This is a genomic window from Pseudomonas palleroniana (assembly GCF_003031675.1).
Taxonomy (GTDB): domain Bacteria; phylum Pseudomonadota; class Gammaproteobacteria; order Pseudomonadales; family Pseudomonadaceae; genus Aquipseudomonas; species Aquipseudomonas palleroniana.
Window position 1 is genome coordinate 1 of the sequence record NZ_PYWX01000025.1, and the last position, 57,671, is coordinate 57,671.

The 57,671-nt window shown below is 59.9% G+C and carries 52 protein-coding genes, 1 tRNA gene and 2 pseudogenes (1 of these 55 running past the window's edge); 27 read left to right on the top strand and 28 right to left on the bottom strand.

Annotated features, from left to right (window positions below; genetic code table 11):
- Positions 1–222, top strand: a pseudogene (locus tag C9383_RS28300) (IS481 family transposase); the annotation flags it as partial.
- A gap of 156 nt (positions 223–378) precedes the next feature.
- On the opposite strand, the gene C9383_RS07550 reads toward C9383_RS28300, so the two are convergent.
- Positions 379–1,449 carry an AI-2E family transporter gene (locus C9383_RS07550; RefSeq protein ID WP_060753706.1) on the bottom strand — a complete coding sequence of 357 codons (1,071 nt, stop codon included), beginning with the start codon at positions 1,447–1,449 and terminating at the stop codon, positions 379–381.
- 30 nt (positions 1,450–1,479) lie between these two features.
- Positions 1,480–1,719 (bottom strand): sulfurtransferase TusA family protein, encoded by a 240-nt coding sequence (locus tag C9383_RS07555; protein WP_090366217.1) that lies wholly within the window; start codon positions 1,717–1,719, stop codon positions 1,480–1,482.
- A 94-nt stretch (positions 1,720–1,813) separates the two neighbouring features.
- Here C9383_RS07555 and C9383_RS07560 point away from each other — a divergent pair, with 94 nt between their 5' ends.
- A complete protein-coding gene (locus C9383_RS07560; RefSeq protein WP_060753708.1) occupies positions 1,814–3,247 on the top strand; it encodes a M48 family metalloprotease in 1,434 nt (477 codons plus the stop codon).
- A 67-nt stretch (positions 3,248–3,314) separates the two neighbouring features.
- On the opposite strand, the gene C9383_RS07565 is transcribed toward C9383_RS07560, so the two are convergent.
- The 4 genes from C9383_RS07565 to rpoE form a co-directional block, all read right to left on the bottom strand.
- Positions 3,315–4,754 carry a DegQ family serine endoprotease gene (locus tag C9383_RS07565; RefSeq protein WP_060753709.1) on the bottom strand — a complete coding sequence of 480 codons (1,440 nt, stop codon included), beginning with the start codon at positions 4,752–4,754 and terminating at the stop codon, positions 3,315–3,317.
- Between the two features lie 234 nt (positions 4,755–4,988).
- Positions 4,989–5,951 (bottom strand): MucB/RseB C-terminal domain-containing protein, encoded by a 963-nt coding sequence (locus C9383_RS07570; protein WP_090366219.1) that lies wholly within the window; start codon positions 5,949–5,951, stop codon positions 4,989–4,991.
- Positions 5,952–5,967: 16 nt separating this feature from the next.
- Positions 5,968–6,555: a sigma-E factor negative regulatory protein gene (locus C9383_RS07575; RefSeq protein ID WP_060753711.1), complete on the bottom strand. Its 588-nt coding sequence runs from the start codon at positions 6,553–6,555 to the stop codon at positions 5,968–5,970.
- Positions 6,556–6,587: 32 nt separating this feature from the next.
- Positions 6,588–7,169: an RNA polymerase sigma factor RpoE/AlgU gene (gene rpoE, locus C9383_RS07580; protein WP_060753712.1), complete on the bottom strand. Its 582-nt coding sequence runs from the start codon at positions 7,167–7,169 to the stop codon at positions 6,588–6,590.
- Between the two features lie 463 nt (positions 7,170–7,632).
- On the opposite strand from rpoE, the gene nadB reads away from it, so the two are divergent.
- Positions 7,633–9,249 (top strand): L-aspartate oxidase, encoded by a 1,617-nt coding sequence (gene nadB, locus C9383_RS07585; RefSeq protein ID WP_090366220.1) that lies wholly within the window; start codon positions 7,633–7,635, stop codon positions 9,247–9,249.
- Here nadB and C9383_RS07590 read toward each other — a convergent pair.
- Positions 9,218–9,664 carry a protein YgfX gene (locus C9383_RS07590; protein ID WP_090366222.1) on the bottom strand — a complete coding sequence of 149 codons (447 nt, stop codon included), beginning with the start codon at positions 9,662–9,664 and terminating at the stop codon, positions 9,218–9,220. The genes nadB and C9383_RS07590 overlap by 32 nt on opposite strands.
- A complete protein-coding gene (locus C9383_RS07595) occupies positions 9,648–9,902 on the bottom strand; it encodes an FAD assembly factor SdhE (protein WP_017255216.1) in 255 nt (84 codons plus the stop codon). The genes C9383_RS07590 and C9383_RS07595 overlap by 17 nt, the downstream gene beginning before the upstream one ends.
- 140 nt (positions 9,903–10,042) lie before the next feature.
- On the opposite strand from C9383_RS07595, the gene ygfZ reads away from it, so the two are divergent.
- Both ygfZ and C9383_RS07605 read left to right on the top strand, forming a co-directional pair.
- A complete protein-coding gene (gene ygfZ, locus C9383_RS07600; RefSeq protein WP_090366223.1) occupies positions 10,043–10,984 on the top strand; it encodes a CAF17-like 4Fe-4S cluster assembly/insertion protein YgfZ in 942 nt (313 codons plus the stop codon).
- A gap of 36 nt (positions 10,985–11,020) precedes the next feature.
- Positions 11,021–11,842 carry an HDOD domain-containing protein gene (locus C9383_RS07605; RefSeq protein ID WP_090366225.1) on the top strand — a complete coding sequence of 274 codons (822 nt, stop codon included), beginning with the start codon at positions 11,021–11,023 and terminating at the stop codon, positions 11,840–11,842.
- Here C9383_RS07605 and C9383_RS07610 read toward each other — a convergent pair whose 3' ends face one another.
- The gene (locus C9383_RS07610; RefSeq protein ID WP_090366227.1) at positions 11,843–13,228 is read right to left on the bottom strand and encodes a sensor histidine kinase; all 1,386 of its coding nucleotides are present in this window, start codon (positions 13,226–13,228) and stop codon (positions 11,843–11,845) included.
- Positions 13,221–13,892 (bottom strand): response regulator, encoded by a 672-nt coding sequence (locus tag C9383_RS07615; RefSeq protein ID WP_060753718.1) that lies wholly within the window; start codon positions 13,890–13,892, stop codon positions 13,221–13,223. The genes C9383_RS07610 and C9383_RS07615 overlap by 8 nt, the downstream gene beginning before the upstream one ends.
- A gap of 234 nt (positions 13,893–14,126) precedes the next feature.
- Here C9383_RS07615 and C9383_RS07620 point away from each other — a divergent pair, with 234 nt between their 5' ends.
- The 7 genes from C9383_RS07620 to C9383_RS07650 all read left to right on the top strand — a co-directional run bounded on the left by C9383_RS07620 (position 14,127) and on the right by C9383_RS07650 (position 26,872).
- Positions 14,127–15,416, top strand: a complete 1,290-nt coding sequence (locus tag C9383_RS07620) for an OprD family porin (protein ID WP_090366229.1) — start codon at positions 14,127–14,129, stop codon at positions 15,414–15,416.
- Positions 15,417–15,452: 36 nt separating this feature from the next.
- Entirely contained in the window at positions 15,453–16,433 is a 981-nt protein-coding gene (locus C9383_RS07625; RefSeq protein WP_090366230.1) for a Bug family tripartite tricarboxylate transporter substrate binding protein, read from the top strand.
- Between the two features lie 146 nt (positions 16,434–16,579).
- Entirely contained in the window at positions 16,580–17,038 is a 459-nt protein-coding gene (locus C9383_RS07630; RefSeq protein ID WP_060753721.1) for a tripartite tricarboxylate transporter TctB family protein, read from the top strand.
- Position 17,039: 1 nt separating this feature from the next.
- Positions 17,040–18,554, top strand: a complete 1,515-nt coding sequence (locus tag C9383_RS07635) for a tripartite tricarboxylate transporter permease (RefSeq protein ID WP_060753722.1) — start codon at positions 17,040–17,042, stop codon at positions 18,552–18,554.
- Positions 18,547–19,575 carry an AbrB family transcriptional regulator gene (locus C9383_RS07640; RefSeq protein ID WP_090372234.1) on the top strand — a complete coding sequence of 343 codons (1,029 nt, stop codon included), beginning with the start codon at positions 18,547–18,549 and terminating at the stop codon, positions 19,573–19,575. The genes C9383_RS07635 and C9383_RS07640 overlap by 8 nt, the downstream gene beginning before the upstream one ends.
- Positions 19,576–19,721: 146 nt before the next feature.
- Positions 19,722–23,129, top strand: coding sequence for a YncE family protein (locus tag C9383_RS07645; protein ID WP_235863177.1), 3,408 nt, complete (start codon positions 19,722–19,724; stop codon positions 23,127–23,129).
- A 146-nt stretch (positions 23,130–23,275) separates the two neighbouring features.
- Entirely contained in the window at positions 23,276–26,872 is a 3,597-nt protein-coding gene (locus C9383_RS07650) for a YncE family protein (protein WP_090366232.1), read from the top strand.
- A gap of 77 nt (positions 26,873–26,949) precedes the next feature.
- On the opposite strand, the gene C9383_RS07655 is transcribed toward C9383_RS07650, so the two are convergent.
- From C9383_RS07655 to ung, 4 genes are all read right to left on the bottom strand, one after another.
- Positions 26,950–29,238, bottom strand: a complete 2,289-nt coding sequence (locus C9383_RS07655; protein WP_090366234.1) for an autotransporter outer membrane beta-barrel domain-containing protein — start codon at positions 29,236–29,238, stop codon at positions 26,950–26,952.
- A gap of 199 nt (positions 29,239–29,437) precedes the next feature.
- Entirely contained in the window at positions 29,438–31,363 is a 1,926-nt protein-coding gene (locus tag C9383_RS07660) for a hypothetical protein (protein ID WP_090366235.1), read from the bottom strand.
- A 216-nt stretch (positions 31,364–31,579) separates the two neighbouring features.
- Positions 31,580–33,670, bottom strand: coding sequence for a hypothetical protein (locus tag C9383_RS07665; RefSeq protein ID WP_107338860.1), 2,091 nt, complete (start codon positions 33,668–33,670; stop codon positions 31,580–31,582).
- Positions 33,671–33,900: 230 nt separating this feature from the next.
- Positions 33,901–34,593, bottom strand: coding sequence for a uracil-DNA glycosylase (gene ung, locus C9383_RS07670; RefSeq protein WP_090366237.1), 693 nt, complete (start codon positions 34,591–34,593; stop codon positions 33,901–33,903).
- Positions 34,594–34,728: 135 nt separating this feature from the next.
- Between ung and C9383_RS07675 the strand changes: the two genes are divergently transcribed.
- Positions 34,729–35,841, top strand: a complete 1,113-nt coding sequence (locus C9383_RS07675) for an enoyl-CoA hydratase/isomerase family protein (RefSeq protein ID WP_090366238.1) — start codon at positions 34,729–34,731, stop codon at positions 35,839–35,841.
- A 10-nt stretch (positions 35,842–35,851) separates the two neighbouring features.
- Here the strand turns inward: C9383_RS07675 and C9383_RS07680 are convergent, their stop codons facing one another.
- Together C9383_RS07680 and C9383_RS07685 are read right to left on the bottom strand one after the other, a co-directional pair.
- Positions 35,852–36,292, bottom strand: a complete 441-nt coding sequence (locus C9383_RS07680; RefSeq protein ID WP_090366240.1) for a DUF3757 domain-containing protein — start codon at positions 36,290–36,292, stop codon at positions 35,852–35,854.
- A 145-nt stretch (positions 36,293–36,437) separates the two neighbouring features.
- Entirely contained in the window at positions 36,438–36,791 is a 354-nt protein-coding gene (locus C9383_RS07685; protein WP_090366242.1) for a hypothetical protein, read from the bottom strand.
- 277 nt (positions 36,792–37,068) lie between these two features.
- On the opposite strand from C9383_RS07685, the gene C9383_RS07690 reads away from it, so the two are divergent.
- The 5 genes and pseudogenes from C9383_RS07690 to C9383_RS28360 form a co-directional block, all read left to right on the top strand.
- Complete coding sequence (locus C9383_RS07690; protein WP_090366243.1) at positions 37,069–37,281, top strand: cysteine-rich CWC family protein; 213 nt, start codon at positions 37,069–37,071, stop codon at positions 37,279–37,281.
- On the top strand, positions 37,281–37,973 hold the full coding sequence (locus tag C9383_RS07695) for a pseudouridine synthase (protein ID WP_090366245.1): 693 nt from the start codon (positions 37,281–37,283) through the stop codon (positions 37,971–37,973). Before C9383_RS07690 ends, C9383_RS07695 begins: the two co-directional genes overlap by 1 nt.
- 303 nt (positions 37,974–38,276) lie before the next feature.
- Positions 38,277–39,161 carry an alpha/beta fold hydrolase gene (locus C9383_RS07700; protein WP_060753731.1) on the top strand — a complete coding sequence of 295 codons (885 nt, stop codon included), beginning with the start codon at positions 38,277–38,279 and terminating at the stop codon, positions 39,159–39,161.
- Positions 39,162–39,382: 221 nt separating this feature from the next.
- Positions 39,383–39,456, top strand: a tRNA-Gly gene (locus C9383_RS07705).
- 75 nt (positions 39,457–39,531) lie between these two features.
- A pseudogene (locus C9383_RS28360) lies at positions 39,532–39,765 on the top strand (helix-turn-helix domain-containing transcriptional regulator); the annotation flags it as partial.
- Here the strand turns inward: C9383_RS28360 and C9383_RS07715 are convergent.
- Together C9383_RS07715 and C9383_RS07720 are read right to left on the bottom strand one after the other, a co-directional pair.
- Positions 39,750–40,946, bottom strand: a complete 1,197-nt coding sequence (locus tag C9383_RS07715) for an MFS transporter (protein WP_090366246.1) — start codon at positions 40,944–40,946, stop codon at positions 39,750–39,752. The pseudogene C9383_RS28360 and the gene C9383_RS07715 overlap by 16 nt on opposite strands.
- Positions 40,943–42,106, bottom strand: a complete 1,164-nt coding sequence (locus C9383_RS07720) for an MFS transporter (protein WP_090366248.1) — start codon at positions 42,104–42,106, stop codon at positions 40,943–40,945. The genes C9383_RS07715 and C9383_RS07720 overlap by 4 nt, the downstream gene beginning before the upstream one ends.
- A 95-nt stretch (positions 42,107–42,201) precedes the next feature.
- On the opposite strand from C9383_RS07720, the gene C9383_RS07725 reads away from it, so the two are divergent.
- From C9383_RS07725 to C9383_RS07740, 4 genes are all read left to right on the top strand, one after another.
- Positions 42,202–43,113 (top strand): LysR family transcriptional regulator, encoded by a 912-nt coding sequence (locus C9383_RS07725; RefSeq protein ID WP_090366250.1) that lies wholly within the window; start codon positions 42,202–42,204, stop codon positions 43,111–43,113.
- Positions 43,114–43,185: 72 nt separating this feature from the next.
- Positions 43,186–43,563: a hypothetical protein gene (locus C9383_RS07730; protein ID WP_413037831.1), complete on the top strand. Its 378-nt coding sequence runs from the start codon at positions 43,186–43,188 to the stop codon at positions 43,561–43,563.
- Between the two features lie 93 nt (positions 43,564–43,656).
- The gene (locus C9383_RS07735) at positions 43,657–44,157 is read left to right on the top strand and encodes a methylated-DNA--[protein]-cysteine S-methyltransferase (protein ID WP_060753736.1); all 501 of its coding nucleotides are present in this window, start codon (positions 43,657–43,659) and stop codon (positions 44,155–44,157) included.
- A 111-nt stretch (positions 44,158–44,268) separates the two neighbouring features.
- A complete protein-coding gene (locus C9383_RS07740; protein ID WP_090366253.1) occupies positions 44,269–44,694 on the top strand; it encodes a low affinity iron permease family protein in 426 nt (141 codons plus the stop codon).
- A 51-nt stretch (positions 44,695–44,745) separates the two neighbouring features.
- On the opposite strand, the gene C9383_RS07745 is transcribed toward C9383_RS07740, so the two are convergent.
- From C9383_RS07745 to yiaY, 9 genes are all read right to left on the bottom strand, one after another.
- Entirely contained in the window at positions 44,746–45,273 is a 528-nt protein-coding gene (locus C9383_RS07745) for a DUF4142 domain-containing protein (protein WP_090366255.1), read from the bottom strand.
- A gap of 120 nt (positions 45,274–45,393) precedes the next feature.
- Positions 45,394–46,035, bottom strand: coding sequence for a LysE family translocator (locus tag C9383_RS07750; protein WP_090366257.1), 642 nt, complete (start codon positions 46,033–46,035; stop codon positions 45,394–45,396).
- 52 nt (positions 46,036–46,087) lie between these two features.
- Positions 46,088–46,498, bottom strand: coding sequence for a fosfomycin resistance glutathione transferase (gene fos, locus C9383_RS07755; protein WP_090366258.1), 411 nt, complete (start codon positions 46,496–46,498; stop codon positions 46,088–46,090).
- A gap of 70 nt (positions 46,499–46,568) precedes the next feature.
- A complete protein-coding gene (locus C9383_RS07760) occupies positions 46,569–47,897 on the bottom strand; it encodes an MFS transporter (RefSeq protein WP_090366260.1) in 1,329 nt (442 codons plus the stop codon).
- 59 nt (positions 47,898–47,956) lie between these two features.
- Positions 47,957–48,898: a hydroxymethylglutaryl-CoA lyase gene (locus C9383_RS07765; RefSeq protein ID WP_090366262.1), complete on the bottom strand. Its 942-nt coding sequence runs from the start codon at positions 48,896–48,898 to the stop codon at positions 47,957–47,959.
- The gene (locus C9383_RS07770; RefSeq protein ID WP_090366263.1) at positions 48,895–50,088 is read right to left on the bottom strand and encodes a CaiB/BaiF CoA transferase family protein; all 1,194 of its coding nucleotides are present in this window, start codon (positions 50,086–50,088) and stop codon (positions 48,895–48,897) included. The genes C9383_RS07765 and C9383_RS07770 overlap by 4 nt, the downstream gene beginning before the upstream one ends.
- Before the next feature lie 111 nt (positions 50,089–50,199).
- Complete coding sequence (locus C9383_RS07775) at positions 50,200–51,120, bottom strand: LysR family transcriptional regulator (protein ID WP_090366265.1); 921 nt, start codon at positions 51,118–51,120, stop codon at positions 50,200–50,202.
- Positions 51,120–51,794, bottom strand: a complete 675-nt coding sequence (locus C9383_RS07780; protein ID WP_090366266.1) for an NAD(P)H-binding protein — start codon at positions 51,792–51,794, stop codon at positions 51,120–51,122. Before C9383_RS07780 ends, C9383_RS07775 begins: the two co-directional genes overlap by 1 nt.
- Before the next feature lie 92 nt (positions 51,795–51,886).
- Positions 51,887–53,035 (bottom strand): L-threonine dehydrogenase, encoded by a 1,149-nt coding sequence (gene yiaY / locus C9383_RS07785; RefSeq protein WP_060753746.1) that lies wholly within the window; start codon positions 53,033–53,035, stop codon positions 51,887–51,889.
- 122 nt (positions 53,036–53,157) lie between these two features.
- On the opposite strand from yiaY, the gene C9383_RS07790 reads away from it, so the two are divergent.
- The gene (locus tag C9383_RS07790; RefSeq protein WP_090366268.1) at positions 53,158–54,174 is read left to right on the top strand and encodes a DUF4917 family protein; all 1,017 of its coding nucleotides are present in this window, start codon (positions 53,158–53,160) and stop codon (positions 54,172–54,174) included.
- A gap of 141 nt (positions 54,175–54,315) precedes the next feature.
- On the opposite strand, the gene C9383_RS07795 is transcribed toward C9383_RS07790, so the two are convergent.
- Complete coding sequence (locus C9383_RS07795) at positions 54,316–54,843, bottom strand: helix-turn-helix domain-containing protein (RefSeq protein WP_060753748.1); 528 nt, start codon at positions 54,841–54,843, stop codon at positions 54,316–54,318.
- A gap of 106 nt (positions 54,844–54,949) precedes the next feature.
- Between C9383_RS07795 and C9383_RS07800 the strand changes: the two genes are divergently transcribed.
- The 4 genes from C9383_RS07800 to C9383_RS07815 form a co-directional block, all read left to right on the top strand.
- Positions 54,950–55,732 carry an aldolase gene (locus C9383_RS07800; protein WP_090366270.1) on the top strand — a complete coding sequence of 261 codons (783 nt, stop codon included), beginning with the start codon at positions 54,950–54,952 and terminating at the stop codon, positions 55,730–55,732.
- Between the two features lie 28 nt (positions 55,733–55,760).
- Positions 55,761–56,633, top strand: coding sequence for a dihydrodipicolinate synthase family protein (locus C9383_RS07805; RefSeq protein ID WP_090366271.1), 873 nt, complete (start codon positions 55,761–55,763; stop codon positions 56,631–56,633).
- Positions 56,634–56,764: 131 nt separating this feature from the next.
- On the top strand, positions 56,765–57,304 hold the full coding sequence (locus C9383_RS07810) for an RNA polymerase sigma factor (RefSeq protein ID WP_090366272.1): 540 nt from the start codon (positions 56,765–56,767) through the stop codon (positions 57,302–57,304).
- On the top strand, positions 57,301–57,671 hold the beginning of the coding sequence (locus tag C9383_RS07815; RefSeq protein ID WP_090366274.1) for a FecR family protein. The gene runs 598 nt beyond the window's last position; the window shows 371 of its 969 coding nt (coding positions 1–371); the start codon lies at positions 57,301–57,303; its stop codon lies off the right edge, out of view. The genes C9383_RS07810 and C9383_RS07815 overlap by 4 nt, the downstream gene beginning before the upstream one ends.

A 57,671-nucleotide genomic window follows, 5' to 3' on the forward strand; every position in this document is an offset into this window, starting at 1 on the left:
TTGCCGGATTTGGAATACCCGGCGGAAATGTTGGTTCGAAGCGTCAGGCAGAACGGTTCGATAATGTGGAAGGGCAAGCTGGTATTCGTTAGCGAAGCGCTAGCTGGAGAACGAATAGGGCTGAAAGAGACTGAAGATGATGTCTGGGATCTTTACCTGTGTGACTATCCCTTGGGGAGGCTTGGACGGGGAATGACTCGCGTCCAAGCTTCAAATGTGTAAACGATGTCCCCGGTTTCAGATGTAAACGATGTCTACGGTTCTACACCCGCGCTGGGGGGCGAAGCCGCCCTAAACCCTGGCGCCTCGGTCTTACTGAAGCACCGCGGCGTCCTTGGCGGGGCGGCTTTGCCACCCAGCGCGGGGCAAGCCCGCTCACTACAATAGCGGTGCAACTATAGGTTCCTGTCGCGGCCACGCGTCCAGCACCGCCTTGAACAGCGTCGCCAGGGGAATCGCAAAGAACACGCCCCAGAATCCCCATAACCCACCGAACAACAACACCGCGCAGATGATCGCCACCGGGTGCAGGTTGACGGCTTCCGAGAACAGCAGCGGCACCAGCACATTGCCATCCAGGGTCTGGATGATACCGTACACCGCCATAAGGTAGATGAACTGGTCGCTCCACCCCCACTGGAACAAGGCGATCAACGTCACCGGCACCGTCACCACCACTGCGCCGACATATGGCACTACCACAGAAACGCCCACCAGCAGTGCCAGTAACGCCGCATAGTTGAGCCCGAGGACCACAAAGGCGATGTAGGTGACGCCCCCACAGATAACGATCTCAATCACCTTGCCGCGAATGTAGTTGGCAATCTGACGGTTCATCTCTTCGGCCACTCGGGTAATCAGCGCCCTTTCACGCGGCAGGTAACCGCGGACCCAGCGGCCGATCATCTCGCGGTCCTTGAGGAAGAAAAACACCAGGATCGGCACCAGCACCAGATAGATCATGATGTTGACCAACAACGGCAGGCTGGACAGAGAAAAGGTCAGCGCCCACTGCCCGAATTTTCCGATCTCGCCGCGCGCCAGTTCAATGGCCTGCACCACCTGCTCATCCGACACCAGATGCGGATAGCGTTCAGGCAACATCAGCAACAACGACTGCCACTTGGCCAACATCCCCGGCAACTCGTTGAACAGGGTGATCAACTGATGCCACAGCAGCGGCAGCACCACCACGATGAATACCACCAGCAAGCCCATGAACAGGGCAAACACCAACCCCACCGCCACACCACCCGGTAAGCGCAAACGTTCCAGGGTGTTGACCAACCCTTGCATCAGGTACGCCAGCACCATCCCTGCCAGTACCGGCGCCAGCATGCCGCCCAAAGTGAGCACGGCAGTAAAAGCCAGGAACAGCAGGACCGCCAGCACCACGGCCTCTTCATCGGAAAAGTAGCGCTGGATCCAGTCTCGTAACACTTTGAACATCAATCAACCTCGGATGATGGGGCGAACGATTCAGGCCTTTCGTAGCCAGTAACAGTACACCCCGGCGGCATCTTCTTCGTGCAGCAGGGTGTGACCGGCCAACTTGGCAAAGGTCCGGAAATCGCGCTGGGAGCCGGCATCCGTGGCGATCACCTTGAGTACTGCGCCACTGGCCAATCGATTGAGTTCCAACTTGGCCTTGAGCAGGGGCAACGGGCAATTCAGGCCGCTGGCATCAAGCTCCGCATCAAAGGCTACAGCGTCGGTCATGGTTTTACTCCGGACAAGCGTTGGGCTGCTTAGAATATCTGGTCCGAAGCTCAGTGTCCGGCTACAGTAGACTCTTTGTCGAAAGGCTTTGTGCATGACTTTTTTGCGCCCTACCCTGCTGACGCTGGCTTGCCTGCTGGCCTCTCCAGGCTTCGCTGACGACCTGCCGTCACTTGGCGACGCCAGTTCTGCCATTGTCTCGCCACAACAGGAATACCAACTGGGCCGCGCCTGGCTTGCCTACCTGCGCGGCCAGGTGTCGCAGCTCAATGACCCGCAGCTCAAGGACTACGTCGAAACCAGCGTGTACAAACTGGTGGAGACCAGCCAGGTCAATGATCGGCGCCTGGAATTCATCCTGATCAACAGTCCGCAACTCAACGCCTTTGCCGCGCCCGGCGGGATTGTCGGGGTCAACGGCGGCCTGTTCCTCAATGCCCAGACCGAAGGTGAGTACGCCTCGGTATTGGCACACGAACTGGCTCACTTGTCCCAACGTCACTTTGCACGGGGCGTGGAAGCACAGTCGCGCATGCAGCTCCCGATGATGGCCGCCCTGCTCGGCGGCATCATCGCCGCGGCGGCAGGCGCAGGTGACGCCGGCATTGCCGCCATTGCCGGCAGCCAGGCGGCGGCTATCCAGGAGCAGCGCCGGTTCTCGCGCCAGAATGAACAGGAGGCTGACCGGATCGGCATCCTCAACCTGGAAAAAGCCGGGTACGACCCGCGCTCCATGCCCACCATGTTCGAACGGCTGATGCGCCAATACCGCTTCGACGCCAAGCCACCGGAGTTCCTGCTGACTCACCCGGTTACCGAGTCGCGGATTGCCGACACCCGCAACCGCGCCGAACAAGCCAAACCCGGCGGTAAGGAAGACAGCCTGCGCTATCAACTGATCCGCGCGCGCGTACAACTGCAATATGAAGACACCCCAGGCCTGGCCGCCAAGCGGTTCCAGGCACAACTGGACGAAAACCCGAAAAACGACGTGGCACGCTATGGCCTGGCCATTGCCCAGATCAAGGGTACCCAGCTCAAGGCGGCCCGAGAAAACCTGGCACCGCTGCTGGCCAAAGCCCCCAATGACATCACCTACAACCTGGCGCAGATCGAGTTGGACATCACCAACAATCGCCTGCCGGATGCCCAGCAACGCACGGACCGGATGCTCACCCAATACCCCGGCAACTATCCGCTGAATCAGGTGCGCGTGGACTTGCTGCTCAAGCAGAACCGTACCGCAGATGCGGAGAAAGCCCTGGACGGTTTGCTCAAATCCCGCCCCGATGACCCGGATGTCTGGTACCAGGTCGCCGAGACCCGCGGTTTGTCCGGCAACATCATCGGTCTGCATCAGGCCCGCGCCGAGTACTTTGCCTTGGTGGGTGACTTCCAGCAGGCCATTCAACAGCTGGACTTCGCCAAGCGCCGGGCAGGCAACAACTTCCCGCTGTCCTCGCGTATCGATGCACGCCAACGTGAATTGATTGAACAGGAACGTCTGGTGAAAGGGATGATGGGCTAAATCCATCGCCCACAAAAAAGCCCCGCCTTCGTTAAACGAAGGCGGGGCTTTTTAATAGGCTAGAGCCTTACTCAGCCAGCTTGAACGTGATGAAGCTCGCACGCCCCTGACGCAGCACACGCATCGACACCGAGCGATTCTTCGGCAATGCCTTGGCGATGTCGGCGAACTCCTTGGTGGAGTTGATCGCCTGATTGTTCAGGTGGGTGATCACATCCCCCGGCTGCAGGCCGATCAAGGCGGCTGGGCCGTCCTGAACTTCCTTGATCACCACGCCACCCTTCAGGTCGAAGCTCTTCTTCTGCTCAGCGGTCAGCTCAACCACCGCAATACCCAGGCGGTTGCTGCTGCGCTCAACGCCTGGCTTGGCGTTACCCAGCGCATCGAGGGCGGCGCCCTCTTCAGGGATAGCCCCTACGGTCAGCTCGACGTTTTGACGCTTGCCATCACGGATCACTTCCAACTTGGCCTTGCTGCCGGCTTTCAGAGCACCGACCAGGTGCGGCAAATCGGCGGACATGATGATCGGCTGGCCGTTCATGCTCAGGATCACGTCGCCAACTTGCAGGCCGCCTTTGGCAGCCGGGCCGTCGTCCTGAATCTGTGCGACCAGGGCACCGGCCGGTTTCTCGAGGCCGAAGGATTCAGCCAGGTCTTTGTTCACCTCCTGGATCACGACACCCAACCAGCCGCGGCTGACTTTGCCACCGCTCTTGAGCTGGTTGGAAACGTCCATGGCCACATCGATCGGGATCGCGAAGGATACGCCCATGAAGCCACCGGAGCGGGTATAGATCTGCGAGTTGATACCCACCACCTCGCCCGCCAGGTTGAACAGCGGACCACCGGAGTTACCCGGGTTGATCGGCACGTCGGTCTGGATGAACGGCACGTAGTTTTCGTTCGGCAGGCTGCGACCAATGGCACTGACGATGCCTTGGGTGACGGTATGGTCAAAGCCGAAAGGCGAACCGATTGCCACGACCCACTGCCCGGCTTTCAAGTCCTGGGATTTACCCAGTTTCAGTACCGGTAAATCCTTGCCATCGATTTTCAGCAAGGCCACATCGGAGCGCGGGTCCGTACCGACCAGCTTGGCTTTCAACTCACTGCGGTCGGCCAGGCGCACGAGGATCTCGTCAGCATCGGCAATCACATGATTGTTGGTGAGGATGTAGCCATCGGGCGAAATGATGAAACCCGACCCCAGGGACTGCGCTTCGCGCTGGCCACCGCCGCCGCCACGTGGGGAGCGCTGTTGCGGCATACCCCGTTCGAAGAACTCGCGCAGCATCGGCGGAAGCCCTTCGAGGTCCGGCATCTGCTGGTTCGAGACTTTGCGCTCGGGCAGTTTCTGCGTGGTACTGATGTTCACCACGGCAGGCGAGGCCTGCTCCACCAACTGGGTGAAGTCAGGCAGTTCGGCCGCTTGCGCGGACACAGCCTGACCCAGCACCAGCACCGTGGCGACTATGGATAAGTAAGACTTCAAACGTGGTATCGACATACAGCTCCCGTTACGACGAGCAGGGTTGAGCGACAGGGTTCAAGAAACACCGAAAACTACGATCGGCATCTTTGTTCCGCGAACAAAACAAGGCCGGAGCCGACAAGCCCTGACCTATAAAAAACATGGGGATTTTTTGCAAGTGAAAATAACGAACCAGACATTTCATGCTCTCAATACCCAACCAAGCAGAGGCTCACATTGGAAGGTCAGGATGAACATAGGATTAACAACTCATGGCTGGGTGGCAACCTTTTCACCGCGCACCGACAGCGCGATGCGTTCGGCGGTGCCGATGGGGATTTCGCCGACAACCGTCACCATCATCTCGCCGTCCACCGTGTTCAGGCGCCGTGACACCGCAACCGTAGGCCCCAGTTGAGTGCGGGTTTCCGTCACGCTCGCTCCGTCTGTCGACTCGAGAAACACCGAGAAGCGTGCAAGGCCGTCGCTATACATCCAACTGTCGACAGTAGATTGGGTTTGGCTATCTCGGCGTGCGTTACTGCTGATGGGCTCAAAACCAGGCGGCAGCCAGTTCAGGTGCCATGCCTGATCGGCAGGTACTTCTGGCGCGTTGTTGTTGGAAACGGCGACGGCTTTACATTCGCCGCTGGGCTGCAGATCGCGATCAGAAGGCGCGACCGACGTATTCAGGCGGGTGAATTGAAAACGTTCCAACAACTGCCCCTGATCATTGAGTAACAACGATTTGAGTGGCAATGCCGTTTCGCGATCCAGATGCAACTCGAAGCCATATCGGTATTGGTCTCGAGGGGTGATCGAGACAATCACCGCGTTACGACCGGCCACACGGGATTTCCCGATAACGGACAGTTCATAAAAGGGAGTGAGCTTTTGGGGATCAAGAACACGCGCGGCCGAGGCATCACGCGAATTCCCAAGGCCTGCGACGAGTGTGCCGCTGACGCATTGAGTACGACCATCTATCCGTACGACTTCCTGGGCAGAACCGTCGAGCTGGAGTAATCGCTCACGAACCTGACCATTCTGGACACGATGCCAGATGTCATGGGTAGAAAAACTGCCATTACGTTCGTAGACGAACGTACCTTCGAAGCTTTGTTGCTGCTCTGCACGCCCAAGTCGAGTCATCCAGTCTTGGGCTTCGTCGGCATGGGCGGATAGTGCAAACCAGCTACTGAGCAAAAGCGTGAGGAGCGGTATGGCGCGCATAGTGCTCCTCAGCGATTCAACGGTTTTCCAGGCTTGCAGCACGTGCGTAAGGCAGAGCGCTTTCAGTACCTTTCAAGGCCGACTCCTGTGCGTGTTGACGCAGGTAGCCTGGAAGGCGCTGATCTTGCCAGCCGGATTGCCCTTGCAGTACGCCATTGGCCATTGGGCCGGTGGTGTCAGAGCTTTCCTTGTAGCCGGCCAGTACAGCCGGGCCCTTGACTTGCGGACCAGCCATCACCGGCTGCTGAACCTGTTGGGCCAGCTCGTTACCGGCGATTTCGTCCTGGTTGTACAGGCGAACACCCGCCAATACGGCAACAGTCACCGAAGCAGCAACCGCCAGGCGACCCAGGCTACGCCATGGACCACGAGCAGCTTTTGCCGGAACGGCTTCATCGGCCAGCGCAGCAGAAACGGCCGCAGCAATATCCAAACGAGGGATTAGTAGATCCTTGTGCATCACCGCCCGAGCGACTTGGTAACGAGACCAGGTATCACGGGTTTCGGCATCATCAAATGCGTTGAGCACTCGACGAAGTTCCAGTTCATCCGCTTCGTTATCCATCACTGCGGACAGCGATTCCTGCAGGGCATCACGACTCATGGCGGTTCCTCTCTTGGCTGTCGCCGCTGTCTTTAGTTTTCCTGCAACAACGGTTGCAAGGCTTTGTCGATGGCTTCCCGGGCCCGGAAAATCCGTGACCTTACAGTCCCCACCGGACATTGCATGACGCTCGCAATGTCTTCGTAACTCAGACCATCGAATTCACGTAAAGTTAACGCGGTACGCAAATCTTCCGGCAGTTGCTGAATTGTGCGATGAACGGTGCCTTCGATTTCGTCGCGCAGCAATGAACGCTCCGGCGACTCGAGATCCTTGAGGCCATGATCACCATCGTAAAATTCAGCATCTTCTGAACTTACATCACTATCCGGTGGGCGGCGGCCGCGAGACACCAGATAGTTCTTCGCCGTGTTAATGGCGATGCGATATAGCCACGTGTAAAACGCACTATCACCGCGGAAATTGCCTAGTGCACGGTATGCCTTGATAAAGGCTTCCTGTGCTACATCCTGCGCTTCATGGGTGTCGTGCACGAATCGCACGATCAACCCGAGAATTTTGTGCTGGTATTTCAGCACTAGCAGATCAAATGCACGCTTGTCACCGCGCTGAACGCGCTCGACCAGCTGCTGATCCTCTTCCTGGGTTAGCATGAACACTCCTCGTTGTACTTGAAGGAGGCTTGCATAACTAAATGACCAGGCTTGCAAACATAGACTCGGGCTTTTCGCAAAAGTTCTCCCCTTTCAAGCAAGTTTCCGGCGCGCACTGTTTTGGCACACACGAAAAACGCAGCTCGGGCAACGCCGGCTGCGCGAATAATCTTGTCGTCGGCTCCTGACGCGTCCAATGCTCCCGACGGGCCAATAAACTCAACGTTTTCCCAGCTTTCGGGCAACCTGCTATTGAGTCGGGACTGCTGCAAAAAGTTCCCCCCTCCAATAACCGGCTCATTTCACCCGACTGATGCGCGGCAATCTCATATTGCCACGAATGCCCGACTATTGTGCCGCTCCCCCCCTCTATATACTAGTGGCCCGTGTGACCCTTTGATTCGCCGATCCAGGCGTCCTGTCTGCGCCAGCCTTTCGGATCGCTTTTTGCGGAATCCTTCCAATGAGCCAACAGTTTCAACACGATGTCCTGGTGATCGGTAGCGGCGCGGCCGGCTTGAGCCTTGCGCTGACCCTTCCCAGCCATTTGCGCATTGCCGTACTGAGCAAGGGCGACCTGGCCAACGGCTCGACCTTCTGGGCCCAGGGCGGGGTCGCCGCCGTGCTGGACGACACCGACACGGTGCAATCCCACGTTGAAGACACCCTGAATGCCGGCGGTGGCCTGTGCAATGAAGACGCGGTGCGCTTTACCGTCGAACATAGCCGCGAAGCCATTCAATGGTTGATCGACCAAGGGGTGCCGTTCACGCGTGACGAGCAGGCGGGCAACGATGATGGCGGATTCGAGTTCCACCTGACCCGTGAAGGCGGCCACAGCCATCGCCGTATCATCCACGCCGCCGATGCAACAGGCGCCGCGATCTTCAAGACCTTGCTCGAACAAGCCCGACAACGCCCCAACATTGAATTGCTGGAACAACGCGTCGCCGTCGACCTGATCACCGAAAAACGCCTGGGCCTGGACGGCGAACGTTGCCTCGGCGCCTACGTGCTCAACCGCGCCAGCGGCGAAGTCGATACCTACGGCGCACGCTTCACCATCCTCGCATCCGGCGGTGCAGCCAAGGTCTACCTCTACACCAGCAACCCCGACGGAGCCTGCGGCGATGGCATCGCCATGGCCTGGCGTTCCGGCTGCCGCGTGGCCAACCTGGAGTTCAACCAATTCCACCCCACGTGCCTGTACCACCCGCAGGCCAAGAGTTTCTTGGTCACCGAAGCCCTGCGCGGTGAAGGTGCACACCTGAAGCTGCCCAATGGTGAGCGCTTCATGCAGCGCTTCGACCCACGCGCCGAACTGGCGCCACGGGATATCGTCGCCCGCGCCATCGACCATGAAATGAAGCGCCTGGGCATCGACTGCGTTTACCTGGACATCAGCCACAAACCCGAAGCCTTCATCAAGAGCCACTTCCCGACGGTCTACGAACGCTGCCTGACCTTCAACATCGACATCACCAAAGGCCCGATCCCGGTGGTGCCGGCGGCGCACTACACCTGTGGTGGCGTAATGGTCGACCAGCACGGGCGCACCGATGTACCGGGCCTGTATGCAATTGGCGAAACCAGCTTCACCGGCCTGCATGGCGCCAACCGCATGGCCAGTAACTCGCTGCTTGAGTGCTTTGTCTACGCGCGCTCGGCGGCGGCCGACATTCTTGAACAACTGCCACACATTCCTGTGCCCGCCGCCCTGCCCCGCTGGGACGCCAGCCAGGTCACCGATTCGGATGAAGACGTGATCATCGCCCACAACTGGGACGAATTGCGGCGCTTCATGTGGGACTACGTAGGGATCGTGCGCACCAATAAGCGCCTGCAACGGGCGCAACACCGGGTGCGATTGTTGCTCGATGAGATCGACGAGTTCTACAGCAACTATAAGGTCAGCCGCGACCTGATCGAATTACGCAACCTGGCCCAGGTGGCGGAATTGATGATCCGCTCGGCCATGGAGCGCAAGGAAAGCCGGGGGTTGCATTACACCCTTGACTACCCCCAGATGCTACCCGAGGCCCGCGACACTATCCTGGTGCCAACCACCTACGGCGGCTGAACTTGAGGCGCACCCGCAGGCGCCGATGCACATCGGCAGCCTGCGAGTCCTTCGGCACACAGAGCGAACGCACGCGCCACTCACCCTGCACCCGATAACGCAGCACCACGATCCATGGCAATGCCAGGCTGTCGGGACGCAGTTGCACGCTGTGCCAGCCGCGTTCCTCACTGAACAGCTGCCAGCCATCTTCATCCCGGCGCAGACCGCGAACCGACGAACGGTGAGTCAGGCGGATGTGGCGTGGTAGCACCCAGACGGCATGCGCCAGGCACAACAGCGCACCAAGGCTTGAATAAGGTAGATCGAGAACCAGCAGACTCCCCAGCGCGAGCAACTGGGCAAGCAGATACGCCGCCAGCAGCAGCCCGGAGGCCTGCCAGCGGCATTCGAAGCGATTACTTGGGCTGGACACGATCCAGGATCATCCGGACCATGCGTTGCAGCTCCGGGTCTTCGGATTCGCTGCGCTCCATGAACCAGCCGAACATGTCCTGGTCTTCGCACGTCAACAGCCTGACGTAGAGGTCACGATCCACCTGATCGAGCGTCGCATAGACCTCTTTGGTGAACGGCACCAGCAACACATCCAACTCCAGCATGCCGCGGCGGCTGTGCCAGTAGAGGCGATTGATTTCTACATCTTCGACCATGGAGCGCTCCTCAAATAGAGCGCAAGTATACAGGCCCGACGGCGGTGGAACAGTCGGCTTTGGTCGCCCCTCACGGAAACTATCCATTTGCCGGGCGCCCCTCTATGATGCACTCATGACTTTTTGACCTGCGATGACCCATGGCTGACTCTGCTTTTTTCTGCCCCCTGGCCCACGAAGGCGTTCTCGCCGTCCGCGGCGCCGACGCTGCCAAATTCCTGCAAGGGCAACTGACCTGCAACCTCAACTACCTGAGTGACACTCAAGCCAGCCTCGGTGCGCGCTGTACACAGAAAGGGCGTATGCAGTCGAGCTTTCGCATCCTGCTGCAAGGCGACGGCGTGCTGCTGGCAATGGCCACCGAATTGCTCGAACCGCAACTGGCGGACCTGAAAAAGTACGCGGTGTTCTCCAAGTCCAAACTCACCGACGAAAGCGCCGCCTGGGCACGCTTTGGTCTGGCGGATGCGGATCAGGCCCTGGCCAGCCTCGGCCTTCAATTACCTGGCGAGACCGACAGCGTCGTACGTACCGATTCACTGATCGCCATCCGTGTGTCCCCCGGCCGCGCCGAACTCTGGGCCCCTGCCGAACAAGCCGAAGCCCTGCACGCGCAACTCAATGCACAGTTGAAGGAAGCCGGCTTGAATGAATGGCTGCTCGGCCAGATCCGCGCCGGCATCGGCCAGGTCATGCCGCAAACGCGCGAATTGTTCATTCCACAGATGCTCAACCTGCAGGCCGTAGGCGGCGTCAGCTTCAAGAAAGGTTGCTACACCGGCCAGGAAATCGTCGCCCGCATGCAATACCTGGGCAAGCTCAAGCGACGCCTGTATCGCCTGAGTCTCAACGCGGCCGAACTGCCGGAGCCCGGCACCCCGCTGTTCTCTCCCAGCCACAACAGTTCGATCGGCGAAGTGGTGATCGCGGCAAAAGCTGACTCATCCGTTGAACTTCTCGCGGTGTTGCAAGCCGAAGCTGCCGACAGCGGCGATGTGCACTTGGGCACCCTGGAAGGCCCTGGCCTGCAACTGCTCGACCTGCCTTACCCACTGGATCGCGATAAAGAGATCCAGCGTTAATCGCCGTACCTTTTTGCAGCACCCTAGAGAGCATGAATGAACAAGCTGGCGGAAAAAGTTCAACAGGCTTTGGTGAAGGCCATCGACAACGATGACCTGGTTCTGCCGACATTACCGGAAGTGGCCCTGAAGATTCGCCAAGCCGCGGAAGACCCGGATATCAGCATCAGCCACTTGAGCAAGGTGATCGGTCGCGATACCGCTTTGTCGGCGCGGCTGATCAAAGTGGTCAACAGCCCACTGTTGCGCGCCACCCAGGAAGTCACCGACCTGCATACCGCCATCACCCGGCTGGGCACCAATTACAGCAGCAACCTGGCCATCGGCCTGGTGATGGAGCAAATCTTCCACGCCCGCTCCGAGGTGGTAGAGCTGAAAATGCGTGAAGTCTGGCGGCGCAGCCTGGAAGTGGCAGGCGTCAGCTATGCCCTGTGCCGCCGCTTCAGCCAGTTGAAGCCGGACCAGGCAGCCCTTGGCGGGCTGGTCCACCAGATCGGCGTGCTGCCGATCCTCACCTATGCCGAAGACCACTACGAACTGCTCTCGGACCCGGTCAGCCTGAATCACGTCATCGACAGCATTCACCCGGTGCTCGGGAACAAACTGCTGCGCGTCTGGGATTTCCCGGAGATGCTGGCCAACCTGCCGGTGCAATACCTGGACCTGGAGCGTGACTCGGCGAAGCTGGACTACATCGACCTGGTACAGATCGCCAACCTGTATTGCCACCGAGGCACCGGCCACCCGTTGGCGAACGTACCGGTATCGACATTGCCGTCCGCCAGGAAACTGCGCACAGATCTCTACAGCGATGCCCTTCTGACAGAGCTGGATGAAGCACGCTCGATGTTTTACTGATCAGCCCGCGATAAAACTCACCCGCACTTTCAACCCCGCCGATTCACCGTCGTGCAAACTGATCTGCGCCAGATGCGCCCGGCAGATCTCCCCGACAATCGCCAACCCCAGCCCCGAACCCACGCCCTGCTGACTACGGCGGTAGAAACGTTCGAAAACCCGGTCCCGCTCATCCAGCGGGATACCTGGCCCATCATCCTCGACCTCCAGCACGGCCGGGGCCATGACCCGCAGGATCACATTGCCGCCAGGCGGGGTGTGGGCGAGTGCGTTATCCACCAGGTTGCTCAGCAGTTCATTCAACAACGTCGGCTCGCCGCGCAGCCACACCGGTTCATCGGCTTCCAAGGCCAGGGCGACACCCCGCGCATGGGCCAGCGGCGCCATGGCCATGCCCAGTTCCCGCGCCAGTTGGCTGAGGTCGAGTAGCTGCGCGCCACCCTCGGCAATCGCCCGGGCGCCGTTTTCGATGCGTGCCAGGGACAACAATTGATTGGCCAAGTGCGTCAGGCGGTCGGTGCCCTGGGCCGCCGTCTCCAGGGTGCTGCGCCAGGTGCCGGGGTCTTCGGCACGCAGGCCCAGTTCCAGCCGAGCCTTCAATGCGGCCAACGGGGTACGTAACTCGTGGGAGGCGTCGGCAATGAACTGCGCCTGGCGCTCGAACTGGCCGCGCAGACGTTCGGTGAAGTGGTTGATGGAACGCACCAGAGGGCCAAACTCATGCTGCACTTCCACCAACGGCAGCGGCCGCAAGTCGTCGGGCTGACGCTCCTCCACCGCCGTACGCAGGCGCTCCAGCGGGCGCAGCGCCGCGCTCACGGCAAACCACACCAACAGCAACGCGCCGATGGCCAGCATGCCCAAGCGCAGCAAGGTGTCGGCCATCAGGCTACGCGCCATGGCGACGCGCGCCTCCTGCGTCTCGGCGACGCGAATTTCCGCCATGCCGTTCATATTCGGTTCGGAGACCGCCTTGAGCAGGCTCACCACCCGTACGGACTGGCCCTGATACTTGGCGTCATAGAAGCGCGCCAGGGCCGGGTAATCATCGGTACGCGGTGTGCCGGGCGGCGGGCCTGGCAGGTTTTCGTAGCCCGAGATCAGCTTCTGATCGATGTCATTGACCTGGTAATAAATGCGCCCAGCACTGTCATAGGCGAAGGTATCCAGGGCCACATACGGCACATTGGCACTGAGGGTGCCATCGACCTGGGTCAAGCCGGCGGCAATCGTCCGCGCCGAGGCCAGCAGCGTACGGTCATAGGCGGTATCGGCGGCTTCGCGTCCATTCCAGTAAGCGCTCAGGCCACTGGCGAGCATCAACACCACCAACAGCAGCGCCAGGTTCCACAGCAGCCGCCAACGCAGGCTGCTGGGCTTATGCATCACGCGCTTCCAGCAAGTACCCCAGGCCACGGAACGTCACGATGGCGATGGGTTGCCCATCGAGCTTCTTGCGCAGGCGATGCACGTAGATTTCGATCGCATCGGGGCTGGCTTCCTCGTCCAGGCCGAACACCTGGGAAGCCAGTTGCTCCTTGCTCATCACGCGGCCCGGGCGCGCAATCAAAGCCTCCAAAACCGCTTGCTCGCGAGAGGTCAACGTCATCAATTCGCCGCCCACCGTGAACCGTCGTGTATCCAGGTCGTAGACCAGCACACCGCAGGTCTGCTGGCGCTCGCCGCCGAGTACGCTGCGGCGCAACAGTGCCTTGACCCGCGCTTCCAGTTCCGTCAGTTCAAACGGCTTGGCGAGGTAGTCGTCGGCGCCCAGGTTCAGGCCATGCACGCGGTCCTTCACATCACTGCGCGCCGTCAGCATCAGCACCGGCAGGTTCTTGCCGCGCGCCCGCAAGCGTGCAAGCACCTCGAAACCATCCATGCGCGGCAGCCCGACATCGAGGACCAGCACCGCATACTCCTCGCTGCCCAAAGCCAGATCCGCAGCCACCCCATCGTGCAGCACATCGACGGTCAAGCCCGTGCTCTTGAGCGCCTGGGCGACACTTTCGGCGAGCTGCAGATGGTCTTCAACCAAGAGGACACGCATGGATTTTCACCTCATTCGGGCATGGTCGACGCCACGCTTTGCGAGGCAGTTTACAGACGCCGCCTGGCCTGTGAAGCCCGAAAACATTGAAAGACAACTGAAAGGTTAGTGAAAGGTTCGCCCTTTAGCATCCCGTTACGGTGGTCTATGCCCACCCCGTTGCCTGAGCGCAACGCTCGAAAAACGCCTCGAAGCGTTTTCGCCAAAATAAGAACAATAACGGAGTACACCCCCATGCTGTCGACACAGCCCCAGGCTCGCCCGCCTGTCCGGTTTTCCCGCCTGACCCACACCGCCCTCGCCAGTGCCGCTGCGCTTGCCGGCTTTGCGCCGCTTAGCCAGGCCGCCTTCTTCGAAGACAGCAGCGCGACCCTGGAAACCCGCAACATGTACTTCAACCGCGACTTTCGTGACGGCACCAGCGCGCAGCAATCCAAGCGTGACGAATGGGCCCAGGGCTTCATGCTCAACCTGCAATCGGGCTACACCGACGGCACTGTCGGGTTTGGCGTGGATGCGCTGGGCATGCTCGGGGTCAAGCTCGACTCCAGCCCCGACCGCACCGGCACCGGCCTGCTGCCCACCGACGACGGTCGTGCGGTCGACGAGTACAGCAAACTCGGCCTGACCGGCAAAGTGAAGATCTCCGCCACCGAACTGAAAATCGGCGCACTGATCCCCGAACTGCCGATCCTCAAGCCCAACGACGGCCGCATCCTGCCGCAGACGTTCAACGGCGGCCTGCTCACCTCGAAAGAATTCAAGAACCTGGTATTCACCGGTGGCCGCCTGGACAAAGCCAAGGACCGCGATTCCACCGACTACGAAGACATCGCCCTCAACAACAAGAACAGCCGTTTCGTCGGCGGCGCCACCGGCAAGCACTTCAACTTCGGCGGCGTCGACTACAAGTTCGCCGACAAAATCACCGGCAGTTACCACTTCGCCCAGCTCGATGACGTCTACCGCCAGCACTTCCTCGGCCTGGTGGCCTCGCGCCCGATAGGCCCCGGCACCTTTGGCGCCGACTTGCGCCTGGCCATCAGCGATGACACCGGTGCGGCCCGCGGCGGCAACATAGACAACACCTCCCTCAACGGCCTCTTCAGCTATGCCCTCAATGGCCATAAGCTCAGCGCCGGTTACCAGCACATGTCCGGCGACAGCGCCTTTCCTTATGTGGATGGCAGCGACCCGTACCTGGTCAACTTCGTACAGATCAACGACTTTGCCGGCGCCGAAGAACGCTCCTGGCAAGCGCGCTATGACTACGACTTCGCCAAACTGGGGATCCCAGGTTTGAGCTTCATGAGCCGCTACCTGTCGGGCGACCATATCAAACTCAAGAACGGCGAGACCGGCAAAGAGTGGGAACGCAACAGCGAGATCCGCTACGTGGTGCAAAGCGGCACGTTCAAGGACGTCGCCGTGCGCCTGCGCAATGCCACGTACCGTTCCAACTATTCGGCCCGTGATGCGGATGAAGTACGCCTGTTGGTCAGTTACAGCGTGGCGCTTTGGTAGTCAAACAAGCTCATAACAACAAAGACGGAGAGACCCATGACCTTTTCACTGCGTAAATTGGCCCTTGCCGCCGGCTGCATGCTGTTCGCCGGCCAGCTGCTGGCCGACGAACCCAAGCGCCCGGAATGCATCGCCCCGGCCTCCCCCGGCGGTGGGTTTGACCTGACCTGCAAACTGGCGCAAAGCGCGCTGGTCAACGAAAAACTGCTGAGCAAGCCGATGCGCGTGACCTACATGCCCGGCGGCGTAGGCGCGGTGGCCTACAACGCGGTGGTAGCCCAGCGCCCTGCGGATGCCGGCACGCTGGTCGCATGGTCCAGCGGTTCGCTGCTGAACCTCGCGCAAGGCAAATTCGGTCGCTTCGATGAAAGCGCCGTGCGTTGGTTGGCGGCGGTCGGCACCAGCTACGGGGCTATCGCGGTGAAAGCCGATTCGCCCTACAAGAACCTCGACGATCTGGTCAAAGCCCTGAAGAAAGATCCGGGCAGCGTGGTCATCGGCTCCGGCGGCACCGTCGGCAGCCAGGACTGGATGCAAACTGCGCTCATCGCCAAGGCCGCCGGGATCAACCCGCGTGAGCTGCGCTATGTGGCGCTTGAAGGCGGCGGTGAAATCGCCACCGCCTTGCTCGGTGGCCACATTCAGGTGGGCAGTACCGACATTTCCGACTCCATGCCGCACATCCTGAGCGGCGACATGCGCCTGCTGGCGGTGTTCTCCGAGCAGCGCCTGGACGAGCCGGAAATGAAGAACATTCCGACCGCCAAAGAGCAAGGCTACGACATCGTCTGGCCCGTGGTACGTGGCTTCTACCTCGGGCCAAAAGTCAGCGATGCCGACTACGCCTGGTGGAAGGAAGCATTCGACAAACTGCTGGCTTCCGAGGAGTTCGCCAAGCTGCGTGACCAGCGCGAGTTGTTCCCGTTCGCCATGACCGGCCCGGAGCTGGACACCTACGTGAAGAAACAGGTGGCTGACTACAAAGTGCTGGCCAAAGAGTTCGGCCTGATCCAGTAATCGCCCCCAGCCATGTAATGCCGCTGTAGGAGCGAGCTTGCTCGCGAAGAACTCAAGGGCGCCCCGTGTATTCAGACGGCACGCGTCATCGTTGGCGTTTTTCGCGAGCAAGCTTGCTCCTACAAAAGTCGGCTTTGGAGTCTCCTATGCTCTTACAACGCATTTTCGCCTCGGTGATGCTGCTGGTCTGCGCGGGCCTCGCGCTTATGGCCTGGCCGTATCAGGCGTCGTTTTCCTATGAGCCGGTCGGGCCTCGCGCCTACCCGCTGTTGATGCTCGGGCTGATGAGCCTGGGCCTGCTCTACATGCTGTTTCGCCCACAGCCGACCAAGCACACGGAAGAAGAACCCGCGCTGGACCGTGAAACCCTGATCAAGATCGGCATCTGCGTGGTCTTGCTGCTGATCTTTGCCGGCACCTTCGAATCCCTGGGTTTCATCCTCAGCAGCATGTTGATCGGTATTCCGATGGCACGGCTGTATGGCGGCCGCTGGTTGCCCGGTGCGGTGATCATCACGTTGATGAGCGTCGGCCTTTATCTGCTGTTCGATAAGGCCATGGACGTACCGCTGCCCCTCGGCCTGCTCGACGTTCTGGAGAACTGATATGGATACTTTCGGCTATTTGGGCCAGGGCTTCGGCGTTGCACTGAGCCCCTACAACCTGGTGACCGCGCTGTGCGGCACCTTGATCGGCACCGTGGTCGGCCTGTTGCCGGGCCTGGGGCCCATCAACGGCGTCGCGCTGTTGATCCCCATCGCCTTCGCCCTGGGCCTGCCGCCGGAGTCGGCGTTGATCCTGTTGGCCGCCGTGTACCTGGGTTGCGAGTACGGCGGGCGTATCAGCTCGATCCTGCTGAACATCCCCGGCGAAGCCTCCACCGTGATGACCACCCTCGACGGTTACCCGATGGCCCGCAAAGGCCTGGCCGGCGTGGCGCTGTCGTTGTCCGCGTGGAGTTCGTTCATCGGTGCGTTCATCGCCACCTGCGGCATGGTGTTGTTCGCGCCGCTGCTGGCCAAATGGGCGATTGCCTTCGGCCCGGCGGAATATTTCGTCCTGATGGTGTTCGCGATTGTCTGCCTCGGCGGCATGGCCGGTGACAAGCCGTTGAAAACCTTTGTCGCCGCGCTGATCGGCCTGTTCCTCTCGGCGGTCGGCATCGACGCCAACAGCGGCGTGTACCGCTTTACCGGCGACAATATCCACCTCACTGACGGCATCCAGTTCGTGGTGCTGGTGCTGGGCCTGTTCTCCATCAGCGAGATCCTGTTGTTGCTGGAAAAAACCCACCGGGGCCAGGAAGCGGTCAAAGCCACCGGACGCATGATGTTCAACCTGAAGGAAGCGGGCGCGGTATTTGTGGTGAATATCCGTTGCGGCTTGCTCGGTTTCATCATGGGCGTGCTGCCTGGCGCCGGGGCCACCCTGGCCTCAGCCGTTGCCTACATGACCGAAAAACGCATGGCCGGCGCCGGCGGCAAATTCGGCCAAGGTGACATGCGCGGCCTCGCGGCCCCGGAAACCGCGATCGGCGCGTCCGCCTGCGGCGCCCTGGTCCCGATGCTGACCCTGGGCGTTCCCGGTTCGGGCACCACGGCGGTGATGATCGGCGCCCTCTCGCTGTACAACATCACCCCTGGCCCGCTGCTGTTCCAACAGCAACCCGACATCGTCTGGGGCCTGATCGCGTCGTTGTTTATCGCCAATATCATGCTGGTGATCCTCAACATCCCGATGATCCGCATCTTCACGCGCATCCTCGCCGTACCGAACTGGGCGCTGGTGCCGGTGATCGCCATCATCACCGCGATCGGGGTGTACGCCGTGCACGCCACCACCTTCGACCTGTTCCTGATGATCGGCATCGGTATCTTCGGCTACATCCTGCGCAAGCTTGACTTCCCGCTGTCGCCGGTGCTGCTGGGCTTTATCCTCGGCGGCCTGATGGAGCAGAACCTGCGCCGTGCGCTGTCGATTTCCAACGGCGCGCTGGACATCCTCTGGTCGAGCCCGATCACCTTCGGTGTGTGGGTGTTGACGGTGCTGATGCTGGCCTTCCCGCTGGTGCGTATCTACCGTAAACGTGCCCTGCAGCGTCGTGCCGTGGCCGATGTCTGAGACCACCTTTAAACATTGGTGGGGCACACCGCTGGTCGGCCTGGCCGGCGGTTACCTGGCCAGCCTCGTCGGCTGGCCTTTGCCGTATATGGTCGGCTCGTTGCTGGCGATCATCCTGGTGCGCTGCCTGACTCCCTGGCAATTGGCCGAGATCCCCGGCGGGCGCAAATGCGGCCAATGGGTGGTCGGCATCGGTATCGGCCTGCACTTCACCCCCGTGGTGATCGAACAGGTGATGAGCCACTTCGGGCTGATCTTCTTCGGTGCGCTGGTCACCAGCCTGTCGAGCGTGGTGGGTGTGTGGTTGATGCGCCGTAGCGGCGAAGACCGCGCCACCGCGTTTTTCTCGAGCATGCCGGGCGGTTCCGGCGAGATGGTCAACCTCGGTTCACGCAACGGTGCGGTGCTCAGCCGGGTCGCGGCGGGGCAGAGTTTGCGGGTGCTGGTGGTGGTGCTGTGTGTACCGGCGATCTTCAAGTACGTGCTGGAGGGTGGCACGCCACAGTTTCATCCGGCGCCGGTGAGTTGGCCTTGGCTGCTGGCGTTGTTTCCTGTCGGCGCGCTGATGGCCTGGGGCTGGCAGCGTTTGCGTCAGCCCAACCCCTGGCTGTTCGGGCCGTTACTGGTGAGTGCCACCGCCAGTGTTGTGTGGGACTTGCATATCGGCCTGCCCGATGGCGGCAGCCAGATCGGCCAATGGCTGATCGGCAGCGGCCTGGGCTGCCACTTCAACCGGCAGTTCTTCCGCCGCGCGCCCTCGTTCATCGGGCGCACCCTGATCGGCACGGCCTTGACCATGGCATTGGCGACTGTCGCCGCAGTGGGTTTGAGTGCATTGACCGGCCTAGACCTGCGCTCACTGACCCTGGGCATGATGCCCGGCGGCATCGCCGAGATGAGCCTCACGGCCGAGACCTTGCAATTGTCGGTGCCGCTGGTGACGGCGATGCAGGTGATGCGGTTGTTGTTTGTGTTGTTTCTGGCGGAGCCGTTGTTCCGGCATTGGAACCGACGCCCTTAACCTTCGTGACTCAAGTGGCCCGTCCTGGGCCACGACCGCTGGTCGGCACTGTCATTTCTCACAGCTAGCCACGTCGCAAACACTCTGTGCTCAATCGCTACACGCTCCGCATGCCGCAGCCCATTGCCTTGCACGAGGTGTAGATCATGTCCATTGGCCCCAACGCTCAACCTCCTGTCTCACAACTGGCCCCCTACATTCCCGGGTTGAAAACACCTGTGGTGGGGTTTTCCGGCGGTGTGTACCTACAGTTGCTGGAAAGCCACGGAAGCGAGGGCCTGATTTGTGTCATGCGCCCTTACGCCGGCCAGCGTGAAGGCGACTTCCTGGAGTTGTTCTGCAGCAATCTCCAGACCCCAGTCGACTTTCACACCGTCACCGAACAGGAGGCCCGCGAAGAAAGGCCGATCGCCTTGCATATTTCCAGGGCTCGCCTGCCTGAAGGCACGGTAGGGCCGATTTTCATTCGGGTCACGCACCTTGATCAGCGGGTTGAGGAAACCCAACGCCTGACAGTCAAAGTCGACACTGTCCCTCCTACGGGTAGCGACGCCATTTCCGGACCGTCCTCGGAGAATGCACAGCTGCCGCGTCCCCAACCGACACTGACGTTGGTCGACTCAGCCGCAGCCGGGCGCGGAGTCGGTGTGAGAATTCCATTTTACCCGGTAGACCCCAGCCTTCCGGACGCCACCCACCGAGCGGTGCGCGACCGTATTCGCTTGATTATCGGTAATCAAGTCATAGAACACAGCGTCACCGAGAGCGAAGCCAACAACCGTAATCCCATCACCGTCATGGTCTACTACGCCACTTGGCTCCTGATAGGGAGTGGTCGTCACGCCTGCACCTGCGAGGTCATTGACGAGGTGGGCAACTTCGCCCCCGGCCGCTCTCCCATGCAACTGATCGAGGTGCGTCTTGACCCCAATGAGCGCCTGCTGGACCCCGCCCAGATCGTCGAAGCGCCCAGTGGTACCCTCGACGCCGACAAATTAGGTGATAAAGATGCAACCCTGCGGGTCGCCATAGCGGGCAAAGGCTGGGCTTCGGGCGACGGCATCCGCCTGACGATCCGTGGGCGCACGCAAGATGGAGTCGATATCGAACAGACCTACAACGCTTCGATCCCTTCACCTACCGTCCCGTTCGCTGATTTCCCATGGCCCAATGCTGATCTGCGGGCACTCATCGGCGCGTTGATTCAGCTGAGTTATGAGCGAGTAAGAGCCGGCCAGGTCAACCTGCCTTCGGAAAACACCTTCGTCCAAGTCATCGGTACCCCTACCGATACCGGTCTTGCGGTGCCGCAATTACCCGCTGCCAGCGGCGGTGTGCTGCATCCGCTCACCGACCCGGTCACTGTCCACATCACTTCATACACCGGCCAGAAACCCAACGACCGCGTCACCCTGGTGCTGGAGGGCACCTATGCCAATGGCCATCGTTTTTACCAGGAACATACACAGGTCGCCGGCCTTGGCGATATCATCTTCGACCTGCCCAACGGGGTTGACGGCGATATCCGCCAACTCGATGGCGGCCGGCTGATGCTCTATTACTACATCAACCTGGCCGGGCAGCGGCCACCGTCCGCCATCCTCACACTCGACATCGGCGAACCTCAGGACGCCCTGCCCGCGCCAACGGTCCAGCAGGCACCGGAACCCGACTTCACCTTTGACCCGGAAGCTTCCAAGGGCAATGCCAACGTCACGGTACCGGGCCACGCCACCTTCATCGCAGGGGCCACGGTCACGTTATATGTCGAGGGCAGCGCCCTGGGCGGCAGCGCCCCGCCAGCGGCATTTCCTATCACACAGCCCTGGGTCGGCCGAGACTTGCCCTTTGTTGTTGCACGGGTGTTCATCGTGGCCAACCTCAACGGTTCGGCGCGTCTCTACTACCGAGTGGACAGCCCCAACCAACGCACCCGCTACTCCCAGGCGCGGGTGATAAAAGTCGGCAGCGGGCTGCAACTGCCGGTGCCGCGCATTCTGGAAAGTACGTTCACCGGCGACACCACCGCCACCCTCAATCCGGTTCATGTGCTGCCCCCCGCTCCGCCGGTGTGCACCCTGCGGGTGCGCTACAGCCCGATGCTGGCCGGCGATGATATCCAGCCGGTCTTCAGCGGCACGCCCGGCCCAGGGACCCCCGTATTGAACCCTTTGCCCGGCAACCCCGCACAGGGCTATGTCGATTTCCCCGTCAGCAATCTGGTGATTGCCGCCAACCTGGGCAAGACCGCCACGCTGTCCTATACGGTAACCCGCGCAGGGGCCACGACGTTGTCCCAGGCCTCCACCCTGACCGTCGACCCATTGCCCTCTCAATTGCTGGACCTGGTCAGCGTGCCCCCCTCAACAGGCATCATCAATGTCAACTCGGCGTATACCGTGCTGGTGCGCGAATGGTCGTTCATGCGCTCGGGCCAAGCCGTGTGGATCGATATCAATGGCCCCGGCCCCGCCGGCCTGAAGTTGCGCGACGGCACGCCCTTGACTACGCAAGAGTTCGCCGCCCGACGGATCGAACTGCCCTTGCCCAACGATTACCTGCGCATGCAGCCCAACCTCAGCAACTTGAGCGTGGAAGTGCGGGTATCCCTCAACGGCAACGTCGGCAAGTACTTCGCCACCGACTTGCGAACCGTCAACTATCGAATCAATAACACACGCGGCATCTTTGCACGCATTGCGGTGGGCACAGGGCCGAACACCCTGGTACTCAGCCCCGACGGCAACCGGCTGTACGTGGGTTGCCTGTTTGGGCAGCCGTCGATCTGGGTAATCGATACACTGCGCAACCGCGTCATCGGCAGTTTTGATGTACCTGGGTCCCCCGTCTGGATGGCCGTTCACCCCACCGCCGGGCGCTTGTATGTCACCGATAACAGCGTTGCAGCCAACACCTCGATTCGCATCTACAGCACCCTGGACCATTCACTGGTCGATACCCTGACCGGGTTCGGCACCGTCAACGGGATCGCCTTCAACACGACGGGCTCGCGCCTGTATGTGGCGGACAATCGCGCCGGGAGGCTGATCATCCTCGACACCGCCAACCACCAACCATTGGCCTCGGTGCCGGTGCCCAACCCCATCGACATCACGTTAAGCCCCGACAACAGCCGCGCCCATATCGCGACGCTCGACGGCTGGGCCGTGGTCAATCTCACCAACAACAGCCTGATCAACAGCGTGGCGGCGGCAAACCCCACACACATCGCCCACAACCCCCGTGCCTCCCAGGTGTACATCACCCGCAGAGACACCGGCGTCGCCATCGGCAATACGCAGACCGCGCGTATCGAGCAGACCCTCACCGGTTTGCAAGGCCCTTACGACATCGCTTTCGATCGTGGGCGAGACATTGCCTATGTGACGCAAACCGATAGCGACCGGCTCGGCATTATCGATACACGCCTGCGGCGAGTGACGGGGGCCTATGCCGGTTTCAACAAGCCACGCGGGGTGGTGGTTGCCGCCGACGGCACCCATGGGTATGTGGCGAATATTGGCGATGATAGCGTGGCGTTCGTGGTGTTTTAGCTGGGGAATGCCGTTTGTCGGCACTGTCATTTCTCACAGCTAGCCTGCGTTTACAACCGGATGTCAAATGAGTACTGCGACTTCGCCCAGGCACCTTGGCATTCGGGGCTCGAAGCGTCTCTTTCATTTTGCAAAGGACGTCGTTCATGAACCAACTCATTGATAGCCCCGCCGACACCTCCGATCAACTGCCGGCGCTGTACCCTACGCGCCCAGCCCCCGCAAGCAGCACTGACCCGACTCAGCCGGACCTGAACCCGAACTACTTTGTACCGGCGCTGGACAGTGATGATCCGGTGACCGCCAGCAGCTTCTCGAGCATGCCATTTCACAACTTGCCGCTCTATATTCCCGGTCTTACCCAAAAAGTGGTTGAGTACGATGGCGGTATCAACCTGGCGGCACTGGAGGTCAATCTCGAAAAGGGCTTGTTGTGCGCCTTGCTGCCTTACCTGGGTATGGCCGCGCTGGATTTCATCGAGGTATTTTGTAACGACCTCGTGGTTCCAGTGGCGAGACACATTGTGACTCAGGATGACGTCGACGCCGCGAGAATCATTCCGCTGTACATAAATCGCACCCGTTTGCCTGATGGCCCCGCCGATCCCGTCTTTATGCGGCTCACTCGCGTAGGAGGTGGCCAGGAAGAAACCCCGAAACTCAGATTGAAGGTTGATACGGTCAGACCCGCTGGTATCAACCCGAACCCAGGTCAATCCTACAACGCAAATTTGCCTGCGATTGAAGTCCCACCGGACATCCGCGAATACGGGGTGACGCAGGACGCCGCCAACAACGGCGTGCCTTTCACTATTCCTTTTTACCCTGTTAACGACACTCAATCACCCAGGACCTACCGGGCCGCAAGGGACCGGATTCGCCTGAGCATCGGTGGGCACATCTTCGTATACACCGTGACGGAAGGTGAAGCAGCCGGTAGAGACCCCATCACGATCATCCTGCATGCCGGGTTCTGGGCAACGGTGGGTAGTGGGTCCCATGTGTGTGAATACCAAATCATCGATGAGGTCGGAAACGCTTCCGATGGTTGGTCACCTTCGTTTGTGCTGATCGTTCAGATAAATGACGGCAGTGAACCTTTATTGATCGCCGCCTATATCGACGAAGAAAACCCGGAAGGCGTGCTCGACCATGACAGCCTCAATGGCGCGGACGCAACCATCCGCGTGTTCGTGCGCAATCATCAATATGCCGTGGGTGACGTGATTCGTGCACGCATCAATGGTCGCGCCCAGGATGGTACACCCATCATTACTTACCACGACTCTGCCCCGCTGACCTCCACCACGGTACTTCAAATCAGTATCCGACTCGCCAATGAAGTGGTGCAGGCGCTGATCGGCGGCAAGTTGCAATTGACGTATCAACGTATTCGCCCAGGGGTGCCGGATCGTGGCTCCGATAGCAGTATTTTGCAGGTGATCGGCACCGCACTCCCCGGTGGGCTCCTCGCTCCCCATATCATTGAAGCCAACGGCGGTATTCTCGATCCGCAAACATTGTTTTTTAATGCTGAACTGTACAAATACCCCGGTCAGGGTGCTCACGACCTGGTGACTCTGGTGATGGTGGGCACGCGTGCTAATGGCAATAACTTCTATCAGGAAGTTGATGAAGTCGCCGGCACTGACAATATCCTGTTCTTCATACCTAACGGCCCTGACGGTCCTATTGCAAAACTTGAAGGGGGAACGCTACGTCTCTATTGCCGTGTGACCAGTGCCGACGGCTCTGAAACCCGCACCTCCCCGGACGTGACGTACGCCGTCGGCGAACCGGCGGCAACCCTGAAGGAGGTAGTGATACTGCAAGCACCTGGACCGCTCTATCAATTTGATCCTGAAAAATCGCTGGGCAATGCCAATATACAAGTGTCGCCCGACCCTGATATCCAGGCGAATGACACTATTCATCTGCACTGCGAGGGGGACACCGCAGGCGGCACTCCGGCCGTGCAGGACTTCCTGGTGACAGGGGCATGGGTGGGCAGAACGATACCGTTCACCTTGCTGCGCCAATACATCATCCCCAATAACATCATGCGGATTTACTACAGGCGCACACGTGATAACGAACCGACGCGGTTCTCCCATGAGGTGCAAATGAAAGTCGGCGCCAAACTGGAACTCGCGCCGCCTATCGTGTTGGAGGCCACCAAGACAGGTGACAATACTGCTGAACTCAACCCTCGGCATACAGAGTCCCCACCCGTCGTAACTATCAGGGTGATCTCGGATAAATTCCCACCCACTGCGGATATTAAATTGTTCATTATCGGGATACCCAACGGCATCGGCCAGCCCGACATAGCAATGAAACCCGCCCGGCCTGAGCCAGGTACCAACTATGTAAGTTTTACGGTACCGAACAGGTTTGTCGCGGCCTACTTCGGCGGAACGTGCACCCTGTACTACAACTTGCTTGAGGATGGCAAAACCACCAAGTCGGAAGAACTGACTTTGAGTGTCAGCGAATATACGCAAGATGAGCTAGATTTACTGAGCATTCCCGAAGCGCAAGATAATCGCATCGTCAAGAGTGAAGGCAACCATGTCCAGATAGATGCATGGGCATACTTCGCTCAAGCTCAGCAGGTTTTTATTGACCTGGAGAGTTCTACAAATCTTGCCTTGCGTACGGGGACACAAGTCAGTGCCGCCGAATTTATCGCCAGGAAGACAACGGATTTGATCCCCGCAGCTTATGTGCAAAAATTACTCGCGAATGATGTGCTGGAGGTTAAAGCGCGTGTTTCGATGGATGGGACGGGTAACAAGGATACGGCGATTGCGCTTAAGCCGGTGAGTTATAGCATTGCAGGTCAAGCGGAAATCATTGGCACCATTCCTGTGGGTAAAGGCCCGCAGCTAATGGCAATCACGCCCGACAGCAATAAGCTATATGTCACGAACATCCTTTCCAGCACAACCACGGTCATCAATACTCAGACTCAAAAAGTAGAGACTACTCTAGCTACTCCAGGCTGTTACGGTGTCAGCGTTAGCAAAGATGGAACTCGAGTTTATATCAGCAGAACCTCGAGCCAAGTAGTTTCACAAGTATTTATTTACAGCACCATTGGCAACGCTTTTCTTGGTAGCTTTACTAGCTACCAAAGTCATTGGCCTGAGGGATTACTTGCAAACGCCGACAACACAAAAGTATACGTATCCATCGGCCAAAATGCATTTGATGTATACAATGTAGAGCCGTACAACCTAAGGAAACGCATCAGTATTGCGCATCGCCCGCACACCATATTTGCAGATTTAAAAAGAGAACAAATATATGTCCAAACGCAAACCATAGGAGCCAATTACTTTCTTAGATTTGACCCAAATGGCGACACATTCCTAAATAACACGCCCGACCTTGGTGGAAAACCCAGGGCAATATCTTTTCACGGTAGCCGTCCAAGGGCCTGTTACACAACAGACACTACGGTCGGTTTCCTTAATACGTCATTGAACACAATTGCTGGCGAACTGACAGGCTTTGCAAAAGCATATGGCGTAGCCTGCCACCCTACTCTTAACCTGGCGTATGTGGCTGATAGTCTGCAGCATACAGTTACCGTTATTGACACCAGCACCGACTCACCGAAAGAGCTATATAAACTAAGCGAGTTCAATGCCCCTACCGACGTTCTGGCTTCACCTGATGGCAAGCGTGTCTACGTCATCAACTATGCGGCTGAGGTCATTTCAGTCATCCGTACTTAATTAATCAACACCCAAAAAAAAGCCCCGTATTAACCAATACGGGGCTTTTTCATACTTCACGCTAAACGCTCACACCCTTAGAAATCGTAACGCACCCCCACATTCACCCCCCAAGGCTGGTCAATGTTCTTGCCCATGCTGCGTTCCACATCGGCATGCACCTTCCAGTTCTTCGACACGGCCATTGCCACGCCCGCCGCCATTTCAACCCGGGTACCCGACAGGTCGTTGTTGAAGCTGTTGCCGTTCACCGAGACTTTGTTGCTCTGGTTGAACTCATGGGCAACCGCGGTACGCAGGTACGGCTGCAGCACGCTGCCACCGTCCAGCTGGATATCACGCCCGGCGGTCACACCGGCCTTGCCCACCACCGAAGCGGTACGCGGGCCTTTGGCTTGCAGGCCGTTGTCCAGCTCATAGCTTTGGCTCTGGATGATTGCGGTGTTCAGTTGACCGTAAGGTTCAACGAAGAAGCCATCGTCCAGCTTGATGTGCCGGCCCACTTCCGCCGAAGCGGTAACCGCGTTCTGCGTGTAGTTGCCCTTGGCTTTTTTACCGTCGCTCATGGCCACGTTGGACTCGTTGTGCAAACGGTTGAACTTGAGCACGCCATCGAAGTAGAAGCCGCTTTCAGCGTCCAGCCAAGTGGCGTAGGCACCGGCGTAGTAGCTGTTGACGGTGGCTTTGCTGCCACGGCCCAGGTCCAGGTCCGACGTGCTGTGACCCGCCAGGAAGCCGGCCAGCCATTGGCCATCGCCGCCCGACAGTGGTGTGTCCGCACCCAGGGTGAAACCGCGTTGGTTCTGGTTGTACTGCACTCCTTTATTGCGGTTGTCCACTTCGAACTTGTTGCCGTACGCACGGCTCCACAGCCCGCTCGACTTGCCATCGCTGTGACGCAACTCACCCATGCGCGTACGCAGGTTGGTCATTTCACCATACAGTGCGCTCGGCGCCGCGTTGGCCAAGGCCAGCACGGAGTTGGTGCTTGGGCTGATGACCTTGCTGCCCGGGTCCAGCAACCAGTCCTTGCCTTCGTTGTCCTCAACCAGGCTGTAGGAGTAAGTACCGACATCCACGCGATCCCCCACGAGGCTGAACTTCGCGCCGCCATCTTCGGTGTGCACCACGTGCAGGCGGTCTTCACTCAACGGGTCGGCCCCGCTGCTGGCGATCAACAGCTTGTGGTCACCCGAGGACGTGCCGGTGACATTGAGGAAGTCGCCGGTCAGGGTGGAGAAGTCCGCACTCATGATGAAGGTGCCATTGCCCGACAGGTTGGCCACATCCAACTGGTAGAACGTGCCGGTGTCACCGAACTTGACGTTACCGCCGCTCAACGACAGGTCGCCCACCTGTTGGTTGTCGACCATCACCCAGGTAGCGTCGCTGTTGATCGCCAGTTTGTCGACGTTCTCCAGGCGGCCGGTGAGTACCGCGCCATTGTTCAAGCCCACGCTGGCGGTGCCGCCGTTGTTGATCACATCGCCATTCATAACGGCGTGGTCAAGGTTCAGGTCCAGGGCGCTGCCCGCGCCCACTTGGATGTTGCCGGCCAGGGCGCTGTTGTTGACGCGCATGTTAGCCGAACCACCATTGGCAAGCTCCAGCATGTTGCCGTTCTGCCCCTGCAAGGTGGAGCCATTTTTAACGTCGATTTCAGCCGTTACGGGCCCCAGCACACTGATCGCCGGACCGTTGAGCCCGACAACCCGCGAACCATCCAGGGTCAACTGAGGCACTTGAGTCGCAGTAGCACTATCAAGCGTCATGACGACACCCGTAGTAGCGCCGGTAATTTCACTGCCTGTCGCGATCGCCGAACCACTGAGCAACCTCAGGCCCTGCTGGCTTTGGCCCGTCAGCGACGTGTTGTGCAACTCCAACAGGCTGTGGGCCGTGACGTTGGCGCCGTAGGTCGCCCCCGTGATCTCGCTGTCGTTGACCTGGGCATGCGAACCTGTGGTCGAACTCGCCTCGCGAGCCACGTTCAAGCCACCGTTCGTGTAGCTGGTAATACGCATACCAGAGATCACTGCATTTGAATTGCTGAGCGCAATCGCCGCCTGGGAGCCATGGACGGACGTCACGTTGGCGCCTGTCAAGGTCAGCGCTGATCCGTCGGTGGCGCTGATTTCTTTAACCGTTGCGCCGGTATGAACATTCAGCGTCGCACCGTTTCTAGCAATGTAGTCGGTGGCGCCTGTTCCAGAGTAGACGTCTAGTTTGCCGCTACCGACGTTACCGTCGACTACGATAGCTGAAAGCGCCTGTTCGCTTAACAGGTACAGTGGCGCAATCGCCATCAGTTTGACGAAGGACGATAAACGCGAATAACGAAACGGAAGAGCAGTAATGGAAGTCATGTCATGTAGCCTCAGAATAAATACCAGTTCGAACCCGGACCCCGTATCGAATAGGTTTCCGTTTTCACGGCGCAGAGACTAATGATCTGATTTCCCTAAGCGTGTAGGACTTTCCTTAATGACGCGTCTGTAGCGACGACAGGTCAGTGGATAAAAAACGGCCCCACCTGCCTCACAGAGACAGGCGGGGCCGTACTAATCAAAGCGTACCGCGACGTGTTGCCCCGGGAACACAGGTGGGCGGCGAGCCAGTGGAAAGCAGATCCCAGGCAGCCCTCACCTCATCGGATTGGCCTCGATCGCCAGTCGAAGGTCGCAAGAGTTTCCAACGTATACCGATGTAACCTCGAGCTTGAGTCCCCGTGAAGTCCTCGAACCAGGCTTTCAGGTGCATCGGCACGATCAAACCATTGTTGACATCGGAGCTGGTGAGGGTGAATTCAGGACTCACAATGGGGTTTCCGACAGGCATACCGACGGGCGTTGCGAAAGCATACCTGACCGCTTCAACCGTGACCTTGTCGTCAATTTCGAGCGTTCCTGGGTCCAGAATCCTGATAGGAACAGACTCCCAGGGCACGTGATCGCAATTGATGAAATAGCTGAAGTTCGGGTTGCCTGTAATGGGTTGAGCCTTGTCGAAAATAGCCAGCCCCAGACCCGATAGATTGAAGATCTCCACGATCACATCTTGATGCACCGAATGCTTGTAATTGACCGCATTGCGGATGATGCAGTAGGTATCAATGGTACCGTTGCCCACGGCATCGATATCGGCCCAAGCGACGGTAAAGGGTACCAGGAAACCAGCACCTTCCGAGCCCGTCACTGGGTAAGTGGCGACAACGTTGCCTGAATAGACGAAATCAATGAAAACGCCCACAACCAAACCGGTTGGTAACGGGAAACTGACCGTTGCATCAAAGCCGCGGTCTTTCTCGGAGAGACGGTTGGGAGGGCTGGGCAGCGGCCCACCACCGGTGAGCGCAGGCGCGGCAATGGCAGGGTCTACAGGCCCTTCGCCAGGGTTTGAGACCCCAGGTTCTCGTAGGTCAACTTCTGTTTGTACAATCGTCGCAGGGAAGGTTGAACCGTCCAGGCGATTTATAACAAGTGCGATATTCGCATCGTAAAACTCCCCTGGTATAGCGATGGGCGCAAAGCCGACGGGGATATCCAGTGGGAAAGTGCCCATGCCAATCGGTTGGTTATAGACCTCTGCCCCCTCCCACATCACCACCAGCCTGTCACTGGGCAAGTGGCCGGTCAGACCTTGCAGGCGTATCGTCACACCGTTACGGGCCTCCTCCTTATCCACCAACGGGCCTTCCAGCACCGAAATCAGGCCGAATACCGGTGGCTCGTTAAGGCTGACCCGTACATAGCTCGGAAGAGAAAGATTCGTAGTGTTAAAGGCACGGTCCGTCAGATTGTAAGTCACCTCGATTTCACCTGGCTTTTCCAGGATCACCGCCGTTGGAATGATGCCGTCGATAGCTCCTGTCGGCGGCACAGCATCTTCGATGGCAGTGACGGAAGTCCCGACATACACACTATAGGTATCGCCACCACGACGGTCCGCCGGGGTGGGGATGGTGAATCCCAGGCCGGTTTTACCTACTAGAAAAGCGGGAGTCAGTTGCGAACCATAATCTTCGAACTGGATCCTGGCAGGTTGAGCACCGTAATTAGGATCCTGCGCATCCACGTAAACCCGGATGAGATTGTAGTTAATATCATTACCGCTGGCATTGCGCACATGCACTCGAATGTCTTTGATACCGTGGACCTGCAACAATGATTTAGGCCCGAGGTCCACGATAACCGGGTTTGGAAGTGCCACGGCCGTCTCGTAGGTGTCAATGTAGACTGCCCTGTCATTCACAAATATTGTGAGTGTTTCGAACTGTTCCAGGATCCCTCGTGGCCATGGCGTAATACTCAGCTGAATCCCTTCCAATTGCATCGTACGGGTCACGATATTGCGGTGAGTATCTCCGACAATAGCAGGCAATAAACCGGGGATCTGCGGCGCGGGTTGAAGCGAGGGATTATCTGGCGGATCTTCCCAATCCTCCAGGGGGCTTTCTGATTTGACAGCAGGTTCATGGGGCTTACTGGACATGATTCAAACTCCTCATACGAATAAGTATCTGTCCGGGCATAAAACGACTGCATGACACACCCGGTGTAATTGCTTAAACAAACAACCAACCATCACCTTGTCTGGTTCTACAAACTCGTTGATGTCTCGTTCATTAGAGAGCATTTTTGGGCGACGCATAACTGTCAAACTTGACAGTACTCACCACTCGCTCACTTCACTGAACCCTTGAATAAATCAGGCGAGCCTTTCATCCTGACGAAGCGTTTTAATGTCATCCGACAGGCAAGGTTCTGCACCACCAGGTCGGATCAACGTGATGAAGACCAGCGCGGGGCGGGAATAGCCCATACCCCCTCCCGCCGGCTTGATGACCTGGTAGCGCGCAACGGCAGAGCCGTGCCGAGGGTTGGTCTGCCCTTGGGGCGGTTTCACCAACCCCGGATTACGAATGAAGGGATCGAACGGAACCCTGAACTCATACCCATTGCGGGCCTCATCGGCAGTCAACACATGTGAAAAGGTCGCTATGGTTTCTGGCATCACGCCACTGGGATGACCATTGGGGTTCGCATAGCTTGCCCATTCCAGACGGACCTCATCCCCCGCCTCCAGTCTGTCTTCATCCCCGGGAATCAAGACCCCCGCACCATTTACCCAAGGTCGCAGTGGGCAACTGATAAAGCCAGAATCAGGCCCTGGCCCATAGTTGACCCCAACGTACACAAGGTTTTTCAGCCCGACGATAGGGATGACATTGACGAGCACCGCCGTATCAGGCGCGCGCTGGCGGTTGACCCCGTTGAAAGTCCAATAGAAGAAAGGAATGACACCGCCGGAGCCGACGATCAATTCGACAATATCCCAGTCGACCAAAAACTCGACTTCCTGACCGGCGACATCTCCTTGCTGCACGGGATAAGTCGCAACGGGTGAAGGGTGGGTATCTATCATCAACTCCAGGATGTGCCCTACCACAGGCCCGTCCGGCAACGGCGCTACGACCCGCACAGGTAGACCCACATCATTGATCGTCAACAGGTTGTCACCGTCTCTCCCCTTGACGGTGACCCTGCCCAGCAAGGCGTTGATCGGATCCGGATTGTCAGGGCTTACCGCCCCGAAAACCGTGAGGTCGACCGGCACGAAGCGTGGTTGCGACGGCCGTGTTGGCGACGTGCCGCGCTGCCAGGTGTAGTCTGCCCGGACAACCCCCGGCGTGAACTCGTAGCCACCGCTTGCAAGAAGTGAATAAGGAATGGGGACACGGATGGGCCAGACCTGAACATCAGCAATTACGATTGGGTCCAGGGCAATCAGGTCCCAAAAGGGCTGCAAAATATCCCCGGCGATGGAGCCGACCACCTCAAGGATGTTCATATACACCCCCCCCGGTTGACGGGCGTCGGCCAGGTTTATGAGCCCATCCTCCAACTGCGGCAGTTGCACCGGGCGTAGGTCAGTAGGTGTAGTTACCAGGTTGATAAACAAGGGGGCAATGAAAGATGGCCCGGACTCACGACCAGAGCGATCAGTAAGAAAATAAAAAACGTTATATTCCTTACCCGTCTGCAGGCCACGCAGGAGATCCCCTGGAAGAAACACTGTTACCGGTGCTCCGTTTTTGTGTGCCTGAGTGATTTCGGTAGTGGCAACGATGCCCTGTCGTCGGTCATGTTTGCGCGGCGAACGTACCGAAGGTAAAAGCGCGATATAAGTCTCGACCTTATCGCCCAGTCGCATATCCAACCAGGCAGGTACAGTGGGGGAGACGATCGTTGCCACCACCCCGCCGTTGTTGGCAGGGTCATCCAGATAGGGGTCGTCGACACCGTTTGCTTCGACCTCCGGCGGAAAACGAAGACGCGGACCTCGTTGCCCCTGATTGGGCCCGACCTTGTCACTGTCCAGCACTGTTACGAAAGAAGGTTCGGAGGGGTTTCCACTGGACTCTCTCAAGGTCACTCGGTAGTACACGTCATGCAGGCCGGGAGCGTCCATAAAATGAGAGGGGACAAAGCCATCGGCGTCGGGAAGATCGTTCTCGTCATAGGGATATTCCAGGAACTTGGTATCAAACGGAACAGTGGCGTTGTTCCAATACCAACGCACACCAGTTATATCTCCCGGCTGCAGAAAGGTACTTCCGCCCCATAGAACAGGCACCAAAACCCGCAACCCCGTACTTTGAAAGGGCACTGGGATTTTATGACCGTTGTCGTCTGGCATGAGCGGTAATGCATCGGGTACGTCCGGTGCATCAAGCATATTAACGCCAAGGACTTTGGTGCTGGTGAGCGTGGAGTCGTGTCCATTGGATTTTGGCATGTCTAGTCTCCTGGGCAATTAGCAATGAGCCACCGTCGACCATGACCTGCTGCTTGCCAGATCCTGTGGTCGGGAAGATTAGTTAATGCCTTTCTGCTGAGGGGGGATACTGTCAGAACTAACAGGTAACGGCGGGCACCGAAGCCCTCCACCAAGTTGAGCCCCATTGCCAACTATTGATAAAACAACAAGTTACAAAGGCCGGAGCGGCGTTGCACCGCCCCAGTGATTCAGACCAACGGCACCCGCCAATCAATCGGCGTCTCGCCATTCTGCTCAAGAAACTTGTTGGCACGGCTGAAGTGCCCGCACCCCAGGAACCCGCGATACGCCGACAACGGCGAGGGATGCACCGAGGTCAGCACCAGATGCTTGGTGGCATCGATCAGCTTCTGCTTGCTCTGGGCGTGCGCGCCCCACAGCAGGAACACCAGGTGCGGCTGGTGCTGGCTGACCACTTCGATAATCCGATCGGTAAAGAACTGCCAGCCCTTGCCCGCATGGGCGTTGGCATTGGCGCGCTCGACGGTCATGGTGGTGTTGAGCAGCAGCACGCCCTGGTCGGCCCAGCTTTGCAGGCAGCCGTGGTTGGGGATGTCGATGTTCAGGTCGCGCTTGAGCTCTTTATAGATATTGACCAGCGACGGCGGCGTCGGCACGCCCGGTTGTACCGAGAAGCACAGGCCATGGGCCTGGCCGGGGCCGTGGTACGGGTCTTGGCCCAGGATCACCACCTTGACCTGGTCCAGCGGCGTGGAATTGAGCGCATTGAAAATCAGCGGGCCTGGCGGGTAGATCTCTTTGCCGGCCGCATGTTCCTGACGCAGGAACTCGCGCAACTGGGCCATGTAGGGCTGTTCGAATTCGTCGCGCAGGGCGTGTTTCCAGCTGGGTTCGAGTTTGATACGGTCGCCGTCGGTCATCGTGCACGTGTCTTGTCAAAAGAATGAAGCGAACCCTAGGAAAGCCCACTCCGCTTGTCAATTGATCTGACACACCACCGGCACTTTCCTACCCAGCGATCATACTGATCTTCCAACCTATCGATTGAGGTCACGATGAACCTGCACTTCGAAGAGCTGACCTGCAGCGACGGTGCCCGTCTCGGCATCGCCAGCCTGGACGCGGAAAAATCCCTCAACGCCCTGTCCTTGCCGATGATCCTGGGCCTGAGCGAACGCCTGGAGGCGTGGGCCAAAGACCCGCATATCGTCTGCGTGCTGCTGCGCGGCAACGGCGCCAAAGCCTTTTGCGCCGGTGGCGAAGTACGCAGCCTGGCCCAGGCTTGTCGTGAACATCCCGGCACGGTGCCCGGCCTGGCGGCGCAGTTTTTTGCCGCCGAATATCGTCTCGACTATCGCCTGCACACCTATCCCAAGCCACTGATCTGTTGGGGCCACGGTTACGTGCTCGGCGGCGGCATGGGGTTGCTGCAAAGCGCGGCGGTGCGCATCGTGACGCCCAGCAGCCGCCTGGGTATGCCCGAAATCAGCATCGGCCTGTACCCGGACGTGGGCGCCGGCTGGTTTCTCTCGCGCCTGCCCGGCAAGTTGGGTGTGTTCCTCGGCCTTACCGGCGCGCCGATCAACGCTCGAGATGCCCTGGACCTGGGCCTGGCCGACCGTTTCCTGCGCGATGACCAACAAGAGGCGCTGATCGAGGGCCTGCTGCGCCTGAACTGGCAGGAGCAGACCGCGAAACAGCTCAACAGCTTGCTCAAGGCCCTGAGCCAGGAAGCGCTTGGCCAGCAACCCGCAGCACAATGGCTACCGCGTCGTGCGCAGATCGACGAGTGGCTGGACGTGGGTGACGTACGTTGTGCCTGGCGCGCCCTGAGCCAGCTGCGCGAGCACACCGACCCGCTGTTGAGCCGCGCCGGCAAAACCCTCAGCGACGGTTGCCCGCTGACCGCGCATCTGCTGTGGGAGCATCTGCGGCGCGCCCGTCATCTGTCACTGGCCCAGGTGTTCCAGGTGGAGTACACCTTGAGCCTCAATTGCTGCCGTCACCCCGAGTTTGCCGAAGGCGTGCGCGCACGTTTGATCGACAAGGACCAGGCGCCCCACTGGCACTGGCCGGATATCGACACGATCCCGGACGCGGTAGTCCAGGCGCATTTCAACAAAGCCTGGGAAGGTCGCCACCCGCTGGCGGATTTGTCCGACTACTGACAGCTCATGCCTACCGACCGTTGACCCTGAACGCGCAGTTGTCGGGCTGGCTGTCCTGACACAGAAAAACCTGTTGTTCGAAAGGAGCTTCGCCAGGCTCCCAATGCGAAGTACTGGTCAACGACATGTTGGTGACAAGGTCTCCCAGGGCCGGTCTCATGGCAACCAGGTTACCGCTACCGCTGCGGTAGAGACATTTGTCCATGTAGCCGTCTTCCCGCTCTTGCCCGCTGCCCGGCATGAAGATTGCGCCGATAAACAGGTCGATAAAGTCGCGGCTGTCGACCTTTGGGCTCTGCCACAGCAGTTGCTTGTCCACGGTTCTGAAATGCCCGTCGATGTAACGGATCGCGGAGGGATAGGGGCAGCCTTGCTCAGCCTGCACTTGGGCGATCGCGCTGAGCATCAAGATGCACAGGGCCACCAGCTGTTTGAATAGAGGGAGGTTCATTCGACGAGTCGCTCCACTGGACAAGCACAACGGCTTTTGTGCAGTGAAATATAGTTTGGCCCCAAAATATAGCTGTTAATTCTGACAGTACTTATAAACGCCAGGTATAAAAAAACGGCGCCTCATGCGCCGTTTCTTCCGCTCGTCAGCGATGCCCGCCGCGCCCGCCGCCATGATCGGAGCCGCGCCCGTGACCGCCGCCGTTACCCCAACGGCTGCCCCAGTCCTGATTTTGATAGGGTCGGTAGCCGGGCCGTGGGTAATAGCGCGGTGACGGCTGATAATACCGGGGTGCCGAGTAGTACCGCGGCGCTGAGTAATAGCGCGGTGCCGGCGCGTAGTAGCCGCGCCCGTAATAGGCAGGGCCGCCGTAGTAATAGGCCGGAGCCGGTGCGGTGTAGACTTCGGAGCGGTAGTAGGTGCCGCCTCCCTCGTAGTAAGGCACGCAAGCTGACAAGGTCAGGCCGAGTAAAGCAGTGAGCAGCAGTCGTCGATACATGGCGGCCTCCTGGACCGCGAGAGAGCACCTCCAGCGACGCTGGAGCGCGGCATTCAGCTTTCACTGAATGACGAAACATCTGACATCAAAAACGGAATCTGGTGCGTTTTCGCAACAACTTGATACACCCGCGCAGCCGGTATCGATTCAGTCATTTGATCCGGCGGGCGACTTGGTCAGTTGCGGCACTCAGTAGCCTGAGCAGGGTCGGCCCTGTATCGTACAAGGCACACCGGGAACTCTCCGGAAACTCGCCCGACCCAGCCCGAACCTACCCATGACCACACCCACCCTTTGCCCTGCCTGCGGCGCCCGCAACGACTGCTCCCTGGCTGACCCGCGCACGGTCGACCAGGCGTGCTGGTGTTACAGCGTCACCATCGACCCGGCAGTCCTCCAGGCCCTGCCTGACGAATTGCGCAACCAGGCCTGCCTGTGCCCGCGCTGTGCCCAGGTCGATGAGCAGTTGCGTGGCAACGGGCCGACGTAATGCGGGTTGATCGTTTCCTCAGTAACCTGCCGCGGTTCAATCGCAAGCAAGTCCGCCTGTTGCTGGTTGAACGGCGGGTGTCGGTCGATGGCGTAGCGGTCAGCGACCCGCATCACGAGGTGCGGGCCTTCAGCCGCGTGTGCGTTGACGACGATGTGCTGCAGGCCGGCAAACCGGCGCGCTACTTCATGCTGCACAAACCCCAGGGTTGCGTAAGCGCCACGGCCGACCCACAACACCGCACTGTGCTGGATCTACTGGATGAGCCGGACAAAGAGGAGTTGCACATTGCCGGCCGCCTGGATTTCAACACCACCGGCCTGGTGCTGATCACCAACGACGGCCAATGGTCGCGCCGCCTCACGCAACCGCAGACCAAACTGCCCAAGGTCTACCTGGTGCAGACCGAGCAGGACATTGGCCCGGAATACGCGGCGACCTTCGCTGCGGGCCTGTATTTTGCGTTTGAAGACCTCACCACCCAACCGGCCGAATTGGCACTGCTGGGCCCCAGAACCGCACGCTTGAGCATCATTGAAGGCCGTTACCATCAGGTCAAGCGCATGTTCGGGCACTTCAATAACAAGGTGATCGGCCTGCATCGCGAGCGAATGGGCCCGCTGGCGTTGGATGCAGCCCTCGAGCCGGGCCAGTATCGCGCGCTGACTGCGGATGAAATCCGACAGATATGACGACCGTTCGGCCGGTAGTGGCAAAAACCCATTTCTGTGGCTTGCGACTTCCGGGGTCAGGTGCTTGAATCACACCGTCAGCCAAAATATGACTGACGAGTCGCCTATAACCTCCAAGAAACACTTTGCCCCGCCCGCGCCTGATCCATGGGCCTTCCCGGCAAACAGCCCGCCATAACAACACCCGTCGGCCAGCCGTTATCGGACCGACATGGGCCTCCCATTCCAGGCGTATGCCTACCTGTCATAAAGCTCGTGCAGAGTGTTCTGCGCGCCCTACCCGCTTGCCAGGAGTCTTATGACATGAGGCCAGAAATCGCTGTGTTGGATATACAGGGTCAGTATCGGGTTTACACGGAGTTCTATCGCGCGGAAGCTGCTGACAAGACCATCATCCTGGTCAACGGCTCCATGGCCACCACGGCATCTTTCGCCCAAACCGTGAAAAGCCTGTACCCGCAATTCAATGTGGTTTTGTACGACCAGCCCTACGCTGGCCGCTCCAAAATCCATAACCGCCATGAGCGCATGCTGACGAAAGAAGTCGAAGGCCAGATCCTGCTGGAGCTGATCGACCACTTCGCCGCTGAGCACGTGCTGTCGTTCTCCTGGGGCGGTGCCGCCACGCTGGTCGCCCTTGCCCACCGCCCACGCCGTGTGGAAAAAGCGGTGATCAGCTCGTTTTCCCCAGTGATCAACGCGCCCATGCGCGATTACCTTGAACGCGGCGTCGACTACCTCGGCAACCTCGACCGTCACAACGTCGGCCACCTGGTCAACAGCACCATCGGCAAACACCTGCCATCGCTGTTCAAACGCTTCAACTACAAGCACGTGAGCAGCCTGGCCGAGCACGAATATGGGCAGATGCACTTTCACATCAGCCAGGTGTTGAACAGCGACCGGTTGTGCTACCTCAAGGCGGCCAAACAGATCGACATTCCGGTGCTGTTTGTGAATGGCGAATGGGACGAATACACCAGTGCCCAGGACGCCACGTTGTTCGGTCAACACGTGGCGAACAGCAGCTTCAGCACCATCCAGGCGACCGGACACTTCCTGGACATGGAGCACAAGGCCGCATGCCGGGACACTCGGAATGCGGTGGTGGGCTTCCTCAAGCCAGAGCGTCAGGCCAGTCGATTGCGCTACCAACGGGACCAGACGCAGCATGCCTTGGCAATTTGAAATATCGCTTACTGTGGCGAGCAAGCTTGCTTGCGCTGGGGTGCGAAGCAGCCCGACTGTTTTTATTTTAGGAGCGCGTCGCCCCCAGCGGGAGCAAGCTCCCTCGCCACAGGCACGCGTGCTCCTACAGTGGATCCAGTCGTCGACTTACGTAACCCACACATTTTTGAAGAAAAACTTCAAATCCCGGCGAACATCTGGTACAAAGTCAGCCGCTCTGAGCGGGTATAGTTTAATGGTAGAACAGTAGCTTCCCAAGCTTCCGACGAGGGTTCGATTCCCTCTACCCGCTCCACTCAAATTCGCGCTCCACGTCAGGTTGTTTTTTGACGCAGGATGCCTAAAAAAACCGGCCCTTTGAGGCCGTTTTTTTTTGCCCTACGCTAGGGCCGACGGTGACAATGAAGCGTTTCTTCGCGCCATCAGCTATGTGGCTAAAGAATGACAAAGTAACGCTGAAGCGGGCATGGGCCGTGAGAGCCTCTACAAAGCCCTTGCTCCCGGCGCAAAACCTCGCGTTGAAAGCGTACTCAAAGCACTCCACTCCCTGGGTATCGATCTGTTTGCCCGAGCGGGACACACTGCCCATCACTCAATCATTTGAGCCGCCCCCCGCTGCACCACCCAAGCCAACGGCAACGTCACTAACAACACCCCTGCCAACACCATCACCGCAACCGGCACGCCCAGCGCATCCCCCACGCCACCCAACACCACCGGCGCCAGTGCTCCGCCCCCAATGGTGCCGGTATAGAACAGCGCGAACGCCTGTTCCCGCTTGCCCGCGCTCGCCAGGTCCGGCACGGCGCCGTACAACACCGAAGAGGTGCCATTGAGCACCAGGCCGAGCACCGGCAGCATCACCATCAACCCGGCCAGTGGCAGGTACACCGCCGCGACAATCAGCAGCGCGGTGCTGGTTTCCGTCAGCCATACGGTTTTCATCATGCCGATACGGGCGCCGAGGTAGCCACAAAAGAGCTTGCCGAACGCGCCGCCGATAAACAGCAGCGTCAATGCCAAGCCAATGCCGGCCGTACCCGCGCCTTTGGCTTGCAGCAGGAACGGCAGGAACGTGAGAAACCCCATGCGCACGGCGCTGTCGAGGGTGCCGGTGAGGATCAGTGCGCGCAGGCCCGTGGCGGACCCTTTGCCGGTGAGGGGCTTTGCCTTTTTACTCGCCGTGGGTAGAGAAGACTGGCCAGAGATCAACCACCACAACAGCCCCGCCGCCAGCAGACCCAGCAAGCCCAGCAGTGTGGCACTGGCGCGCCAACTGACCACGGTCAGCAGCAGGCCGATCAGCCCCGGAATCAGGGTTTTGCCGATGTCGCCGGAGAAGTTGTACTGGGACAGCGCTTGCTTGACGCCACCACCATCCTCGTAGGCGTCGGTGATCATCGAGGACGCCAGCGGGTGTTGGGCGCTGGCGCCCAGGCCGCCGAGCAGCAGCGCCAGCAGCAACAGGCCGAGGCCGGTGGCTTGCCCGACCAACAAATAAGCGGCACCTGCCAGCGCCGTGCCGCCCACCAGCATCGGCATGCGCCCCCAGCGCTTGGCCGCACGGCTGGCCATGAGTTGGAACACCGCCATCGTCCCGGAATAGGCCCCGCGCAACAGGCCGATCTGGGCGTAGGACAACGCGAACTGGGTTTGCCAGATCGGCAGCAGTACATAGATGACATCAGTAAGGCCATCGTGTACCGCATGGGCGCCGCAACCGGCGATGAGCAAGCGACGGCGCGAGGATCGTTCGGTTGCAGGCAAGGCGACCATATCGTTCATGGTGTCGGGACCCGTTCAGGCGTAAGGGGCTTCCAGCCGGTCTGGGCGATCAGCAGGATGAGGAGTTGCACACCGATAATCAGGCTCACGCAACCGGGCCAGCCCCATTGTTCCCAGAGCAATGCTGGGACGATGGCGCCGCAACTGCCGCCCAGGTAATAACAGGTGAGGTAGGCCCCCACCGCGCCAGCCTTGTTGTCACGGGCTGTGGCGGCCGTGAAGGCATTGGCGGCGGTCTGCGCGAGAAATACCCCGGTCGAACTGAGGGCCAGCCCCACCACAATGCACCACAAGGGCGCCAACAGGGTCAGTGCCGAACCCGTGACGCCGAGCACGACGGCAACACTCAGCAGCTCGGCATGGGGCCGGGCCTTGCCAAGACGGCCGGCAAGGGGAATCACCACCAGGGCCAACAGGAAGACCATGTAGAGTGCGCCTAAGGCGGCAGGCCCGAGATGGTAAGGTGCCAAGCCCAGATAGAGACCCGCGTAGGTAAACGCCGCAACCTGTGAAAACAGCACGCAAAAACCTACGGCGTAGGCTGCCAACAACGGTAGGCGAAAGACGCCCGCTGCGGTGGCTTTCAACTGCACCGCCCGTGGCCGATTAGCGGGCAATAGAAACTGGATAAACCCGCCTACCATCAAGCTTAGTACCGCCAGCCACTCAAAGGCCTCGCGCCAGCCCACATATTCTGTGATCACCCCCGTGACGAAGCGCCCGGCAAACCCGCCCAACACAGTGCCCGCCACATAAAGGCTGGTGACTTCAGTCACCGTACCACCGCTCCAGCGATCGCCGATATACGCCACGCTGGTGGCAAACACCACCGGGATCAACAGGCCTTCGACGAATCGCCACGCCAGCACTTCGGCGAAGCTGTCGGCATACGCCGTCATCAATGCCGGCACTGCCAGCAACAACGCGGCCACCGCGATCACCGTGCGTTGTTCGAAACGCCCGGTCAGGCGGCTGACGAAAGGTGCAGTGATGGCCACAGCCAAGGTCGTCACCGTGATGCTCCACCCCGCCGCCTTGGCGCTGATCTGAAACTGCACGGCAAAGGTCTGGAGAATACTCTGGGTTGCATAGAGGTTGAGAAACGCCGCGCACCCACACAAAAACAGGGCAAGGCGGGCACAATGCAGGCGCGGTTTCATGAAACATCTCGTTTTATTTTGTCCTGCCTTTATAGAATGGGTGGCAGGATTGAGACCAATACCGATTTCCGACCGATCAATACCCAAGGACCAGGATGCTTGACCTACGCAAGCTGCGTTACTTTCTGACGGTCGCCGAAGAACTGCACTTCGGCCGAGCCGCCCTGCGCCTGCATCTGGCCCAGCCACCGCTGACCCGGCAGATCTCGGCGCTGGAAGCGGAGTTGGGTTTCAAGCTGTTCGACCGCACCAGCCGCAGGGTGACCCTCACTGCCCCGGGCCGTGCGTTTCTGCCCTACGCCCGGGGGGTGCTGGAACAGGTTGAGCTGGCCCAAGTGATCGCCGGCAAATTGGCCGCCGGCACCGCCGGGCAGTTGGCATTGGGCTATGTCAGCTCAATCGCTTTGTCGGATCTGTTCAGCCAGACGATCCAGGCGTTCGCCCAGCGTTTTCCCGACGTGCAACTGACCTTGGTGGAGTGCGCCTCCGGTAGTCTGGGCGCGCAGGTGGCGGATGGGCGGCTGGATATCGGGCTCAGTCGCCTGCAGCCACAGGCCCCAGACGTCCAAGCCCGGTCATTGGGCGAAGAACGATTGGTGGCGGCCGTCTCCAGCGACAGCCCCCTGGCGCTCGAGCCACAGGTCAACCTGGCGCAATTGAGCGCTTACCCGTTGATCCTGTTTCCGCCGGATTATGGATCGGGGCTGAACCAGTCCATCGAGCAGCTTTACCGGCACCACGGCGTCCCCTTGCGCGCCGGCCCGACCGGACGGCAGATCACCTCGATCATTGCCCTGGTGGCAGCCGGTCAAGGCGTGGCACTGGTGCCGGAGTGCACACAAAGCCTGATGAACAAAGGCGTGACGTACCGGCCGTTGGTGGAAGTGGATGCGTGTGCCCAATTGTTGGTACTGACTTCGGGTGAAACAAAAAGTGGCTTGGTTGAAGCCTTTCTCGCCGTCATCGAGGAGACCCTGCAGACCCGCACTCGGCTTAGCTGCGACTAGCCGGCGCTGAAGGTGTGGCAACAGCAGCGCCAACGATCACTCGGAAATATCTGAATGCCACGGCGCACTGGCATGTCGATCATGCCTATTCGTCAGCCTGAAGAAAGGATCAGCGCCATGCTTGAACCCGGACAACGCACACCAACACCCATACTGCGCCAAATGGTGGGTTGGGTATTGGTATTGCCGCTATTGGTGACCTTTGTGAAGCTGCCATTCCCGTTGGGGATGCTCCTGTCGCTCGGCTCGATTGCAGCGTCCGCCTATGGCGTTTGGCGAGCCCAGCGCTACGCCAGCCGACGTGTGACGCGACTCGCCTGGGTGGTCATTGTGCTCAATGTCATCTCATGGGTGTTGACGGCGAATGCATCGGTCCTCATGGCGCTTTATTGGGTGTCCTGGCTGTATGTTTACCCACACTATGCCCATTGGGTTTACTGGAACACCTAGACTGCCGCAGAATTCGAGCGCAAGAATCGTAGTTTTCAGTCGGGTCGAGGGGCTTACAGTAGCGTCGTACCTTTTACCCTCAGGAGCCCGATCATGTCTTACGAATACAAGCTCATGCCCTCCCCCGTCGGCCAGCTCACCCTGGTGGCACGCAATGGCAAACTCAGTGCCATCCTGTGGGAAACCGAGCGTGCCAACCGTGTACGCCTGGGTCAATTGCAGGAAGCCAATGACAGCCCGGTGCTGTTGGAGGCCGAACGCCAGTTGAAGGAATACTTCGCCGGCACCCGCAACCGTTTCGAGCTGGAACTGGACTTCACCGGCACGGATTTTCAGAAGCAGGTCTGGCAGGCGCTGCTGACCATTCCCTTTGGCGAAACCCGCAGCTACAGCCAGATTGCCCGGCAGATCGGCAACCCGAAAGCCGTGCGCGCGGTGGGTGCTGCCAACGGGCGTAATCCGATCTCGATCATCGCGCCCTGCCATCGGGTGATCGGCGCATCGGGCGGGCTGACCGGGTTCGCCGGGGGGCTTGAGGCCAAGCAATATCTGCTCGCGCTGGAGGGCGTCGGCCAGGCCGAACTGGCGTTTTGAGGCACTTGACGAAGGTGCTGCAACCGCTGGGTCATCGCATCAATTGTTAAAAGAAATTTCAGCGAAACGCCGTGGTCCATCTTTCATCACCACGATTCAAGGAACACGGCCATGAAATTTTCTGCAGTCTCCCAAACCCTGTCCCGCTGGGCAGGCAGTGCCCGGACATTTTACGCGGCGGTCGCGTTGATTTTCCTCTGGAGCCTCAGCGGCCCGTACTTTCACTACAACGACACCTGGCAACTGATCATCAACACCTCGACCACCATCATCACCTTCCTGATGGTGTTCCTGATCCAGAACACGCAAAACCGCGACAATGACATTCTGCATATCAAAATCGATGAGCTGCTGCGCGTGTCCAAAGATGCGCAAAATGCGGTGTTGAGCCTGGAGGGCCTGGACCGCAAAGAGCTGGAAAAACTGCGCAAGCAGTACCGCAGCATTGGCAGCACCGGCACCGTCAACCTGAACGAGAGTTGTGGTGAAAATGGCGACGATACGGCGCGCGCCCATACCGATTTGAATCAGGCCTGAAAAAAACGGCGGTTGGNCTCCAACCGCCGTTTTTCATTGCCCGCCAAGGCTTCAACCGTCGCCTTGATGGCCCTTGCCATAGGTTGACGCCAGCGCCCGGGCTTTCTGCAGACGCTCCTCCAGCTTGGGCAGCGTCTCATCGACCAGGGCTTTTATTTCCGGTACGTCCGACGCCGCACCTTCCTGTTTGAACAGCGCAATGGCGTCTTCATTTTCCTTGACCTGCTGCGCGGTATAAGCGGCGTCAAAGGAATCGCCGTCCTTGAGTTGCGGCATCAGGGTTTCGGCCTTATCGACGATTTTCTCCCGTGGGGCCACGGGCAGGTCGAGCTTCTTGGCGATCGCCGCCAAATGCTGGTTGGCCAGGGTCCGTTCGTTGATCACCTCAATGGTGTAATCCTTGATTTCCTGGGATGAGGTCTTGGCGTGGGCCATGCGGCTGGTTTCGATATCGGCCATCCCTTTGGCCGAAGCCTGCTCGATGAATTCAGCAGGCGACTGGGCGAAAGCATTGCTGGCGCCGAGGCCCAGCAGCATCGCGAAACTGGCGGTGCGTAACCGGATAGCCATGCGGCTCATGATAGGTTCCTCCAGGGCAAAAATAGGGGCGGGGCAACGCGGCCCCGCCCTCAATTCGAATTTTCCGGGCGGCAAAGGTTTAGAAAAACCTGTTCAGTGCGACGAACGGTCGTCGGTAGGTCACGCCGGCTTGCTGCCGAACAGCCCTGGCAACGCATGCGCCAGGGCATTGATGGCAAAGCCGATGAACATCACGCCGCAGAGCCGGGTGATCAGGATTTCATGGCGCTGATAGACGGTGCGCACGCGCTGGGCGCCGACCACGCCGATCAGGATCGCATAGGCCAGCAGGCCGCCCAGAAAGCTGAGGACAATCAGCCACGGCAGCATCGACCATGTGAGCAATTCGGCGCGGCTGGACAACAACGCGGTAAACGTTGCGACCGCCACCGGGTAAGCCTTGGGGTTGGTCAAACCGAACAGAATGCCGTGCCGGAACGGATGCCGAGCGGCGCCTTGCGGCGCATCGCTGCTGCGAACCTGGGTACGAATGGCGCGCCAACCGAGCCAGAACAGGTACAGGCCGCTGAGTACGCCCAATACATCAAAGGCACTGCTGCCCACTTCCTTTGCACCGACGATGGCGATCAGCGCGGTGCTGCACCACACCACATCCCCGAGCAGATGCCCGCCGAGAAACCCCGCCCCGGCGCGGCGGCCACGTGCGGCGCCAATCCCGAACACGGCCAGGACACCCGGCCCTGGCGTAATACCGTAGATAAAACCCGAAGCGAGGACGGCGAGCAGCAAGGACGGGGTCATGGACGCGACTCTGGCAAAGGGTTGAGGTGGATCGATTCTGCACGTTCTGCCGCTACGGGTAAAACTTCATTCCGGCATAAGGCTGGGTGCGGCAGGCTTGCAGACGCGACGCCAAGTCGCCGACATGCACTTCAAGCTTATGGCCGTCAGGGTCGAGAAAGTAAAACGACGCGCCTTCACTGCGGTTATCGCGCCACTCTTGCACACCGGCAGCACGCAGGCGCGCCACCACCTCGCTGAAGTCATCTGGATGTGCGGTAAAAGCGTAGTGGGTATATTCAGCCATCGCGCCCACGGAGCGCGAAGGGTCGAGCGACAGGCACAGCCATAAACCGGGGAGTGAGAGGTAGGCGCCGTTGTCCCAGGTGGCGTCGAGCCGAAGCTGCAACAACTCATGATAGAAACTGACGCTGCGGTGCAGGTCGGTAACGGCAAGCGTCAGGTGGTTGAGACCAGAAAGCATGGTGTTTTCCTGTTATCCAATTGAATGCAACGCAGCGCCCGCCTGACCTCGGACGCTGCGTGAGCATTCGTCAGCGCTTGTCGGAGGTCCGCAGCTTTTGCGGCAACCCCCACAGCAGCAGCGCGGCAGCGATCAGTGCACAGACACCAATCACGTAGAGAGCCGGAGTGGTACTGCCCGTCATGTCCTTGATCCGACCGACCATCACCGGGCTGACAATACCCCCCAGTTGCCCCAGGGTATTGATCAAGGCAATCCCGCCGGCGGCCCCTGCCCCGGCACCTGCCAACAGCTTGGGCGGCAACGTCCAGAAGGTGGGGATCGAGGCGATGATACCCGCACCCAGCAGCCCCAGGGCAATGATCAGGAAGGTGGTGTGATCATCGAAGATCCCAGCGCAGAAGAACCCTACCGCGCCTAACGCGACCAGGCCACTGACAAACTTGCGCCGCTCCCCCGTCGCGTCCGACCAGCGTCCCACCACTACCATGGTGATGGCTCCGCAAATATAGGGAACAGCAGTCAGCAGGCCGATCACTACCGAACTTTCGATCCCCGTGCTGCGGATCAATTGCGGCGCCCAGAAATTCAGGCCATAGGACGCCACCTGGATCAGGAAGTAAATCAAGCCCAGCATCAGGAAACCGGGAATTCGCAAGGCCTGCAGCAGAGAGCCTTTTTGATGCACCTCATGCACCGCGATACGGCTTGAGAGCAATGCCTTTTCGTCGCTGTTCAACCAGGGCGCATCCTCGATGCGGTCCTTGAACTGCGTCAGTACCAGCCACGCCAGCACCACACAGGGCAGGCCGCCCAGCAGGAAGAGCCAGTGCCAGCCGCGCATCTCCAGCACGCCATCCATGTGGCCCAATACCAGCCCGGAGAACGGCGCGCCGATCAGCCCGGCAAAGGCCGAAGCCAAAAACAGCATCGAGGTGATACGCCCACGGAAATCCTGGGGGAACCAGAGGGTCAGGTAATACAGCACGCCTGGGGCAAAACCGGCCTCCATGGCGCCGATCAGAAAACGCAGGGCGTAGAACTGCCACTCGGCCGTGACGAACACCATGGCCGCCGTCGCCAGCCCCCAGGACAGCATGATGCGTGCGATCCAGCGCCTTGCGCCGACCTTGTAGAGCATCATGTTGCTCGGCACTTCAAACAGCACATAACCCACGACAAACAAGCCGGCCCCCAGGCCGTATGCGGTGTTGCTCAAGCCGAGGTCGGCCTGCAACTGGAACTTGGCGAAGCTGATGTTGATACGGTCGAAAAAAGCAAATAGATAGCAGACCATGATCAACGGCATCAGGCGCCAGGCGACCTTGTTGACCACCGCCTTGATCGGATCGATTGCTCCGGCCGCGCTCGCGCCGGCCTCCAACGTATTAGTGCTCATGGTTTCTCTCCAGCGGGCAGCTCATAGGCGCCCGATTGTTTTTGTTGTCTGGTACAGGGTTACAACGTGGCGATGTGATCCGGGGGTGAGTGCAGGTCACAGTTGCGCCCGGCCTTGGCCACTTGACCGGGCAATTCATGACCCAGCAACGCCGGCAGGCGACGGGATATGTTCAGCAGATGCGGCAGATCAATGCCGGTGTGAATGCCGACTTCCTCACACAGGTTGACCAGGTCTTCGGTGCAGATATTGCCCGACGCGCCCGGCGCAAACGGGCACCCGCCGAGCCCGCCCAGGGCCGCGTCAAAGCGCCGGGCACCGGCCTCGTAGGCGGCCAGCACATTACACAAACCCAGGCCACGGGTGTTATGAAAGTGCAGGGTCAGATCGCTGGCGGGCACGCGCTGCAATACGCGCTTGACCAGACGTTCCACCTGGCGCGGGTTGGCCATGCCGGTGGTGTCGGCAAGGCTGATCCCGCGAATGCCGAGCGCCTGATAAGCGTCGACAATTTCCAGTACACGGTCTTCATCAATCCTGCCTTCGAACGGGCAGCCGAACGTGGTGGCGATACTGCCATTGAGGCGCACCGGGTAATCGGCGGCAAAGCGGGTGATATCGCCGAACGCCGCCAACGATGCCTCGCACCGCATACGCATATTCGCCAGGTTGTGGGTCTGGCTGGCGGACATCACCAGGTTCAATTCGTCGGCGCGCGAGTCGATGGCCCGCTGAGCGCCCTTGAGGTTGGGGATCAGTGCTACGTAGATAACCCCGGCTCTGCGTTGAATGCCTTGGAACACCTGCTCACCGTCGCGCAATGCGGGGATGGCTTTGGGGGAGACAAATGAACCGGCTTCGATGCGCGAGAATCCGGCCTGGGAAAGCTGGTCGATCAACGCGATCTTGTCGGCCGTCGCCACCCAGGTCGGCTCGATTTGCAGGCCGTCGCGCGGGGACACTTCCTGCACGATCAGCCCAGCCGAATAGTCAGTGATCATTGCACCACTCCCGAGGTTTTCAGACGTTGGATATCGGCAACCGTCAAACCCAGGCTGCCGAGGATGTCATCCGTATGCTGGCCCAGGGTCGGACCTTGCCAGTTGATTGCGCCGGGCGTTTCCGACAGCTTGGGCACAATGCCGGGCATCTTCACCGACACACCGCCGGGCAGCTCGGCCTTGAGCAGCATGTCGCGTGCCTGGTAATGCGGGTCGCTGACGATGTCGGCCACCGAGTAGATACGCCCGGCCGGCACTTCGGCGGCCTCCAGGGCGCTGAGCACCTGCTCGATAGGCCGGCTGCTGGTCCAGTGGGTAATGGCCGCATCCAGCAAGCCGCTTTTCGCCGCACGGCCATCGTTGTGGGCAAACTCCGGCGCCTCGGCCAGATCGGCGCGGCCGATGGTGGTCATCAGGCGCTTGTAGATCGGGTCGCTGTTGCCGGCAATCACCACATAGGCGCCGTCGGCGGTGAGGTAGGTATTGGACGGTGCGATGCCCGGCAAGGCACCGCCGCTGCGCTCACGCACATGGCCGAGCATGTCGTATTCAGGCACCAGGCTTTCCATCAGGTTGAACACGCTTTCGGCGAGGGACACATCGACAATCTGCCCGTCGCCCTGGCCGGTCTTGACCCGCAGCAAGGCCATCAGCGCGCCGATCACCGCGTGCAAGGACGCCAGGGAATCCCCCAGGCTCACGCCCACCCGCGCCGGCGGTGAATCCGGGTTGCCGGTGGTGTAGCGGATGCCGCCCATGGCTTCGCCAATGGCGCCGAAACCCGGGCGGTCACGGTAAGGGCCGGTCTGGCCATAACCGGAAATGCGCACCAGGGTCAGCTTGGGGTTGAGCGCGTGCAACACGTCCCAGCCCAGGCCGAGTTTTTCCAGGCCGCCGGGGCGCAGGTTCTCGATAAGGACGTCGGCGTCGCCGAGCAGTTGTTTGATCACGCCCAGGCCTTCTGCGGACTTCAGGTCCAGGGCCAACGACTTCTTGTTGCGCGATTGCAGGTACCACCACAGCGACGTGCCTTCGTGCAGCTTTCGCCACTTGCGAAGCGGATCGCCCTGGCCCAGGGCTTCGATCTTGATCACCTCGGCGCCAAACTCGGCCATCAGCCGTGCGGCAAACGGCGCGGCGATCAGCGTACCGATCTCGATCACCTTGATACCGCTCAGGGGAGCCGTCATGGGGTGTACCTCTTGTTCTTGGAATGTGCCGCCAAGGCTAGAGGACTCTGAGAGCAGAAAGCCAACCGTCAGTTGGCAAGGAGCGTTCGCGAAACGCGAACGAACCGCGAATTATCTGTCAGCCCCCGCCGAGTGACTCAGGTAGTCAAAGAGCAAGCGGCTAACCGGCGAAAGCTGCGCTTCATCCCGGACCACCAGGATCAGGCTGCGATCGGACCAGTCATCCGTGAGCGGCACGGCATGCAGACCCAGTGCGCGACCAAACAACTCAAAAGCCTTCTGCGGCAGAATGCCAATCCCCATATTGGCCTGGACCATCCGGCACATCGCGTCAAAACCCGGCACATGGATACGCAGGCGCAGCATCTGGCCTGCCTCGCGAGCGGCCGCGTGGGTGCGCATATTGATCGAGCTGGCCGAATGCAGGCCGACGTAATCGCTGCCCAGGGTTTCGGCGAAGGCCAGGGATTTGCGGGCCGCCAACGGATGGTCCGCGGGCATCAGCACCACCAGTTTGTCGCGGCGGTAAACCACACGCGGCAAGCCCTTGGTGTCGGTGTCGCTGGAACAGATGCCCAGGTCCGCCACGCCATCCAACACGCCTTGCACCACGCCATTGCTGGGACGTTCTTCAAGGTCGGTTTTGACTTCAGGATGCAACTCGGAAAAATCCCGCAAGTCTTCCGGAAGGAACTGAATGATCGCCGACAGGTTGGCCAGCATCCGCACATAGCCGCGCACGCCGTGGCTGTGCTCGCCCAGCTCCAGGCCCATTTTTTCGACGTTGAACAGCATCTGCTGCGCATGGTGCAACAGCGTTTCACCGGCTGCCGTCAGGTCCATGCCCTTGGCCCGACGCACGAACAGGCTGACGCCCAGCACCTGTTCCAACTCCATCAAGCGCTTGCTGGCCGCCGACACCGCGATGGCTTCCCGCGCGGCGGCACGGGTCAACGTGCCTTCTTCAAACACGGCAACGAACAGTTGCAGGGTGATCAGGTCCAGGCGCCGCACCAGGCTCTTGTGCAACATCAGTGGCGCTCGGCGGCCAGGCGATGGATCGCGGCCTGCTCCACTACCGCCTGTGGCGCGCCATGACGCACTGCCGCGAGCATCGCCTTGCCGACGGTCTGGGTACTCACCACCCAATTGGGTTTGACCCGGCGAACGAACGACAGCAGCGGGCCGAGCACGCTATAGAACGTTTGGTACAGCGGGGTTTTCGAGCGCACACCATGCAACGGTTGGATCACCCCCGGCCGGAACAGGTACACCGCCTTGAACGGCAGGCGTAACAACGCATTTTCGGTCTTGCCCTTGACCCGTGCCCACATCGATTTGCCCGCCTCGGAGCTGTCGGTGCCGGCACCGGACACGTAGATAAACGTCATCTGCGGATTGAGCCGCGCCAGGGTGCTGGCGGCCACCAGCGTCAAGTCATAGGTCAGGTGGGTGTAGCGGGTTTCATCCATGCCCGCCGAGGAGACGCCCAGGCAAAAGAAACACGCATCAAACCCTTGCAGCAGGTTTTCCAACGGTTGGAAATCCAGCATGTCGCTGTGCAATACCTGGTGCAGCTTGCCGTGCTCCAGGGTTAACGGCGTACGCCCCACGGCGACCACTTCCTGAACGTCGGCCGCCAGCAGGCACTCGCGCAACACGCCCTGGCCGACCATGCCGGTGGCGCCGAATAGCAGAACTCTCATAACGGGACCTCAGCGGCAAGCCGCAAGCTTCATGCTCAAGTTGAATGCAGATCGACTTGTAGCTTACCGCTTGCAGCTCACCACTGCCCGATTCAGAACGCGCTGCGGAAAATCTCCTCGATCTGACGCTGGTCGGCCCGCCGAGGGTTGGTCAGGCCGCAGGCATCTTTCAACGCGTTGGCGGCCAGCAGTGGGATGTCCTGCAACTTGGCGCCCAACTCCCGCAAGCCGGCCGGGATCTCGACATCCTGCGCCAAGGCGCGGATGGCCGCGATGGCTGCCTGAGCGCCCTCTTCCGGCGAATTGCCCTTGATGTCGGCGCCCAACGCACGCGCCACGTCGCTCAAGCGCCTGGCACTGACACTCGCGTTGAAACTTTGTACGTGGGGCAACAGCACCGCGTTGCAGACACCATGCGGCAGGTCATACAGGCCGCCCAGCTGATGGGCCATGGCATGCACGTACCCCAAAGACGCATTGTTGAAGGCCATGCCGGCGAGAAATTGCGCATACGCCATGTTTTCCCGCGCAGCCTTGTCGCTGCCGTCACGTACCGCCAGGCGCAGGTTGGCACTGATCAGTTCGATGGCCTTGATCGCACAGGCATCGGTAATCGGGTTGGCGGCGGTGGACACGTAGGCCTCGATGGCGTGGGTCAAGGCGTCCATGCCGGTGGCGGCCGTGAGGCCCTTGGGCATGCCGACCATCAGCGCCGGGTCGTTGACCGACAGCAGCGGCGTGACGTTGCGGTCGACGATGGCCATTTTCACATGGCGGGTTTCGTCGGTGATGATGCAGAAGCGGGTCATCTCGCTGGCGGTGCCGGCGGTGGTGTTGATAGCCACCAGCGGCAGTTGCGGCTTGCTCGACTGGTCGACGCCCTCGTAGTCACCGATATGCCCGCCGTTGGTGGCGCACAACGCGATACCCTTGGCGCAGTCATGGGGCGAACCACCGCCCAGGGACACCACGAAATCGCAGGCATTGGCCTCCAGCAGCGCCAGGCCTTTCTCGACGTTTTCCACATTCGGGTTGGGCTTGGCGCCGTCGTAGATCAGCGAGTCGATGTCCTGCATCGCCAGCTTTTCGGCGATCATGCTGGCGACGCCCGCCTTGGCCAGCCCTGCGTCGGTGACGATCAGCGCCTTGCGAAAGCCGTAGTTGCGGATGGCGGTCATGGCTTCGTCGAGGCAGTCGCTGCCCATGATGTTGACGGCGGGAATGAAGAAGGTACTGCTCATGGCAAATCCTCAGAGGCGTTATGCCAACAGGATCAACCGCCGTGGCTTGAGGCATCTTGATCAGGATCAACGCCGGCTCGTGATAAAGTCACCCACCCGCCGATTTGAGTAGACCCGCCGCAATGAAGGATTTCCAGGATATTGACGCCCACCTCGAAGACTGGAGCGCGGTACGCAGCGCCATAGACTTCAGCGCGATTCTGATCGGCAACGGCGCCAGCCGCACGATCTGGGAAGACTTCGCCTACGACTCGCTGTTCGAAAACGCCCGCACCGTTGAAGAAAAGCCCCTGAGCCAATCCGAACTCAGCGTGTTCGACGCCTTGCAAACCCGCAGTTTCGAGCAGGCCCTGGGCGCGCTGAAAACCACCAGCCGGGTCAACAAAGCCCTGGCCGTCAGCTCGGCGGCGCCGCGTAATCGCTACTACGCGATCAAGGAAGCGCTGATCAACACCATCCATGCCGTGCACATCCCCTGGCGACTGGTGCAGCCCTCGACGCTGGCGACGATCAACGCAGAGCTGGCACGCTACCCGACCGTATTCACCAGCAACTACGACCTGCTCAACTATTGGGCAATCCTGCACACGCCGGGCATTGATGATCTGTTTCGCGGCGTAGATGCCAGCTTCGACCTGCGCCACACTCACACCGACGCCACACGCATCCTCTACCTGCACGGCGGCCTGCATCTGGTGCGCAACCTCGATGGCACGGCGCGCAAATTGGCCTCCACCGACAGCACCTTGCTCAGCAGCTTCGCGATCAACAACACGATCAAGACCCTTGATGACGTGCCGCTGTTCGTCAACGAAGGCAAGGTTGAGGAGAAGCTCAAGACCATCCGCAGTTCGGACTACCTGTCGTTCTGCTACGAGCAGTTGCTTGGCCATGCAGGGGCGCTGTGCATTTTTGGTCATGAGCTGGGAGCGCAGGATAAGCACCTGGTGGATGCGATTCGCCAGGCGAAGCTCACGACCCTGGCGATCTCGGTGTCGGGGCGCAGTGACGGGTTCATCCGCCAGCAGAAGCGCCGGTATTCAGCGTTGTTCGAGGGCACCGGAGTGGCGCTGAAGTTCTTCGCGGCGCGCACGCATCCATTGGGTGACCCGGCGCTGTCAGTCCCTGTGGAACGCTGATATCCAGAACAAAGGCGATCCACTGTGGGAGGGGGCTTGCTCCCGATAGCGGTGTGTCATTCACAGTTTTACTGACTGATCCACCGCTATCGGGAGCAAGCCCCCTCCCACACTGGAGTGCATTGCAAGTCACTGCCGTGGTCACTCTTCGGCGCTGTGAACGACGACCAGCAACTGCGCCTGCACGTCTCCCACCGAGCGAAGCCGGTGGGGCTTCTGCGCGTTGAAGTGCAGCGCGTCTCCCCGCTCCAGAATCACCCGTTCGTTCATGAAATCCACTTCCACCCGGCCTTCATGCACGAACAGAAACTCCTCCCCCACGTGCTCCTTGAAGGTCTTGTCGGTGAACTCCGCCGGCGGGTAGATGATGAACGGCAGCAGGCTACGCTCACTGACCTGACGGGCCAGCACGGCATACCCCGGCGAAGTGTCCGGCCGCTCGTGGCTGCGCACCAGGCTGTAGCTGTCGAGGTTCACACTGTCTTCGCTGAACAACTCTTCGACCTTCACGTTCAACGCCTTGGCCAGTTTCAACGCGGCAGCGATCGACGGCGTGTTCAGCCCGCGCTCGACCTTGGACAGGTAACTCTTGGTCATCCCGGATTTTTCAGCCAAGGCCTCAAGGGTTATGCCAAGTTTTTTTCTCAATAATTTCAAACGGATAGACATTTGCTGCGATTAATCCATGCAGTAAAGCGAAAGCGGCGCTTGCCAATGACACTTTGTGTCATATAGCATCTTTAGTGTCATTTGCTCTTACCCAAAGGACACCGATATGGCCAAGACATTAGCACTCCCCAAAGACCAACTGGTCAAGCAAGCGCTGACCCAGATGCAAAACACCCTGGCGGATAATACGTGGACCGACCGACAAAAGCTGGCGCTCACGTGCCGCATCCTGTTCGAGCACGGCCACGACTCCGGCCTGGCCGGGCAGATCACCGCGCGCGGCCCCACCCCCGGCACCTTTTACACCCAGCAACTGGGCCTGGGCTTTGATGAGATCACTGCCGGCAACCTGTTGCTGGTCAACGAAGACCTTGAAGTCCTGGAAGGTCATGGCATCCCCAACCCGGCTAACCGCTTTCACACCTGGGTGTACCGTGGACGGCCGGATGTGAACTGCATTATCCACACGCACCCGACCCACGTCGCTGCGCTGTCGATGCTGGAAGTGCCGCTGCAGGTATCGCACATGGACCTCTGCCCGCTCTACGAAGACTGCGCTTTTCTGGAGGCTTGGCCGGGGGTACCGGTGGGCAATGAAGAAGGGGAAATCATCACCACCGCGTTAGGCGACAAACGCGCAATCCTGCTCTCGCACCACGGCCAGCTCTCCACCGGGGCAAGCATCGAGGAAGCCTGTGTGATCGCGCAGTTGATCGAACGCGCGGCCAAATTGCAGCTACTGGCGATGGCGGCGGGCACCATCAAACCGATCCTGCCGCAACTCGGCCGCGAGGCCCACGACTGGATTTCCAAGCCCAAGCGCTTTGGTGCCGCGTTCAACTACTACGCCCGGCAGAACCTGCGTCAACACGCCGATTGCCTGAACTGATTGCTCTTTTTCGAGCGGAGACCTTCCCATGCCCACCCCACACATTCACGGCATCATCGGCTACACCATCACCCCGTTCAGCACCGACGGCCAACGCATTGACCTCAACGCCCTGGGCCGCTCCATCGACCGCTTGATCGACAGTGGCGTGCACGCCGTCGCACCGTTGGGCAGCACGGGCGAAGGCGCGTACCTGAGCGATGCCGAATGGGATGAAGTCAGCGCCTACAGCCTGGCAAAAATCGCCAGGCGTGTACCGACTATCGTCAGCGTGTCCGACCTGACCACGGCCAAAGCCGTGCGCCGCGCCCGTTATGCCGAGGCCAATGGCGCCGATGTGGTAATGGTGCTTCCGGCCTCGTACTGGAAACTCAGCGAGGCGGAGATCCTCGCGCATTACGCGGCGATCGGCGACAGCGTCGGCATCCCGATCATGCTCTATAACAACCCGGCTACCAGCGGCACGGACATGTCGGTGGACTTGATCTTGCGTATCGTCCAGCAGGTCGCCAACGTGAACATGGTCAAGGAAAGCACCGGTGATATTCAGCGCATGCACCAGCTGCGCCGGCACAGCGACGTGCCGTTCTACAACGGTTGCAACCCGTTGGCCCTGGAAGCCTTTGCGGCAGGCGCCAAGGGCTGGTGCACGGCGGCACCGAACCTGATCGCGCAATTGAATCTGGACTTGTATGACGCGGTATTGGCCAATGATCTGACTCTGGCGCGGGAACTGTTCTATCGCCAGTTGCCACTGCTGGAGTTCATTCTCAAGGGCGGGTTGCCGGCGACGATCAAGGCCGGGCTGCGTTTGACCGGGTTGGAGGTAGGCGATCCACGGTTGCCGGTGTTCCCATTGGGCAAAGCGGGGATCGAACACTTGAAGACACTTCTGAGCTGACACCACAACACTTATGTGGGGGCTTGCTCCCACATTTTGACTCTGCAGATTCGTTACATAGAGACAAATGACAATAGTTCTCGATATCATTCGCGACTTTTCTACAGCGCGCTTCGTCAAGAAGGATATCCATGTCTCGTCCCAAGCCCGACCCGCTGTCGGCCGATGCCTTTCGCGGGTTTTATGCAGATATCCTGCATTTCCTGCGCAAACGCACGGACAACGCCAGCGACGCGGCCGACATGACCCAGGATGTCTTCACCCAATGGCTGGGCTACCGCGACCGGGCCAAGGTCGAGCAACCACGGGCGTTTCTGTTCCAGATGGCGCGCAACCTGCTGCGTGACCACTGGCGCAAACAGAAGGTACGCCACACCGCTCACGCGGTTCCGACCGACCAGGACACCGAGCCACTCGCCGACGAGCAAAACGACCCCATGGCCGCCGCGCTTCGCGTGCAACGCCTGGATCAGTTGAAAGAAGTCCTCGCCGAACTCTCGCCCCGCAGGCGAGAAGCCCTTATGCTGCACCGCTTCGAAGGCTTGAGTCAGTCGCAGATCGCCGAGCGCATGGGGATTTCGACCAGCATGGTGGAAAAGCACATCGCTTTTGCCCTGCTGCACTGCAAGCGACGCCTTCAACACGCACCCGGCACGGAGCAGCCAGAATGAACCGCCTGAGCGAGAACGACGCCCAGGGCATCGAAGCGAGTGACTCGATCGATGCCCAAGCCGCCAGTTGGTTTGCCCGCAACCGCAACGAGTTGGGGCGCGCCGACCGCAAAGCCTTTGCCGCCTGGCAAGCGGAGCCTGCCCATGCCCGCGCCTATGCCGAGTTCGAACAACTGTGGGACGACCTCGCCCAGTTGCAACAACACAGCAGGCCCGTGCCGCTGCCCCAACGCAAACCCTCGGTGTGGCGCCCTGCCCTGGCCGTGGCTGCCGCCTTGGTCTGCGCCGTGATGACCAGCCACATCGGCACGCCTCGCGAGCTGTACCACAGCCAGGTGGCCGCCCATGCCAAAGGTATACGTACCCT

Coding starts and splice junctions, on each gene's coding strand:
- yiaY (WP_060753746.1), bottom strand. CDS start 53,035: ATGAGCAGTACCTTCTTCATTCCCGCCGTCAACATCATGGGCAGCGAC.
- C9383_RS07675 (WP_090366238.1), top strand. CDS start 34,729: ATGAACCTGCACTTCGAAGAGCTGACCTGCAGCGACGGTGCCCGTCTC.
- nadB (WP_090366220.1), top strand. CDS start 7,633: ATGAGCCAACAGTTTCAACACGATGTCCTGGTGATCGGTAGCGGCGCG.
- C9383_RS07685 (WP_090366242.1), bottom strand. CDS start 36,791: ATGTATCGACGACTGCTGCTCACTGCTTTACTCGGCCTGACCTTGTCA.
- C9383_RS07700 (WP_060753731.1), top strand. CDS start 38,277: ATGAGGCCAGAAATCGCTGTGTTGGATATACAGGGTCAGTATCGGGTT.
- C9383_RS07695 (WP_090366245.1), top strand. CDS start 37,281: ATGCGGGTTGATCGTTTCCTCAGTAACCTGCCGCGGTTCAATCGCAAG.
- C9383_RS07765 (WP_090366262.1), bottom strand. CDS start 48,898: ATGATCACTGACTATTCGGCTGGGCTGATCGTGCAGGAAGTGTCCCCG.
- C9383_RS07595 (WP_017255216.1), bottom strand. CDS start 9,902: ATGGTCGAAGATGTAGAAATCAATCGCCTCTACTGGCACAGCCGCCGC.
- C9383_RS07605 (WP_090366225.1), top strand. CDS start 11,021: ATGAACAAGCTGGCGGAAAAAGTTCAACAGGCTTTGGTGAAGGCCATC.
- C9383_RS07680 (WP_090366240.1), bottom strand. CDS start 36,292: ATGAACCTCCCTCTATTCAAACAGCTGGTGGCCCTGTGCATCTTGATG.
- rpoE (WP_060753712.1), bottom strand. CDS start 7,169: ATGCTAACCCAGGAAGAGGATCAGCAGCTGGTCGAGCGCGTTCAGCGC.
- C9383_RS07660 (WP_090366235.1), bottom strand. CDS start 31,363: ATGTCCAGTAAGCCCCATGAACCTGCTGTCAAATCAGAAAGCCCCCTG.
- C9383_RS07610 (WP_090366227.1), bottom strand. CDS start 13,228: ATGCATAAGCCCAGCAGCCTGCGTTGGCGGCTGCTGTGGAACCTGGCG.
- C9383_RS07550 (WP_060753706.1), bottom strand. CDS start 1,449: ATGTTCAAAGTGTTACGAGACTGGATCCAGCGCTACTTTTCCGATGAA.
- C9383_RS07730 (WP_413037831.1), top strand. CDS start 43,186: ATGTCGATCATGCCTATTCGTCAGCCTGAAGAAAGGATCAGCGCCATG.
- C9383_RS07770 (WP_090366263.1), bottom strand. CDS start 50,088: ATGACGGCTCCCCTGAGCGGTATCAAGGTGATCGAGATCGGTACGCTG.
- C9383_RS07645 (WP_235863177.1), top strand. CDS start 19,722: ATGTCCATTGGCCCCAACGCTCAACCTCCTGTCTCACAACTGGCCCCC.
- C9383_RS07570 (WP_090366219.1), bottom strand. CDS start 5,951: ATGCGCGCCATACCGCTCCTCACGCTTTTGCTCAGTAGCTGGTTTGCA.
- C9383_RS07665 (WP_107338860.1), bottom strand. CDS start 33,670: ATGCCAAAATCCAATGGACACGACTCCACGCTCACCAGCACCAAAGTC.
- C9383_RS07810 (WP_090366272.1), top strand. CDS start 56,765: ATGTCTCGTCCCAAGCCCGACCCGCTGTCGGCCGATGCCTTTCGCGGG.
- C9383_RS07740 (WP_090366253.1), top strand. CDS start 44,269: ATGAAATTTTCTGCAGTCTCCCAAACCCTGTCCCGCTGGGCAGGCAGT.
- C9383_RS07650 (WP_090366232.1), top strand. CDS start 23,276: ATGAACCAACTCATTGATAGCCCCGCCGACACCTCCGATCAACTGCCG.
- C9383_RS07575 (WP_060753711.1), bottom strand. CDS start 6,555: ATGAGTCGTGATGCCCTGCAGGAATCGCTGTCCGCAGTGATGGATAAC.
- C9383_RS07745 (WP_090366255.1), bottom strand. CDS start 45,273: ATGAGCCGCATGGCTATCCGGTTACGCACCGCCAGTTTCGCGATGCTG.
- C9383_RS07775 (WP_090366265.1), bottom strand. CDS start 51,120: ATGTTGCACAAGAGCCTGGTGCGGCGCCTGGACCTGATCACCCTGCAA.
- ung (WP_090366237.1), bottom strand. CDS start 34,593: ATGACCGACGGCGACCGTATCAAACTCGAACCCAGCTGGAAACACGCC.
- C9383_RS07795 (WP_060753748.1), bottom strand. CDS start 54,843: ATGTCTATCCGTTTGAAATTATTGAGAAAAAAACTTGGCATAACCCTT.
- C9383_RS07790 (WP_090366268.1), top strand. CDS start 53,158: ATGAAGGATTTCCAGGATATTGACGCCCACCTCGAAGACTGGAGCGCG.
- C9383_RS07805 (WP_090366271.1), top strand. CDS start 55,761: ATGCCCACCCCACACATTCACGGCATCATCGGCTACACCATCACCCCG.
- C9383_RS07735 (WP_060753736.1), top strand. CDS start 43,657: ATGTCTTACGAATACAAGCTCATGCCCTCCCCCGTCGGCCAGCTCACC.
- fos (WP_090366258.1), bottom strand. CDS start 46,498: ATGCTTTCTGGTCTCAACCACCTGACGCTTGCCGTTACCGACCTGCAC.
- C9383_RS07555 (WP_090366217.1), bottom strand. CDS start 1,719: ATGACCGACGCTGTAGCCTTTGATGCGGAGCTTGATGCCAGCGGCCTG.
- C9383_RS07655 (WP_090366234.1), bottom strand. CDS start 29,238: ATGACTTCCATTACTGCTCTTCCGTTTCGTTATTCGCGTTTATCGTCC.
- C9383_RS07620 (WP_090366229.1), top strand. CDS start 14,127: ATGCTGTCGACACAGCCCCAGGCTCGCCCGCCTGTCCGGTTTTCCCGC.
- C9383_RS07560 (WP_060753708.1), top strand. CDS start 1,814: ATGACTTTTTTGCGCCCTACCCTGCTGACGCTGGCTTGCCTGCTGGCC.
- C9383_RS07760 (WP_090366260.1), bottom strand. CDS start 47,897: ATGAGCACTAATACGTTGGAGGCCGGCGCGAGCGCGGCCGGAGCAATC.
- C9383_RS07720 (WP_090366248.1), bottom strand. CDS start 42,106: ATGAAACCGCGCCTGCATTGTGCCCGCCTTGCCCTGTTTTTGTGTGGG.
- C9383_RS07725 (WP_090366250.1), top strand. CDS start 42,202: ATGCTTGACCTACGCAAGCTGCGTTACTTTCTGACGGTCGCCGAAGAA.
- C9383_RS07615 (WP_060753718.1), bottom strand. CDS start 13,892: ATGCGTGTCCTCTTGGTTGAAGACCATCTGCAGCTCGCCGAAAGTGTC.
- C9383_RS07635 (WP_060753722.1), top strand. CDS start 17,040: ATGGATACTTTCGGCTATTTGGGCCAGGGCTTCGGCGTTGCACTGAGC.
- C9383_RS07565 (WP_060753709.1), bottom strand. CDS start 4,754: ATGTCGATACCACGTTTGAAGTCTTACTTATCCATAGTCGCCACGGTG.
- C9383_RS07640 (WP_090372234.1), top strand. CDS start 18,547: ATGTCTGAGACCACCTTTAAACATTGGTGGGGCACACCGCTGGTCGGC.
- C9383_RS07625 (WP_090366230.1), top strand. CDS start 15,453: ATGACCTTTTCACTGCGTAAATTGGCCCTTGCCGCCGGCTGCATGCTG.
- C9383_RS07630 (WP_060753721.1), top strand. CDS start 16,580: ATGCTCTTACAACGCATTTTCGCCTCGGTGATGCTGCTGGTCTGCGCG.
- C9383_RS07780 (WP_090366266.1), bottom strand. CDS start 51,794: ATGAGAGTTCTGCTATTCGGCGCCACCGGCATGGTCGGCCAGGGCGTG.
- ygfZ (WP_090366223.1), top strand. CDS start 10,043: ATGGCTGACTCTGCTTTTTTCTGCCCCCTGGCCCACGAAGGCGTTCTC.
- C9383_RS07690 (WP_090366243.1), top strand. CDS start 37,069: ATGACCACACCCACCCTTTGCCCTGCCTGCGGCGCCCGCAACGACTGC.
- C9383_RS07750 (WP_090366257.1), bottom strand. CDS start 46,035: ATGACCCCGTCCTTGCTGCTCGCCGTCCTCGCTTCGGGTTTTATCTAC.
- C9383_RS07715 (WP_090366246.1), bottom strand. CDS start 40,946: ATGAACGATATGGTCGCCTTGCCTGCAACCGAACGATCCTCGCGCCGT.
- C9383_RS07800 (WP_090366270.1), top strand. CDS start 54,950: ATGGCCAAGACATTAGCACTCCCCAAAGACCAACTGGTCAAGCAAGCG.